General features: G+C 63.6%; 56 protein-coding genes and 1 tRNA gene (1 of these 57 running past the window's edge). 28 read left to right on the top strand and 29 right to left on the bottom strand.

Features of this window, described 5'->3' with window-relative positions; genetic code table 11:
- The 5 genes from ACOJSJ_RS13745 to ACOJSJ_RS13725 all read left to right on the top strand — a co-directional run.
- Positions 1-370, top strand: the final stretch of a protein-coding gene (locus tag ACOJSJ_RS13745) for an acyl-CoA dehydrogenase family protein (RefSeq protein ID WP_420145535.1). The gene continues 824 nt to the left of window position 1, outside the view; 370 of the gene's 1,194 nt are visible here — the last part of the coding sequence; its start codon lies off the left edge, out of view; it ends in the stop codon at positions 368-370.
- Between the two features lie 86 nt (positions 371-456).
- Entirely contained in the window at positions 457-927 is a 471-nt protein-coding gene (locus ACOJSJ_RS13740; protein WP_420145606.1) for a VOC family protein, read from the top strand.
- Positions 928-972: 45 nt separating this feature from the next.
- The gene (gene dut, locus ACOJSJ_RS13735; RefSeq protein ID WP_420145534.1) at positions 973-1,485 is read left to right on the top strand and encodes a dUTP diphosphatase; all 513 of its coding nucleotides are present in this window, start codon (positions 973-975) and stop codon (positions 1,483-1,485) included.
- Positions 1,482-2,249: a HesA/MoeB/ThiF family protein gene (locus tag ACOJSJ_RS13730; RefSeq protein ID WP_420145533.1), complete on the top strand. Its 768-nt coding sequence runs from the start codon at positions 1,482-1,484 to the stop codon at positions 2,247-2,249. The genes dut and ACOJSJ_RS13730 overlap by 4 nt, the downstream gene beginning before the upstream one ends.
- Positions 2,237-2,602 (top strand): DsrE family protein, encoded by a 366-nt coding sequence (locus tag ACOJSJ_RS13725; RefSeq protein ID WP_420145532.1) that lies wholly within the window; start codon positions 2,237-2,239, stop codon positions 2,600-2,602. The genes ACOJSJ_RS13730 and ACOJSJ_RS13725 overlap by 13 nt, the downstream gene beginning before the upstream one ends.
- A gap of 17 nt (positions 2,603-2,619) precedes the next feature.
- On the opposite strand, the gene ACOJSJ_RS13720 is transcribed toward ACOJSJ_RS13725, so the two are convergent.
- Both ACOJSJ_RS13720 and ACOJSJ_RS13715 read right to left on the bottom strand, forming a co-directional pair.
- Positions 2,620-2,796: a hypothetical protein gene (locus tag ACOJSJ_RS13720; RefSeq protein WP_420145531.1), complete on the bottom strand. Its 177-nt coding sequence runs from the start codon at positions 2,794-2,796 to the stop codon at positions 2,620-2,622.
- 93 nt (positions 2,797-2,889) lie between these two features.
- Positions 2,890-3,327, bottom strand: a complete 438-nt coding sequence (locus tag ACOJSJ_RS13715; RefSeq protein WP_420145530.1) for an ExbD/TolR family protein — start codon at positions 3,325-3,327, stop codon at positions 2,890-2,892.
- Positions 3,328-3,582: 255 nt separating this feature from the next.
- On the opposite strand from ACOJSJ_RS13715, the gene thrS reads away from it, so the two are divergent.
- A complete protein-coding gene (gene thrS / locus ACOJSJ_RS13710; RefSeq protein WP_420145605.1) occupies positions 3,583-5,565 on the top strand; it encodes a threonine--tRNA ligase in 1,983 nt (660 codons plus the stop codon).
- A 130-nt stretch (positions 5,566-5,695) separates the two neighbouring features.
- Positions 5,696-6,229: a translation initiation factor IF-3 gene (gene infC / locus ACOJSJ_RS13705; protein ID WP_184267118.1), complete on the top strand. Its 534-nt coding sequence runs from the start codon at positions 5,696-5,698 to the stop codon at positions 6,227-6,229.
- Positions 6,230-6,422: 193 nt separating this feature from the next.
- On the opposite strand, the gene msrA is transcribed toward infC, so the two are convergent.
- The 5 genes from msrA to pabB form a co-directional block, all read right to left on the bottom strand.
- Complete coding sequence (gene msrA / locus ACOJSJ_RS13700) at positions 6,423-7,094, bottom strand: peptide-methionine (S)-S-oxide reductase MsrA (RefSeq protein ID WP_420145529.1); 672 nt, start codon at positions 7,092-7,094, stop codon at positions 6,423-6,425.
- Entirely contained in the window at positions 7,081-7,233 is a 153-nt protein-coding gene (locus tag ACOJSJ_RS13695) for a hypothetical protein (protein ID WP_420145528.1), read from the bottom strand. The genes msrA and ACOJSJ_RS13695 overlap by 14 nt, the downstream gene beginning before the upstream one ends.
- A gap of 400 nt (positions 7,234-7,633) precedes the next feature.
- A complete protein-coding gene (locus tag ACOJSJ_RS13690; RefSeq protein WP_420145527.1) occupies positions 7,634-8,836 on the bottom strand; it encodes a pyridoxal phosphate-dependent aminotransferase in 1,203 nt (400 codons plus the stop codon).
- 155 nt (positions 8,837-8,991) lie between these two features.
- Positions 8,992-9,615 (bottom strand): aminotransferase class IV, encoded by a 624-nt coding sequence (locus ACOJSJ_RS13685; RefSeq protein ID WP_420145526.1) that lies wholly within the window; start codon positions 9,613-9,615, stop codon positions 8,992-8,994.
- Positions 9,616-9,818: 203 nt separating this feature from the next.
- Positions 9,819-11,000 carry an aminodeoxychorismate synthase component I gene (gene pabB / locus ACOJSJ_RS13680; protein ID WP_420145525.1) on the bottom strand — a complete coding sequence of 394 codons (1,182 nt, stop codon included), beginning with the start codon at positions 10,998-11,000 and terminating at the stop codon, positions 9,819-9,821.
- Positions 11,001-11,295: 295 nt separating this feature from the next.
- Between pabB and ACOJSJ_RS13675 the strand changes: the two genes are divergently transcribed.
- On the top strand, positions 11,296-11,673 hold the full coding sequence (locus ACOJSJ_RS13675) for a DUF983 domain-containing protein (protein ID WP_420145524.1): 378 nt from the start codon (positions 11,296-11,298) through the stop codon (positions 11,671-11,673).
- Between the two features lie 137 nt (positions 11,674-11,810).
- Here the strand turns inward: ACOJSJ_RS13675 and ACOJSJ_RS13670 are convergent, their stop codons facing one another.
- A complete protein-coding gene (locus ACOJSJ_RS13670) occupies positions 11,811-12,248 on the bottom strand; it encodes an acyl-CoA thioesterase (protein WP_420145523.1) in 438 nt (145 codons plus the stop codon).
- Between the two features lie 263 nt (positions 12,249-12,511).
- Between ACOJSJ_RS13670 and ACOJSJ_RS13665 the strand changes: the two genes are divergently transcribed.
- Complete coding sequence (locus ACOJSJ_RS13665; protein WP_420145522.1) at positions 12,512-13,747, top strand: YceI family protein; 1,236 nt, start codon at positions 12,512-12,514, stop codon at positions 13,745-13,747.
- A gap of 143 nt (positions 13,748-13,890) precedes the next feature.
- Positions 13,891-15,261: a class II 3-deoxy-7-phosphoheptulonate synthase gene (locus tag ACOJSJ_RS13660; RefSeq protein ID WP_420145521.1), complete on the top strand. Its 1,371-nt coding sequence runs from the start codon at positions 13,891-13,893 to the stop codon at positions 15,259-15,261.
- A gap of 245 nt (positions 15,262-15,506) precedes the next feature.
- Here the strand turns inward: ACOJSJ_RS13660 and ACOJSJ_RS13655 are convergent, their stop codons facing one another.
- Positions 15,507-15,851: a DUF2322 family protein gene (locus ACOJSJ_RS13655; protein ID WP_420145520.1), complete on the bottom strand. Its 345-nt coding sequence runs from the start codon at positions 15,849-15,851 to the stop codon at positions 15,507-15,509.
- Positions 15,852-16,197: 346 nt separating this feature from the next.
- A complete protein-coding gene (locus tag ACOJSJ_RS13650) occupies positions 16,198-16,980 on the bottom strand; it encodes a TerC family protein (RefSeq protein ID WP_420145519.1) in 783 nt (260 codons plus the stop codon).
- A gap of 237 nt (positions 16,981-17,217) precedes the next feature.
- Here ACOJSJ_RS13650 and ACOJSJ_RS13645 point away from each other — a divergent pair, with 237 nt between their 5' ends.
- Both ACOJSJ_RS13645 and ACOJSJ_RS13640 read left to right on the top strand, forming a co-directional pair.
- The gene (locus ACOJSJ_RS13645; protein ID WP_420145518.1) at positions 17,218-18,234 is read left to right on the top strand and encodes a class 1 fructose-bisphosphatase; all 1,017 of its coding nucleotides are present in this window, start codon (positions 17,218-17,220) and stop codon (positions 18,232-18,234) included.
- Between the two features lie 636 nt (positions 18,235-18,870).
- A complete protein-coding gene (locus tag ACOJSJ_RS13640; protein ID WP_420145517.1) occupies positions 18,871-20,757 on the top strand; it encodes an acyltransferase family protein in 1,887 nt (628 codons plus the stop codon).
- Positions 20,758-20,881: 124 nt separating this feature from the next.
- Here the strand turns inward: ACOJSJ_RS13640 and ACOJSJ_RS13635 are convergent, their stop codons facing one another.
- Positions 20,882-21,775, bottom strand: coding sequence for an N-formylglutamate amidohydrolase (locus ACOJSJ_RS13635; protein WP_420145516.1), 894 nt, complete (start codon positions 21,773-21,775; stop codon positions 20,882-20,884).
- A gap of 141 nt (positions 21,776-21,916) precedes the next feature.
- On the opposite strand from ACOJSJ_RS13635, the gene cpdR reads away from it, so the two are divergent.
- On the top strand, positions 21,917-22,303 hold the full coding sequence (gene cpdR / locus ACOJSJ_RS13630; protein WP_420145515.1) for a cell cycle two-component system response regulator CpdR: 387 nt from the start codon (positions 21,917-21,919) through the stop codon (positions 22,301-22,303).
- Between the two features lie 21 nt (positions 22,304-22,324).
- Here cpdR and ACOJSJ_RS13625 read toward each other — a convergent pair whose 3' ends face one another.
- Positions 22,325-23,656: a dicarboxylate/amino acid:cation symporter gene (locus tag ACOJSJ_RS13625; protein ID WP_420145514.1), complete on the bottom strand. Its 1,332-nt coding sequence runs from the start codon at positions 23,654-23,656 to the stop codon at positions 22,325-22,327.
- Positions 23,657-23,785: 129 nt separating this feature from the next.
- Here ACOJSJ_RS13625 and ACOJSJ_RS13620 point away from each other — a divergent pair.
- Positions 23,786-23,860 (top strand) — tRNA-Val (locus ACOJSJ_RS13620).
- A gap of 300 nt (positions 23,861-24,160) precedes the next feature.
- Here ACOJSJ_RS13620 and ACOJSJ_RS13615 read toward each other — a convergent pair.
- Positions 24,161-24,988: a 23S rRNA (adenine(2030)-N(6))-methyltransferase RlmJ gene (locus ACOJSJ_RS13615; protein ID WP_420145513.1), complete on the bottom strand. Its 828-nt coding sequence runs from the start codon at positions 24,986-24,988 to the stop codon at positions 24,161-24,163.
- A 551-nt stretch (positions 24,989-25,539) separates the two neighbouring features.
- Between ACOJSJ_RS13615 and ACOJSJ_RS13610 the strand changes: the two genes are divergently transcribed.
- Positions 25,540-26,175, top strand: coding sequence for a 5'-methylthioadenosine/S-adenosylhomocysteine nucleosidase (locus ACOJSJ_RS13610; protein WP_420145512.1), 636 nt, complete (start codon positions 25,540-25,542; stop codon positions 26,173-26,175).
- Positions 26,176-26,269: 94 nt separating this feature from the next.
- On the opposite strand, the gene ACOJSJ_RS13605 is transcribed toward ACOJSJ_RS13610, so the two are convergent.
- From ACOJSJ_RS13605 to petA, 5 genes are all read right to left on the bottom strand, one after another.
- Positions 26,270-27,337 (bottom strand): endonuclease/exonuclease/phosphatase family protein, encoded by a 1,068-nt coding sequence (locus tag ACOJSJ_RS13605; RefSeq protein WP_420145511.1) that lies wholly within the window; start codon positions 27,335-27,337, stop codon positions 26,270-26,272.
- An 89-nt stretch (positions 27,338-27,426) separates the two neighbouring features.
- Positions 27,427-27,963, bottom strand: coding sequence for an adenine phosphoribosyltransferase (locus tag ACOJSJ_RS13600; protein WP_420145510.1), 537 nt, complete (start codon positions 27,961-27,963; stop codon positions 27,427-27,429).
- Positions 27,964-28,155: 192 nt separating this feature from the next.
- Positions 28,156-29,004: a cytochrome c1 gene (locus ACOJSJ_RS13595; protein ID WP_420145509.1), complete on the bottom strand. Its 849-nt coding sequence runs from the start codon at positions 29,002-29,004 to the stop codon at positions 28,156-28,158.
- A 14-nt stretch (positions 29,005-29,018) separates the two neighbouring features.
- Positions 29,019-30,311, bottom strand: coding sequence for a cytochrome b (locus ACOJSJ_RS13590; protein WP_420145508.1), 1,293 nt, complete (start codon positions 30,309-30,311; stop codon positions 29,019-29,021).
- 11 nt (positions 30,312-30,322) lie between these two features.
- The gene (petA, locus tag ACOJSJ_RS13585; RefSeq protein ID WP_420145507.1) at positions 30,323-30,889 is read right to left on the bottom strand and encodes a ubiquinol-cytochrome c reductase iron-sulfur subunit; all 567 of its coding nucleotides are present in this window, start codon (positions 30,887-30,889) and stop codon (positions 30,323-30,325) included.
- 208 nt (positions 30,890-31,097) lie between these two features.
- Between petA and ACOJSJ_RS13580 the strand changes: the two genes are divergently transcribed.
- The 3 genes from ACOJSJ_RS13580 to ACOJSJ_RS13570 are packed head-to-tail and all read left to right on the top strand — an operon-like array spanning position 31,098 to position 33,030.
- Positions 31,098-31,556 carry a tRNA (cytidine(34)-2'-O)-methyltransferase gene (locus tag ACOJSJ_RS13580; RefSeq protein ID WP_420145506.1) on the top strand — a complete coding sequence of 153 codons (459 nt, stop codon included), beginning with the start codon at positions 31,098-31,100 and terminating at the stop codon, positions 31,554-31,556.
- A complete protein-coding gene (gene hemF / locus ACOJSJ_RS13575; RefSeq protein ID WP_420145505.1) occupies positions 31,553-32,443 on the top strand; it encodes an oxygen-dependent coproporphyrinogen oxidase in 891 nt (296 codons plus the stop codon). Before ACOJSJ_RS13580 ends, hemF begins: the two co-directional genes overlap by 4 nt.
- Positions 32,443-33,030 carry a GNAT family N-acetyltransferase gene (locus ACOJSJ_RS13570; RefSeq protein WP_420145504.1) on the top strand — a complete coding sequence of 196 codons (588 nt, stop codon included), beginning with the start codon at positions 32,443-32,445 and terminating at the stop codon, positions 33,028-33,030. The genes hemF and ACOJSJ_RS13570 overlap by 1 nt, the downstream gene beginning before the upstream one ends.
- Positions 33,031-33,099: 69 nt before the next feature.
- Here ACOJSJ_RS13570 and ACOJSJ_RS13565 read toward each other — a convergent pair whose 3' ends face one another.
- The gene (locus ACOJSJ_RS13565) at positions 33,100-33,915 is read right to left on the bottom strand and encodes a hypothetical protein (RefSeq protein ID WP_420145503.1); all 816 of its coding nucleotides are present in this window, start codon (positions 33,913-33,915) and stop codon (positions 33,100-33,102) included.
- Positions 33,916-33,995: 80 nt separating this feature from the next.
- On the opposite strand from ACOJSJ_RS13565, the gene lipB reads away from it, so the two are divergent.
- From lipB to ACOJSJ_RS13550, 3 genes are all read left to right on the top strand, one after another.
- On the top strand, positions 33,996-34,712 hold the full coding sequence (gene lipB / locus ACOJSJ_RS13560; RefSeq protein ID WP_420145502.1) for a lipoyl(octanoyl) transferase LipB: 717 nt from the start codon (positions 33,996-33,998) through the stop codon (positions 34,710-34,712).
- Positions 34,713-34,777: 65 nt separating this feature from the next.
- Positions 34,778-35,056, top strand: a complete 279-nt coding sequence (locus ACOJSJ_RS13555) for a hypothetical protein (RefSeq protein WP_420145501.1) — start codon at positions 34,778-34,780, stop codon at positions 35,054-35,056.
- Positions 35,057-35,158: 102 nt separating this feature from the next.
- Positions 35,159-35,851, top strand: coding sequence for a hypothetical protein (locus ACOJSJ_RS13550; RefSeq protein WP_420145500.1), 693 nt, complete (start codon positions 35,159-35,161; stop codon positions 35,849-35,851).
- Positions 35,852-36,194: 343 nt separating this feature from the next.
- On the opposite strand, the gene dapE is transcribed toward ACOJSJ_RS13550, so the two are convergent.
- A complete protein-coding gene (gene dapE, locus ACOJSJ_RS13545; RefSeq protein WP_420145499.1) occupies positions 36,195-37,334 on the bottom strand; it encodes a succinyl-diaminopimelate desuccinylase in 1,140 nt (379 codons plus the stop codon).
- Between the two features lie 55 nt (positions 37,335-37,389).
- On the opposite strand from dapE, the gene ACOJSJ_RS13540 reads away from it, so the two are divergent.
- Both ACOJSJ_RS13540 and ACOJSJ_RS13535 read left to right on the top strand, forming a co-directional pair.
- Positions 37,390-37,833, top strand: coding sequence for a cupin domain-containing protein (locus tag ACOJSJ_RS13540; RefSeq protein ID WP_420145498.1), 444 nt, complete (start codon positions 37,390-37,392; stop codon positions 37,831-37,833).
- 2 nt (positions 37,834-37,835) lie between these two features.
- Positions 37,836-38,870 carry a S66 peptidase family protein gene (locus ACOJSJ_RS13535; protein WP_420145604.1) on the top strand — a complete coding sequence of 345 codons (1,035 nt, stop codon included), beginning with the start codon at positions 37,836-37,838 and terminating at the stop codon, positions 38,868-38,870.
- A 104-nt stretch (positions 38,871-38,974) separates the two neighbouring features.
- Here ACOJSJ_RS13535 and ACOJSJ_RS13530 read toward each other — a convergent pair whose 3' ends face one another.
- From ACOJSJ_RS13530 to ACOJSJ_RS13515, 4 genes are all read right to left on the bottom strand, one after another.
- Positions 38,975-39,475, bottom strand: a complete 501-nt coding sequence (locus ACOJSJ_RS13530) for a DUF4262 domain-containing protein (protein WP_420145497.1) — start codon at positions 39,473-39,475, stop codon at positions 38,975-38,977.
- A 99-nt stretch (positions 39,476-39,574) separates the two neighbouring features.
- The gene (locus tag ACOJSJ_RS13525; RefSeq protein WP_420145496.1) at positions 39,575-39,757 is read right to left on the bottom strand and encodes a hypothetical protein; all 183 of its coding nucleotides are present in this window, start codon (positions 39,755-39,757) and stop codon (positions 39,575-39,577) included.
- Between the two features lie 104 nt (positions 39,758-39,861).
- Positions 39,862-40,974: a non-hydrolyzing UDP-N-acetylglucosamine 2-epimerase gene (wecB, locus tag ACOJSJ_RS13520; protein ID WP_420145495.1), complete on the bottom strand. Its 1,113-nt coding sequence runs from the start codon at positions 40,972-40,974 to the stop codon at positions 39,862-39,864.
- A gap of 222 nt (positions 40,975-41,196) precedes the next feature.
- Entirely contained in the window at positions 41,197-42,057 is an 861-nt protein-coding gene (locus tag ACOJSJ_RS13515; RefSeq protein ID WP_420145494.1) for an ABC transporter permease, read from the bottom strand.
- 117 nt (positions 42,058-42,174) lie between these two features.
- Here ACOJSJ_RS13515 and ACOJSJ_RS13510 point away from each other — a divergent pair, with 117 nt between their 5' ends.
- On the top strand, positions 42,175-42,879 hold the full coding sequence (locus ACOJSJ_RS13510) for a GcrA family cell cycle regulator (RefSeq protein WP_420145493.1): 705 nt from the start codon (positions 42,175-42,177) through the stop codon (positions 42,877-42,879).
- Between the two features lie 69 nt (positions 42,880-42,948).
- Here the strand turns inward: ACOJSJ_RS13510 and ACOJSJ_RS13505 are convergent, their stop codons facing one another.
- On the bottom strand, positions 42,949-43,374 hold the full coding sequence (locus ACOJSJ_RS13505) for an organic hydroperoxide resistance protein (protein ID WP_420145492.1): 426 nt from the start codon (positions 43,372-43,374) through the stop codon (positions 42,949-42,951).
- A 133-nt stretch (positions 43,375-43,507) separates the two neighbouring features.
- Here ACOJSJ_RS13505 and ACOJSJ_RS13500 point away from each other — a divergent pair, with 133 nt between their 5' ends.
- On the top strand, positions 43,508-43,939 hold the full coding sequence (locus ACOJSJ_RS13500) for a MarR family winged helix-turn-helix transcriptional regulator (RefSeq protein WP_420145491.1): 432 nt from the start codon (positions 43,508-43,510) through the stop codon (positions 43,937-43,939).
- 173 nt (positions 43,940-44,112) lie between these two features.
- Here ACOJSJ_RS13500 and ACOJSJ_RS13495 read toward each other — a convergent pair whose 3' ends face one another.
- Positions 44,113-44,952 (bottom strand): outer membrane protein, encoded by an 840-nt coding sequence (locus tag ACOJSJ_RS13495; protein ID WP_420145490.1) that lies wholly within the window; start codon positions 44,950-44,952, stop codon positions 44,113-44,115.
- Between the two features lie 159 nt (positions 44,953-45,111).
- Here ACOJSJ_RS13495 and parE point away from each other — a divergent pair, with 159 nt between their 5' ends.
- Together parE and ACOJSJ_RS13485 are read left to right on the top strand one after the other, a co-directional pair.
- On the top strand, positions 45,112-47,088 hold the full coding sequence (gene parE / locus ACOJSJ_RS13490; protein ID WP_420145489.1) for a DNA topoisomerase IV subunit B: 1,977 nt from the start codon (positions 45,112-45,114) through the stop codon (positions 47,086-47,088).
- 8 nt (positions 47,089-47,096) lie between these two features.
- Entirely contained in the window at positions 47,097-48,461 is a 1,365-nt protein-coding gene (locus tag ACOJSJ_RS13485) for a serine hydrolase (RefSeq protein ID WP_420145488.1), read from the top strand.
- Between the two features lie 56 nt (positions 48,462-48,517).
- Here the strand turns inward: ACOJSJ_RS13485 and ACOJSJ_RS13480 are convergent, their stop codons facing one another.
- From ACOJSJ_RS13480 to ACOJSJ_RS13470, 3 genes are all read right to left on the bottom strand, one after another.
- Positions 48,518-51,442 (bottom strand): TonB-dependent receptor domain-containing protein, encoded by a 2,925-nt coding sequence (locus tag ACOJSJ_RS13480; protein ID WP_420145487.1) that lies wholly within the window; start codon positions 51,440-51,442, stop codon positions 48,518-48,520.
- A 213-nt stretch (positions 51,443-51,655) separates the two neighbouring features.
- Positions 51,656-52,471, bottom strand: coding sequence for an HpcH/HpaI aldolase/citrate lyase family protein (locus ACOJSJ_RS13475; RefSeq protein WP_420145486.1), 816 nt, complete (start codon positions 52,469-52,471; stop codon positions 51,656-51,658).
- A gap of 213 nt (positions 52,472-52,684) precedes the next feature.
- Positions 52,685-54,811, bottom strand: coding sequence for a TonB-dependent receptor domain-containing protein (locus ACOJSJ_RS13470; RefSeq protein ID WP_420145603.1), 2,127 nt, complete (start codon positions 54,809-54,811; stop codon positions 52,685-52,687).
- A gap of 388 nt (positions 54,812-55,199) precedes the next feature.
- On the opposite strand from ACOJSJ_RS13470, the gene ACOJSJ_RS13465 reads away from it, so the two are divergent.
- Complete coding sequence (locus ACOJSJ_RS13465) at positions 55,200-55,985, top strand: hypothetical protein (RefSeq protein WP_420145485.1); 786 nt, start codon at positions 55,200-55,202, stop codon at positions 55,983-55,985.
- The last annotated feature ends 84 nt before the right edge of the window (positions 55,986-56,069 follow it).

Raw genomic sequence — 56,069 nt, 5'->3', positions numbered from 1 at the left:
CTATGCCAAGGATCGCGTCCAGTTCGGCCGCCCCATTTCCGATTTTCAGGCGATCCGCTTCAAGATCGCGACCATGGCCACGGAAATAGAGGCGGCACGCCAGCTGATGTACCATACCTGCGGTCAGATCGACGCCGGACAGGCGGGCACGCTCGAAACATCGATGGTCAAATATTTCGCGTCGGAAATGTCGGAACGGGTGACCAGCGAAGCGATGCAGATATTGGGCGGCGCGGGCTATACCACGTTGCATCCGGTCGAACGCTACTGGCGCGACGCCCGCCTGACAAAGATCATAGAGGGGACGTCCGAAATCCAGCAGCGCATCATTTCCGACATTCTCATCGGAAAACCCACGCGCAGGGACTGATCATGGCCTGCGCGGTTGCAATCTCCCGCGCCCCGCATCAATTTCTGTCGCATGGCGGGGGAACGGGAGCGGGAGCGGGCTTGAACGTGGGGAACTGGACGATCGGCCATGTTGGGATCTGCGTCGCGGATCTGGCGCGGTCCCTCTCTTTCTGGTGCGACGGTCTGGGATTCGAACGGCTGCGCGGCTTCGCCTTCAAAAGCCCCAGCTGGCGGCAGGTGATGGAAATTGACGGGCCGCTCGACCTGCATACCCAGATCATCCGGCGCGACGGCATGACGCTGGAACTGCTGCATTTCCTGTCGCCACCCGCCGATGGCGACGGCGCGCGCCATCCCATGACCCGGCTGGGCTTCACCCATCTTGCGCTGTGGGTGGACGATCTCGACGCCATGGCCGCGCGCCTCGTCGCCCATGGCGGGACGATCGTGGATGGCACCGACACACATTTCGACCATCCCCGGCTGCGTGGGCGATGGCTGATGTGCACGGACCCGGACGGCATCCGGCTGGAACTGATCCAGTGCGAAGGCGGCGGCGCGATCGTGGAGCCATAACGGCCCACCTGCGCCCTTTATGGCATCTCCATATCCGTATAGGGCATGGGGCGATTCATCGACGAACGCAAAGGACATGCCTTGAACAACCCGCAATTCGAACTGAAGATTCTCGATCAGAGGATCCACCAATGGGGTGTTCCGACCTATCAGACCGACATGTCCGCCGGCATTGACATGTATGCCTGCCTCGACGAACCGCTGGAACTGGTGCCGCAGGGCGACGCCGTCCTGATCCCGACCGGCGTCGCGATCCTGATGAACGACCCCCATGTCGTGGCCTTCCTGCTCGCCCGGTCGGGCCTGGGTCACAAGAAGGGCGTGATCCTGGGCCAGTCGGTCGGCACGATCGATGCCGATTACGCCAATCAGATTTTCATCAGCACATGGCTGCGCACCCCGCCCGGCAGCGACCCTGTCGTCATCAATCCGGGCGACCGTATCGCGCAGCTCGTCTTCCTGCCGATCCTGCGCCCGACCTTCAATCTGGTGGATGAATTTTCGGCCACGACCGGGCGGGGTCTGGGCGGATTCGGATCGACGGGCGGCGTTTCATGACATTGAACGACGCGCAGCTGGACCGCTATGCCCGCCATATCGTCCTCAAGGAGATTGGCGGCGCAGGGCAGGCCCGGCTGCTGTCGGCCGATGTGGCGGTGGTCGGCGCGGGCGGCATCGGCAGCCCGGCCATCCTTTACCTCGCCGCCGCTGGCGTGGGCACGATCCGCGTGATCGACCATGACGAAGTGGCGCTGTCCAATCTTCAGCGTCAGACGCTGTTTGGCACCGCCGATGTCGGCGCGCCCAAGGCCGAAGCCGCGATGGCCGCCGTCGCCCGCCTCAATCCCGATGTGAAGCTGATCCCGATCAACGGCCGGATCGATGCCGCCAATGCCGCCCTCATGCTGCGCGACGCCGATGTCGTGCTGGACGGATGCGACAATTTCGACACCCGGCTGGCGGTCGCCGACTGCGCCCATGCGCTGCGCATACCGCTGGTATCGGCCGCCGTCGGCCCGTTTGAGGGGCAGATCGCCACCTATCGCGGGTGGGAAGCGGACAAGCCCTGCTATCGCTGCCTCGTCGGCGCGCCGCAGGATGCGCCCGAACGCAACTGCGCGGAAACCGGCGTCATCGGCGCGCTGACTGGCGCGATGGGCAGCCTCGCCGCGTTGGAGGTGATCCGCGCGCTCGTCCCCTTCGGCACGGACATGGCCGGTCGCCTGCTGATCGCGGACCTGCTCTCCATGCGCTTTCGCACGCTCGACGTGCCCAAAGACCCGGCCTGCCCCGGATGCGCGACCGAATTATGCGCGCCCTGAACATCGTCGTCGCCACGCCCGATGCGGAACGGTTCCGCGCCGCGCTGACGCTGGCGGCGGCGCAGGCCGCGCTGGGCGGCGCGGCGTGCCTGTTCCTGCAACTCGACGCCGTGGCGCTGCTGAAAATGCCCGTCACCGCCCCGCGCGACAGCGCCCATGGCGACGCAGGCCTGCCCGATCTGGCGACCCTGCTGGGCGAAGCGCAGGCATTGGGCGTGCGCCTGATCGCCTGTCAAAGCGGCATGGCCTTGCATGGGATGACGGCCGATCATCTGCCAAGCGGTACGGACATCGGCGGCCCGGTCGTCTTTCTTCAGCGCATGGGGCACGACGCCCGCCTGCTGATCGCCTGATCAGGCCAGCGGCAACATCAGCGAAGGACCGGCAACAGCCGCCAGTTGCCATGCGCCTTTTGCTGGGCGGCCGCCGCGACCGGCAGGTCCGGCACGGACGCGCCATTGGCGGCAGGCAGCGCAGCCATATGCGCCACGCCCCACAGCGCGCCAAGGCAGAAGAAGGCGATCAGGCCATAACGAACCGGTTTCATGCTCCCTGCCTCCTTTCGCGCGCTTCTCATACCGGCGAAGCAGGCAGGGAGCAAGCGACGGCCCCATTGGCAACAAACCGTCGCAAGGGATGTTCAGAAATCCCGATAGCGTTCGTTGCCGATGAAGCCCATCTTCGTCACGCCCGCGCGCCGGATGTCGGCCAGCACTTCGTCCACCGCGACATAGCGGGCCGCCGCGTCCGGCTGGAACTGCAATTCCGGCTCCACCGGCAAAGCCAACGATTGCGCCAGATAACGGCGCAGCGTCAGCCGATCCACCGGCATGCCGTTCCAGCGGATGATGCCTGCGGGATCGATCGTCACCCTGTTCTTGACCGGATCGGGCATGGGCATGGCCGGATCGGACTTCGCCTGCGGCAGGTCGATGCCCACGCTGTGCGACTGGATCGGGATGGTGATGATGAACATGATCAGCAGCACCAGCATCACGTCGATCAGCGGCGTGGTGTTCATGTCGGACATGGGCGCATCCCCTGCGCCCGATCGGGGTCTTGCGAAGCTCAAAGCCATAAAGTCCCTCCTGTGGTTGATAATGATATATCAACACACAAAAGATGCGTCCGATCGACCGCCTTGGCAAGGCCCTTCTATCGCATCCGCTTCTATTGCCCGCCCTTCTATTGCCTCCGCTTCTATTGCCCCCTTCTATTGCCCCCTTCTATTGCCCCCTTCTATTGACAGTGCGGACGGCCCATTTAAGGGGAAGGCGCGGCTTTTTCGGGCCGCGCAACCTGAAATTTCACAGAAAGACCTCCCGTGTCCGCCATGCTCAAGATCACCCTGCCCGATGGTTCCGTGCGTGAAGTCGCGCCCGGTACTACTCCGGCGGACATTGCGGCATCGATCGGGCCGGGCCTGGCCAAGGCGGCGATCGCCGCGCGCGTCGATGGCGAACTGCGCGACATCGGTCGCCCGCTGGAACAGGATTCGCAGCTGGCGCTCGTGACGGCGAAGGATGAAGCCGACGCGCTGGAACTGGCGCGCCACGATTTCGCGCATGTTCTGGCCGAAGCGGTGCAGGCGCTGTTCCCCGGTACGCAGATCACCTTCGGCCCGGCGACGGAGGACGGCTTCTATTACGACTTCGCGCCCAAGGATCGCCCCTTCACGGAGGAAGACCTGCCCGCGATCGAGGCGGAGATGCGCAGGATCATCGCCGCCAACAAGCCCCTGCGCCGCGAAGTCATCGCCCGCGACACACTGATCGCGCAATGGGAAGCCGCCGGCGAGACGTTCAAGGCGCAATGGGCCGCCGAACTGCCGCAGGGCGAGGAACTGACCGTCTATCATTCGGGCGACGGCTGGTACGACATGTGCCGCGGCCCGCATCTGGCGTCCACCGGCAAGCTGGACCCGGCCGCGTTCAAGCTGACCCGCGTGTCTGGCGCCTATTGGCGCGGCGATCAGAAAAACGCGATGCTCAGCCGCATCTACGGCACCGGCTGGCTCAACAAGAAGCAACTGGCCGAGCATCTGACGCGGCTGGAGGAAGCGGGCAAGCGCGACCATCGCAAGCTGGGCGCGGAAATGGACCTGTTCCATCTGCAACAGGAAGCGCATGGCAGCGTCTTCTGGCACCCGAAGGGTTATCTGATCTGGCGCGAGTTGGAAGCCTATATGCGCCGCGCCATCGACGATGCGGGCTATCGCGAAGTGAAGACGCCGCAGGTGATGGACGCCCGCCAGTGGGAAGCGTCCGGCCACTGGGGCAAGTATCGCGAAAATATGTTCGTCATCCCCGACGAAGTGCCCAATGTGGAGGATGAAGGCCCGCTGGTGTCGGACGACGCCGAATGGATGGCCTTGAAGCCCATGAACTGCCCGGCGCACGTCCTGATCTTCCGTCAGGGGATCAAGAGCTATCGCGACCTGCCGCTGCGCTTCTACGAAAATGGCTGCTGCCACCGCAACGAGCCGCATGGCGCGCTGCACGGCCTGATGCGTGTGCGCCAGTTCACGCAGGATGACGCGCATATCTTCTGCCGCGAAGACCAGATTGTGGAGGAAGTGCGGGCATTCTGTGCGCTGGCCGACCGCATCTACAAGGATTTCGGCTTCACCTATTCGATCAAACTCGCCCTGCGCCCCGAAAAGCGCTTCGGCAGCGAAGATATGTGGGACAAGGCGGAAAATGAACTGCGCAACGCGGTCGCCGCCGCGGGCCTCAACACCCCCGAATATGGCTGGGAAGAATTGCCGGGCGAAGGCGCTTTCTACGCGCCCAAGCTGGAATGGCACCTGACCGACGCGATCGGCCGCACATGGCAGGTCGGCACCATCCAGTCGGACCGCGTGCTGCCCGAACGACTCGACGCCAGCTATATCGGCGAAGATGGCGAACGCCACCGCCCGGTCATGCTTCACCGCGCCATTTTCGGCAGCTATGAACGCTTCATCGGCATCCTGATCGAACATTATGCGGGCAAATTCCCGCTCTGGCTTGCCCCGGTGCAGGCGGTCGTCGCGACCATCGTGTCGGACGCGGACGATTATGCGAAGGCCGCCGTGGAGAAGCTGCGCGCCGCCGGTATCCGCGCCGAAATCGACGTACGGAACGAGAAGATCAACTATAAGGTGCGCGAACATAGCCTCGCAAAAGTGCCCAATCTGCTGGTCGTGGGCCGTCGCGAAGCGGAAGAAGCCACCGTGGCCCTGCGCGAACTGGGCAAGGAAGGACAGAGCGTCCTGTCGCTGGACGATGTCATTTCGCGCCTTGCAATCGAAGCCCGCGCACCCGATATGCGGTGAGGCAGCAATGCCACAAGGGTGCGTGATTCCGTTACGGCGGGATTACGCACCCCTTTCGGCTTTGCCAAAAAGCCGCTAAGAGCCACTCGTTCCTGCAACGACCATAGGAGATACTGCTATACGTCCCCCGATGATGCGCCGCCCGCTGGCGCCGCCGCCGAAGTCCGGCCCTCGCTATAATGAATTCATCACCGTGCCCAAGGTGCGCGTGATTGATGACGAAGGCGAAAATCTGGGTGTGATGTTTACGCAGGAAGCCATCGAGCAGGCCTATGAAGTCGGCCTCGACCTGGTTGAAGTGTCGCCGAACGCCGACCCGCCGGTCTGCAAGTTTCTGGACATCGGCAAATTCAAGTACGAAGCCCAGAAAAAGGCGAATATCGCCCGCAAGACCCAGAAGACGCAGGAACTCAAAGAGATCAAGATGCGTCCGAACATCGACGATCATGACTATGATACGAAGATGAAGAAGGTCCATGACTTCATCGGCGACGGCGACAAGGTGAAGATCACCCTGCGCTTCCGTGGCCGCGAACTCAGCCACCAGCAGCTGGGCATGGCCCTGCTTCAGCGCGTGGCCGAAAATGTCGCCGAAATCGCGAAGGTGGAAGCCTATCCGCGCATGGAAGGCCGCCAGATGCTGATGGTGCTGGCCCCGAAATAAGGGTCACCTGCCACAACGCACCGCAAAAGGGCGGGGTCTGCATCCAGACCCCGCCCTTTTGCTTTATGCGGGTAACATTAACCCACCCGTTCGCTTCGAGCGCAGTCGAGAAGCGCGTAGCGCAGCACCAGTGTTTCTCGACTTCGCTCGAAACGAACGGAAGGAATAGGTCAGATAGCGCCCTATCCTCTGCTCAGCGCGCGGCCTTCTCGCTATATAGCGCCGGGAACATCGCCTTGAGCGCCGCCAACTTGGGCATGTCCCACCGCTGGATATAGGGGTGACGCGGATTACGCCGCAGAAAGTCCTGGTGAAAGGCGTCGGCGTCCTGAAAACCCGTGAAGCGCTCCACCTTCGTCACGATCGGGTCGCGCCACAGGCCGCTCTTGCCCAGCTGCGTCAGATAGGCGTCGGCCGCCCGCGCCTGCTCCGGATTGAGCGGGAACAGCGCGCTGCGATATTGGGTGCCATGGTCGGGCTGCTGATAATTCAGCGTCGTCGGATCGGTCACCACCGAAAAGAAGATGCGCAGCAGCGTCCCGTAACTCACCTGCGCCGGATCATAGGTCACCCGAACCGCTTCGGCATAGCCGGTGTCGCCATTGCTGACCCGCGCATAATCAACGCGCATCGATCGCGGTCCTCCGGCAAAGCCGGCGACCGCAAGGTGGACACCTTTGACATGGGAGAAAACACCCTCGACGCCCCAATAGCATCCGCCCGCGAAGACGGCGGTTTCCAGCTTGCGCGTGGGCGCTGCATCGATGGTGGCGATAGGGGCCAGTACGGCCCGTTCGGCATGCGCCGGGGCGGCGGCGGACAATGCCGCCGCGCATATCAGGGCAAGGCGATCAGAGCGCCGCATTCTGCGTAGCGGTCGCCGCAATGGCGGTGGACCCGATGACCGTCCCCTCGTCGGGCTGAAGCGCGAACATGGCCACGGCACCCATCGCGAACCCGCCCAGAAAGCGCAGAAACAGATCGGATTTCAAAAACGTAACCATGGCCAAAGCCCTTCCAGAATATATTTCAGGCCGCATCGACCTGCCGACTATCTCCATCTGCCTTGCCCCTGTCTTAACGGCCTGCGCTGCGGGAGCAGCTTTCGACCGACATCGGCTATAAAACGACGAATGGAGTTGGTCCTTTAAATCAGTTTCTCTATGCAACGCGCATATAGGCTATACTGCGGCAATCGCAAGACGCTGCGACGCGAAAAAGACCGTTTCCATTTTGTGACAAAAGGACCACCCGGTCGGGCAATCGGCGGCATGGCATCATCCCAATCATCGAGCGACACCAGACTTTCCAGCCCTTTAAACGGCCCGCCGCGCCCACCGCAAGCAAGAGGGCCGATGCTGATGCACCGGCCCTCATGTCGTTGCAGCCGCGAAGGCGCGCCGATTATTTCAGCGCGGCGCAGGCTTCCTGAATTCGCGTGCAGGCTTTTTTCAACACATCGTCCGACGTCGCATAGCTGATGCGGAAGGCGGGCGACAGGCCGAACGCCGCGCCATGCACGGCCGCGACCTTCGCTTCGTCCAGGAAATAACCGATCAGCGCTTCGTCGCTGTCGATCACCGCGCCCTTGGGCGTCGTCTTGCCCATCACGCCGCTGGCGTCGGGATAAACGTAAAAGGCGCCTTCGGGCGTCGGGCAATCAAGCCCCGGCGCGTCGTTCAGCATGGCGACCACCATATCGCGACGCTTCTTGAACACGGCGTTGCGCTCTTCCAGAAAATCCTGCGGGCCGGTCAGCGCAGCGACGGCGGCCGCCTGACTGATCGAGCAGGGATTGCTGGTCGACTGCGATTGCAGCTTGCCCATCGCCTTGATGATCCATTCGGGGCCGCCCGCAAAACCGATGCGCCATCCGGTCATGGAAAAGGCCTTGGAACAGCCATTGACGGTCAGCGTGCGGTCATACAGTTCCGGGCACACCTGCGCGATGGTGGCGAAGGGCGTGGGCGCGTACCAGACATGTTCATACATGTCGTCCGTCATCACCAGCACATGCGGGTGGCGGAGCAACACGTCGGCCAGCGCCTTCAGCTCGTCCGCCGAATAGGCCGCGCCCGACGGGTTGGACGGCGAATTGAGCATCACCCATTTGGTGCGCGGCGTGATCGCGGCGTCCAGCTGGGCGGGCGTAATCTTATATCCCTGCGACGCCGGGCCTTCGATGAAGACCGGCTTGCCGCCTGCAAAGTTCACGATGTCGGGATAGCTGACCCAATAGGGCGCCGGGATGATGACTTCATCGCCCGCATCGACCGTCGCGATCAGCGCGTTGAACAGCGTATGCTTGCCGCCCGAATTGACGCTGATCTGGCTGCGCTTGTAAATGAGGCCATTGTCACGCTTGAACTTGAAGGCAACCGCTTCCTTGACGTCGACCGTGCCGTCCACATCGGTATAGCGAGTCAGGTTGTTGCGAATCGCCGCGATCCCGGCTTCCTTGACGAAATCGGGGGTGTCGAAATCGGGTTCGCCGGCCGACAGGCCAATGACGTCCACGCCTTCGGCTTTAAGCGCGTTCACGCGGGCGCTCATGGCGAGCGTGGCGGACGGCTGAATACGACCCAAGGCGGCGGAAGTCTGGCTCATGGCAATAAACTCGCTGAAAAATCCCCTAGGCCCGCAATAAAAGCGGACGCCGCGGTCCTTAGTGCGCAACGGACGATCGGGCAACCGGCCAGATGGGCGTTAATGGCTTTACGATGCGATAGCGCGGCTATCGCGCGCCTCTGCTACGCCCCGTGTCAGCGCAGCAATGTCGCGGCCACCATCCCGCGCGACGCATTGCCGATGAAGAAGCCCCGCTCCAGATCGTGCAGGCGCAGGTCGCCTTCCACCGCTTCCCCCATGTCGATCAGGCTGCGGCGCAATATGCCCGGCAACAGCCCGCGCGAAGCGGGTGGCGTCACCAGCTTGTCCCCGCGCTCCACGAAGATGGTGGAAAAACAGCCTTCGGTCACATAGCCCTGCGCGTCGAGCAGCACGACTTCATAGGTGCCCCCGCGTTTGAGCGCATCGCGATACAGGCTGCGGTCGCTGGTCTTGTGGCACAGGCGCTGGTCGTCCGCCGGGCACATGCGCGGCACGGCGGCCACGCGCATGATCGCGTCGGGCCAGCTCAGATGCCCGCGCACCTCGATCGCCAGCGCCCCGCCGCGCGACGCCATCAACCGCACCCGGCTGCGTTCGCGCAGCTGGAATGTCGCGGCCTGCAATTCGTTGCGCACGTCATGGCGATTGAACTGGAACCCCAGCGCGTCGGCGCTCGCCTTGATCCGCTCAAGATGCAGGTCCAGCAACCTGATGCCTTCGAGCGGATCGAAAGCCATGGTTTCCAACAGGTCGAACCGTCCGTCAGCCAATGCCATTGAAACTTTTCAAGCCCCACAGCGCCAAAAGTCAAGCGCCCCTAAAGTCATGTTCCAGTACGCTTCCCAAGGCAGACGGGACCGTCTGCTGATCCGGAAAACGCGGCAACCCCAAGATCCGGCCCAAAATCCGGCCCAACATCCGGCGCAGCAGGACCAACGCAATCGGTCCTGAACCGCATCAAATGCACGCCCCTATTCGTTCAGGTCGACAGGAAACGCCCCTTGGCCAGACATTCCGCCCATTCGGATGCGCAATCCGAATCCGCGACGATGCCCGACCCCAGCCCCAGCCGTCCGATCCCGCTGCCCTCTTCGACGCAAATGGTGCGAATGGCAACATTGAACGCGGCGTCTCCTTCCGGATCGATCCACCCCATGCTGCCGGTATAGACGCCGCGCGCATGGGGTTCGACCGCGTCGATGATCTCCATCGCCCGCACCTTGGGCGCACCGGTGATGGACCCGCAGGGGAACAGCACGCGCAAAACGTCGACCGGCGACAGGCCTGGCAAGATCCGCGCGCGCACGCTCGACACCAGCTGATGGACGGTGGGATAGGTTTCGACCCTGAACAGGTCGGGCACCGTCACGCTGCCCGCCTGCGACACGCGCGACAGGTCGTTGCGCAACAGGTCCACGATCATCAGATTTTCGGCACGCTGCTTCGCGTCGCTTTCCAGCCATGCCGCCTGCGCTTGGTCCGCCGCCGGGTCCGCGCCGCGCGTCGCCGTGCCCTTCATCGGCCGCGCGGTCAGCTGCCCGCGCACCTGCGTAAAGAAAAGTTCGGGCGAAAAGGACAGGATGGAATGGCCGCCGGTACGGATCACCCCGCCATAGCCCGCCGCCGCGCGCGGCCGGATGGCGGCATAAAGCGCCAGAGGATCGCCCGCCACGTCGACATCGCACGGAAAAGTCAGATTGACCTGATAGATGTCGCCCGCCCTGATATAATCCTGCACTCGCTCGAAAGCCGCGCGATAGGCATCCTCGCCCACCAGCGGGCGCAGCGCACCGACGGTCGCGCCCGCCGGATCTGGCAACAGGTGGGGCATGTCCGCCGACGGGATCAGCCGCACCCCTTCGAACAGGCCGAACCACAAAAGCGGCGCGCCGCCCTGAACCTGCCCCTGCCCTTCCCCATGGCGACGGGCGATGGGGTCCAGCCGCCCTTCCAGCGCCAGCCCCGCTTCATAGGCGATATATCCCGCCGCATGCAGCCCCCTGTCCCGCGCCTCCGCCAGCCGGTCCAGCGCGGGTTGCACGGCGGCCATATCGTGTACGGCGATGATGTCCACCGGATCGCGATAGAGCCGCGCCGGGGCAGCGCGGGCGCGCGCATCGTCGAACAGGCAATAGGATTCATGGGAACCGGGCAGACGCATGGCGCGCCTGTTAGACCATATCGGAACCAGATTATATCGCAGAATCGCCTGGCAGGCCCCGCGCCCGCGGATCGCGACCCCGCTATGGCTCCGGCGGTTCAGACAGGCTCCCCATCATGCGGCCCGGCCCGACGATCGCAGGCATGTCACAGGCCAGCAGGCAGCTGAAAATGTGCAAAAGCAAAAGGTCATGAGAGCAAGATCCGGTTCAATCTCATCGGATGATGCTCTGTTTCCCGCATTTCCAAGCCAGCAGATGATGCCATCCGCTGCGAAAATGCTTTAGCAAAGCTCGATGACCGACCCCGCACCGCCATCAGACCGCCCGATCGGCCCCGCCATCGCCCATGGCCTACGCGGGCGGTGCCCGGCCTGCGGCGAAGGGCGCATGTTCGCCCGCTTCCTCAAGGCAACGCCTGCCTGCCCCGCCTGCGGTCTGGCGCTCGACGGGCATCAGGCGGATGATTTCCCCGCCTATATCGTCATCCTGCTGCTGGGCCACACATTGGTGCCGCTGATGATAGAGGTGAACGCGGCGCTCCACGTCCCGCTGCTGTGGCAGGCGCTGATCTGGCCGACGCTGGCGATCATTCTGGCGGTGGCGATGATTCAGCCGGTCAAGGGCGCGGTCATCGCGGTTCAGTGGAGCCGGCGCATGGCCGGTTTTTCCTGATCCGCCCTGTTCCGGCGGGTTCAGAGCGGTTTTTCGATCTGATTGGATCAGATTGCCGCTCTAAGCTCTTTGTTTGCCGCAATTTCTTAACCAGCGATCGATCCCGATCGCTTGGAAATTGCTCTAGGCGCGCCGCTTCATTCCGGACGGCGCAGGAAATTCAGCTCCATCGCCTCGCGCAGCGTTTCGTCGATCTCCCGCCGCCCTTCGGCGCCATGGGTGACGACGGTGGTATCGCAGGTCGCGACGCACACGCCCTTCTGGAAACCCGCCGAACTGATGGTCCAGCTGGTCCGGCCGATATGACCGATCGCGCAATGCACTTCGAACGGATAGGGGAAATGCGATTCCTCGATGAAGTTCAGGTTCACATTGGCGACCAGCCAGCGCACGCCCTGTTCCTGCGGATGACGGCCCAGATGATGGTGGAACCGGATGCGCGCCGTTTCGAAGATACCGGAAATCGCCACATTGTTGATGTGGCCCATGGTGTCGAGATCCTGGAACCGGGTGTCGATGCTGGTCACGAAGCGATAGGCTTCGGGACTGAATCGCCAGGATTCGGGTTTGGCCATGTCCTGTTTTATCCCTGTTTATGATTGGCCCCATGTCTTAGCCGGGATGGCGGTCGATGCAATCGTGCCGATAAAAATGACGTCGGTGCGGCCTTTTGGACACATATGACATTTATGTGGCAACGAAATGTTTCGCGTGGGGCAGATGGACTTGCCCATGCCCACCCCCTAATTTCGCGACCGATATGATAATGGGATCGACGCGCCGCGATCCGCCGCCCCTTTTCCGAACGGGCGGCGCCGTGCCGCGCAGGGGACATGATATGCAGCGTTACAGCCGGACCGCCATTTTCCTGCATTGGGCGATCGCCGCCCTGCTCGCCTTTCAGATCAGCGTCGGCTGGGCGCTGGATGACCTTGGCGCACGCGGATTTTCGCTGTTCCAGCTGCATAAATCTATCGGCATCACGGTCCTGCTGCTGACGCTGCTGCGCGTCGCGGTCCGCTACTGGAAACCGCGCCCGGCAAAGCTGGAGGGCGGATGGCAGGGCGCGCTGGCGTCCGCCGTCCATGTCGGCCTCTATGCCTTCATGCTGGGCGCGCCGCTGACCGGCTGGGCGCTGGTATCGACGGCGAAGGTGAAGGTGCCGACGCTGATCTTCGGCACCATTCCCCTGCCCCACATGCCGCTGCCCGCCGACAGTCACGCTCTGGCGGAAAATGGCCATGCGCTGCTGGCGTGGCTGGGCATCGCTCTCTTCCTGCTGCATGTCGCGGGCGCGCTGCGCCATCATCTGCTGATGCGCGATGGGTTGATATGGCGGATGATGCCCGCCCGCTCGCCGCTGCTGCTGGTGGGTCTGCCCGCGCTCATCCTGATCGGCTTCATCGCCGGTCGCGCCATCCTGCCCGCGCCCAGACCCGCGCCCGCCGCTCAGGCCACCGCCCCCGACAACGCGATCGAACCCGCAAATGCGGCCGAAGCACAGGCGCCGAACGCCGCCTTGCCCGCAGACGATGCCGCCACAAACGCAACGCAGCCTGCCACGGCGGAGGAACCCGCCGGTCCGCCCCCCACATGGACCGTCCAGCCCGGCGGCCGCATCGGCTTTACCGTCGGCAATGATGGCGACATGATCAGCGGCAGCTTTGCGAAATGGACCGCGGCCATCGTCATGGACCCCGACCATCCCGACAGCGCCGACATAAAGGTGACGATCGACATGGCATCGGCCAGCGTGGGCGACGCCTATAAGGACGGGATGCTGCCGGGCGACGAATTTTTCGGCGTCGCCGCCCATCCGACCGCGACCTTCGTGGCAAAGGGCGCCCAGGCGACCGGCCCTGGCAGCTATCGCGCCAGCGGCACGCTGACGCTCAGGGGCGTGTCGAAGCCGCAGACCATCCGCTTCACTTTGTCGGGCAAGGACGCCACGCGAAAGGTGTTGGGCAACGCCACCATCGCCCGCGCCGCCTTTGGCGTTGGCAATGGCGACAGCAGCGGCGGCCTTGCGCCACAGGTGGCGGTGACCTTCGCCTTCACTGCGCGACGGAAGTAAATCGCCGCTGACAGAGCCGCTCGATCAGCCTGATCGGGACAAATCATTGCGCGTTGCCATGGCCCAAATGGTACAATCTTGCCTTGGCGGCCATAAAAGCGTAGGCGCGGCCCCTATTTTATCTTGCGCGAAGGAGAACAGACGTGGCGGCGAAGTGGACGCCGGAAAGCTGGCGGAGCCAAAAGGGCATTCAGATGCCCTTTTATCGTAATCAGGAGGCGCTTGCCTCGGTAGAAGCCCAGCTTGGCCAGTTTCCGCCGCTCGTCTTTGCGGGCGAGGCGCGTAATCTGAAGGCGGATCTGGCAAAGGTCGTGACCGGCGACGCCTTCCTGCTTCAGGGCGGCGATTGCGCGGAAAGCTTCGCGGAATTCCATCCGAACAACATCCGCGACACGTTCCGCGTGCTGCTTCAGATGGCGGTGGTCCTCACCTTCGCGTCGAAGCTGCCGGTGGTGAAGGTCGGCCGCATGGCGGGCCAGTTCGCAAAGCCCCGTTCGGCCGATACCGAAACGATCGGCGGCGTGGAACTGCCCAGCTATCGCGGCGACAATGTGAACGACATCGCCTTCACGCCGGAAGCGCGCGAGCCGGACCCGGAACGGATGATCCGCGCCTATAACCAGTCGGCGGCGACGCTCAATCTGGTGCGCGCCTTCTCGACCGGGGGCTATGCGAGCCTTGATCGCGTTCATGGCTGGATGCTCGATTTCATGGGCCGTTCGCCCTGGGCGGCGAAGTTCGAGGCGATGGCCGATCAGATCGGTCAGGCGCTCGACTTCATGCGCGCCTGCGGCCTTGACGCGGACACCGTGCCCCAGCTTGGCGGGACCAGCTTCTACACCAGCCATGAAGCGCTGCTGCTGCCGTTCGAACAGGCGCTGACCCGTCAGGATTCGCTGACCGGCGACTGGTACGACACGTCGGCGCACATGCTGTGGATCGGCGACCGCACCCGTTTCGAAGGGTCGGCCCATGTCGAATATCTGCGCGGCATCGGCAATCCCATCGGCATGAAGTGCGGCCCGTCGCTTGAGCCGGACGCGCTGCTGCGCCTGCTGGACGTACTGAACCCGGCGCGCGAAGCCGGTCGCATCACGCTCATCACCCGCTATGGCCATGACAAGATCGAAGCGGGCCTGCCCAAGCTGGTCCGCGCGGTCCTGCGCGAAGGGCATCCGGTGGTCTGGTCCTGCGATCCGATGCACGGCAACGTCATCAAGGCGGCCAATGGCTACAAGACCCGCCCCTTCGACCGCATCCTGGCCGAAGTGCGCGGCTTCTTCGCGGTCCACCGCGCCGAAGGCAGCTTTGCTGGCGGCATCCATGCCGAAATGACGGGCCAGAATGTGACGGAATGCACCGGCGGCGCCATCGCCATCACCGATGAAGGCCTGGCCGACCGTTACCACACTCATTGCGATCCGCGCCTCAACGCGGCGCAGAGCCTCGAACTCGCGTTCCTCCTCGCGGAAATGCTGAACGAGGAACTGAAGGAACGCCGCGCCGCAGCCTGAACAGGAAAAGGGGCCGGATCACATGATCCGGCCCCTTTTTTTTGTACGCGTACAAACGCCGTTCGCTTCGCGCTTGGAGCGGTTTTCGATCTGATTGGATCAGATGACCGCTCTAAATTCTTTGTTTACCGCGATGTCTTAACCAGCGATCAATCCCGATCGCTTGGAAATCGCTCTAGTCGACAAGCAGGGTGCGCTGCCCTTGCCGGCATCCCGGCTCCACGATCCTGCGCGCACGAATCGGATCAGCCCGCAGCCCGCACCACCACGATATTCATTGCAGCCCCACCTTGGGCAATCGCGATCAGCCGGTCGACATTGGGGTGCGCACCCGGCCGGGCGCGTGCATCGGACACATGCTCCGCAAACACCGCCAGCCCATGCGTCGCCGCCGCGACATCCAGCGCCCCGAACGCCTGCGCCAGATAATGGTACAGCGCCAGCGATCCCTGCTTGCCCGGCTGGTTCTCGATCGTCGCCACCACCGCGCCGTCCGCATCGGTCAGGTCGATATGCGACAGCCCGTCGATCGGCGGCAACATCGCCAGATTATCCTTGAACGTCGCGCCCGGTTCGATCTGTGCCAGCATATATTGTTCCCGCTTTGTTGGTCGCGGCGGCCTGTCGCATCTTATCGCGCGCGACGCAATCGGCGGCCCGCTTCGCGACGCCGACCATGACGGACAAGGGATGGTTCCCCGCCGTTCCCCTCCCGCGAGCGGGAGGGGCAGCAAGACGTGCGCGCGCAGCGCGCTAGTGGCAGCGGGGTGGGCTTTCGCGCCGTACAGCCCACCCCCTAACCCCCTTCCCGTAACGGGAGGTAGATTATGACTCAACCAACATCCCCGGCCCCGGCCAACTCCCCAAAAAGATCCAACATGCCTCACATGCAGGATTTTCTCTGATCTATCCTTGTCGATGGATCGCCCCGCGCCCTTACGCGCCGCCCCGCGTCTTCGCCCGGCGGGCAAGGATGTTCAGCACCTCAACCAATGTGGAAAAAGCCATGGCGGCATAGATATATCCCTTGGGCACATGCACGCCAAAGCCATCGGCGATCAGCACCGCGCCGATCATCAGCAGGAAACCGAGCGCCAGCATCACCACGGTCGGGTTCTTGGCAATGAAATTGGCCAGCGGGTCGGCCGCGATCAGCATCACGGTCACCGCCACGATGACGGCAATATACATGACCGCAAGGTTATCGGTCATACCCACCGCCGTCAGAATGGAATCGAGCGAAAAGATCATGTCCAGCAGGATGATCTGCGTGATCGCCGCGCCGAACGTAATGGTCGCCACGCCCTTTTTGTCCAGCACGCCGTCGGCCGGGGCGGGATCGACATTATGATGGATTTCCTTCGTCGCCTTCCAGATCAGGAACAGCCCGCCGCCGATCAGGATCATGTCGCGCCACGAAAATTCGGTTTCGAACGTCGGCGCACCATGCGGATCAAGCGGCCCGGAAAAGCCCAGGTCGAACACCGGCTGGGTCAGCCCCACGATCCACGCGATCATCGACAACAGCACCAGCCGCATGATCAGCGCCAGCCCGATGCCGATCTTGCGCGCCTTTGGCCGCTGCGCTTCGGGCAGTTTGTTGGTCAGGATGGAAATGAAGACCAGATTATCGATGCCCAGCACCACTTCCATCACCACCAGCGCGATCAGCGCGGCAAGGGCCGTGGGGTCGGTAAAGGCGGTGATCAGGCTGTCCATATCGCTCCTTCTGGCATGCCGTTCGACACGGCATCGCAACGTTTCGGGCAACGATGCGCGCGCGCGCCGGTTCCGCTAGACATTGTTTGTCACATGACAACGCTAACAAGTCGCACAGGATGCCGTCCGCCGCTGGACTAGGGCCTTTCCCTGCCCTAGCGAGACGGGCATTGTCCTTTTACCTGGGGTTCGACCGTATCGGCCGCGCTCCTTCGCCCACCTTATGAAAGGCGTTTCATGGCCCGCACCACCCTGACCCGTTTCCTGATCGAACAGCAGCGCAACGCCAATGCCCTGCCCGGCGAATTGCGGCTACTGATCGAAACGGTGGCCCGCGCGTGCAAGACGATCAGCCATGCGGTCAGCAAGGGCGCGCTGGGCGAAGTGCTGGGCAGCCTGGACAGCGAAAATGTGCAGGGCGAAGTGCAGAAGAAACTGGACGTCATCGCCAACGAACTGCTGCTCGACGCCAATGAATGGGGCGGTCACCTCGCCGCCATGGCTTCGGAAGAGATGGAGACCATCTATCCCATCCCCAATCGCTATCCCAAAGGCGAATATCTGATGCTGTTCGATCCGATCGACGGGTCCAGCAATATCGACGTCGACCTGTCCGTCGGCACCATCTTCTCGGTGCTCAAGGCGCCCGAAGACTGCGCCGGTCGCGACGTGACGGAGGAAGATTTCCTGCAGGACGGCCGTCAGCAGGTCGCGGCGGGCTACGCCATCTACGGTCCGCAATCGATTCTGGTGCTCAGCGTCGGCACCGGCGTCTATGAATTTACGCTCGACCGCGAAGTCGGCAGCTGGGTGTTGACCGACGCGGACATGAAGATGCCGCAGGGCAAGTGCGAATTTGCCATCAACATGTCCAACCGCCGCCAATGGTCGCCCGCCATCGCCCGTTATGTCGACGAACGCGTGCTGGGCGCGGCCGGGCCGTGCGGCAAGGATTACAATATGCGCTGGACTGCGTCGATGGTGGCGGACGTGCATCGCATCCTCAAGCGCGGCGGCATCTTCATGTATCCCTATGATCACCGCACGCCGGGCAAGGCAAAGCTGCGCCTGATGTATGAAGCCAATCCGATGAGCTATCTGATCGAACAGGCGGGCGGCGCGTCGTCCGACGGCTTCATGCCGATCATGGACGTCCCGGCAAAGGGCCTGCACCAGCGCGTGGGCGTGGTGCTGGGCGACAGCGCCGAAGTCGCGGCCGTGGTCGCCTATGGCAGGGAAATGGTCCCGGCCTGATCCGGAACGGGGGGATGCCTGAAGCATCGTGCGTAAAAGTGGGAACCGGTTTTGCGCACGATGCCACCGCAAAAGCTTGGAGCGCGCGACATGCGCCTCATGTAACGTAGCGCGCTCCAGCCTCCTCCGTTCATTTTGCGCCTGCCTACCTCGGTTCGTTCCGCGCCTGCCCCACGTTCTTTTCGCGCCCGCTTCCCCCGTTCGTTTCGAGCGAAGTCGAGAAACGACTGGCATCGCGCCATGAACAGGGGACCGAAAAAGCAGGCGCCATGAAATGAAAAAAGGTGGGGAAAAGAAAAAGGGGGGAGAGCGACATCGCTCAAATCCCCCCTGCTTCGGCTCGCCGTGCCGGTTTTAACCGGCGGCTCCTCTCCAGAAACTTGTTTTGAGGCGCGCCGAACAGCCAGATCGCCTTAGCGAACCTCGATGACAAAAAAAAGGCCGATCGCAAGACCGGCCTGAAAGTTTTTAGGAGAGGATGCCTGAAAGGCACAGTCCTTCTGTCCTCATCAGCGATCCGGCGCAAATGCGAAGCGCGAAACCATGGTTGCATCAAATGCAATCCATTGCGCAAAGCCGCGTTTCACGACACTTGCGGTAAAGATATTATCAGGGCTTTGCCGCTATCGGATGCGGATGCACGCAACGACCGGACTTCATGCCGCGACGAACAGCCCGATTCGCTATCGCCGCGATATCGACGGGCTCCGGGCGCTCGCCATCCTGCCCGTGCTGCTGTTCCATGCTCATGTCCCCGGCTTTTCCGGCGGCTATGTCGGCGTCGACATCTTCTTCGTCATATCGGGCTATCTGATCACCGGCATCATCGCCCGCGAAATCGATCTGGGCCGCTTTTCCCTGATCCGTTTCTACGAACGGCGTTTCCGCCGCATCATGCCCGCCCTGTCGCTGATGATCCTGGCGGTCCTGTGCGCCGCGGCATGGCTTTACCTGCCCGGCGATCTGGAAAGCGTGCCGAAATCCGCGCTGGCCGCCACGCTGTTCCTGTCGAACCTCTGGTTCTTCACCGACACCGGCTATTTCGCGGGCGGCGCGGACGTAAAGCCCCTGCTTCAGACATGGTCGCTGGCGGTGGAGGAACAATATTATATCGGCTTTCCGATCCTGCTGATGCTGCTCGCCCGCTATGCGCCACGCTGGCGGACGGCGGCGGTGGCAGGCATCGCCATTCTCTCGCTGGTCATCGCCATCGCCATGCAGCGCGACACCAGCGGCTTCACCTTCTATCTGCTGCCCGCCCGCGCATGGGAATTATTCACCGGGGCGCTGCTGGCGCTGGGTGCGGTCCCCGCCATCGGTGCCCGCTGGCTGCGCGAAGCCCTTGCCCTGTGCGGCCTCTGCGCGATCGGCCTTGCCGTCGCCCTCTATGACCGCAACACCATCTTCCCCGGCGTCACCGCGCTCGCCCCGGTGCTGGGCGCCGCCGCGCTGATCCATACCGCGCCCGACACGCGCGTCGGCCTGCTGCTGGGGTGGCGTCCGCTGGTCGCTGTCGGCCTCATCTCCTATTCGCTCTATCTGTGGCACTGGCCGCTGATCGTCTTTACTGAATATACGACCGACCGGCCGCTGGCGGGCGGGACGCAGGCGCTGGTCATCGCCCTGTCCCTACTGGCTGGCGCCCTGTCCTGGCGCTTTGTCGAGCGCCCCTTCCGCGACATCCGGCGCATGCCCGCCCGCACCATCTTCCTCTTCACCGGCGCTGCGATGGCCATGCTCTGCGCGGCATCGCTCGCCCTGATGGCAAAGGGCGGCTGGCCCGCCCGCTTCGCGCCGCCGGTGCTGGCGCAGATGGCCGGGCAGAATGATTTCGCCCCCACGCGCAAGTCATGCCACGACAGCTTCCTGCGCAACGCTGCGCCCTGCACGCTGGGCGCGCCCGTGTCGCCCGACGCAATGCTGTGGGGCGACAGCCATGGGGTGGAACTCGCCTATGCCCTGTCGCTCGACGCCCGGAGCCGGGGCCGCGCCCTGATCGAACGCACCACCTCCAGCTGCCCCCCGGTTCTGGACTATGATGCCAAAGATCCCCGCTGCGCCGCCGCCAACCGCGCCGCTTTCGCCGCAATCCGCGCCGACCCGCGCCTGAAACGCATCTATCTGGCTGCCTTCTGGGCCAATGGCGATTTCGACGATCCTGCCTTCGTGGAAAAGCTGGACCGAACCATCGCCGCCATCCGGGCCATGGGACGCGACGTCGTGCTGATCGGCGCCGTGCCGCCCCAGCCCTTCGACGTGCCGCGCCATCTGGCGCATCTGGCGCGGGCCGGACGGCTGAACGCGGCAACCGGCATCGACCGGCAGAGCGTGGAATCCCGCACCGTACACCTACGCGCGCTGTTCACCCGCTGGCGCGATCGCGGTGTCACGCTGATCGATCCGGTCGCCGCTCTGTGCGCCAGTGGGCAATGCATGATCGAACATGACGGCAGGCCGCTCTATTTCGATTCCCATCATCTCAGCGTCACCGGCGCCCGGCTGGTAATCGCAAAGGATGGCTAGGAGACCGGCCCACTCCCCAATCGGCCACCTATAGAATATTGCCGATGGGTAGTGGCAGCGGGCTGATAGCGCGATGCGCCCAAAGGCGCATTCTCAAACGGTCTCTCCCCCTATTCCGCGGCCCCTATTCCGCCGCCAGCGCATAGCCCGATCGCGGCAGTTCGGCCGCCATCGCTTCTGCAATGCGCGTCACGATCCGCTGCATCCGCGCCAGCCCCGCGCCCGGCCCGTCCATCGCCAGGTCCAGATACAGCCTGCGGTCAATTTCCATCTGCATCGCATGCATGCCCTGTTCCGGGCGGCCATGCCGTTCGATCAGATGATCGCCGGCATAGGGGTGGTTCTGCGTCACGTTCAAGTCGTGCCCCGCCGCCACATCGGCCGCCAGCGTCATCAACCGGCCCGTCGCGCTGCGCCCGAACCGGTCGCCCAGCACCATGTCGGGCGCAGGCTGCCCAGCGGCGGGCGGCGACAGCGGCGGCATGGAATGCAGGTCGATCAATATCGCATGGCCATGCGCCTGATGCGCGGCCGTCAACAGGCGGCTGATCGCCATATGATAGGGGCGATGCACCGTTTCGATCCGCCGATGCGCCTCCGCCCATGGCATGGGGCCGCGCCACAGATCATGCGCGCCCGCCAGCCGGCGCGGGAACAGGCCCAGCCCGCCGCGCAGTTTCGCGCTGCTCTGCAACGTCACATGACGCGGCAGGTCGGCGATCATGCCGGGGTCGATTTCCCGTTCATGCCGGTTGAGGTCGATCATCGCCCGCGGCGCCCGCGCCACCAGAACGGTAAAGCCCCGCGCGATCAGCGGATGCGCCAGCAAGTCGACCCAGCGATCCTCCAGTCGGCGCAATATCGGCAATTGCACCCGCGCGGCGCCGATCAGCGCCGCATCATAATCGCGCCCGGCATGCGGCACGGAAATCACGACCGGACGCGTCGGGATCATCGGACCGTAAAGATCAAAGGCCATGTCGCTGAATGTGGGGATGCGCGGCGCGGGATGATCCAATGCGACTCCTTTCGCCGCCGCGTCGAAAAAACTTGTCCGGCTGGCAAATATTTAAACCTTGTCGCATATAAGAAGGACTTGCGCCACCCGCAGGGATGGACGCCAAGTGCCGGGGGACGGCCGAATGAGAATGTTGGGGCAATGATTCGCATTTTATTGGCAGAAGATGATGAAAGCATGCGCACCTATCTGGCGCGCGCGCTGGAACGGTCGGGTTATGACGTCGTGTCGGTCGACACGGGTCTGGCGGCGATGCCGCATATCGAATCGGATCGGTTCGACCTGCTGCTGACCGACATCGTGATGCCGGAAATGGACGGGATCGAACTGGCGCAGCATGCCGCCGCCGTCGCGCCCGACATGCGGATCATGTTCATCACCGGCTTCGCGGCCGTCACGTTGAAGGCCGGGAAGGCCGTGCCGCAGGCAAAGGTGCTTTCGAAACCCTTCCACCTGCGCGATCTGGTGCTGGAGGTCGAACGCATGTTCGGCAACGAAAGCATCCCCGCATCCACCGACACGCCCTGACCCGCATGCCGCGTGCCGGGTTCAGCCCGGCATCGCTTCGGGCATATCGGGCGCCGGTTCCATCGGATGGCCTGCCATCGCGGCCCTGAACCGTTCGCGGTCCAGCCCCTTTTCCCACACCGACACGACGACGGTGGCGACGGCATTGCCCACGAAGTTGGTCAGGCTGCGGCATTCGCTCATGAACCGGTCGACGCCCAGGATCAGCGTCATGCCCGCCACCGGCACCGACGGCACGATGGACAGCGTCGCGGCCAGCGTGATGAAGCCCGCGCCGGTCACGCCCGCCGCGCCCTTGGACGAAATCATCGCCACCAGCAGCAGCAATATCTGCTGCTCCAGGCTCAGATGCACGTTGCACGCCTGCGCGATGAACAGCGCCGCCAGCGTCATATAGATATTCGTGCCGTCCAGATTGAAACTGTACCCCGTCGGCACGACCAGTCCGACCACCGACTTGCGGCACCCCGCGCGCTCCATCTTCTCGATCAGGCTGGGCAGTGCGGCTTCGGACGAAGACGTCCCCAGCACCAGCAGCAATTCGGCCTTCAGATAGCGGATCAGGTGCAGGATGTTGAACCCCACCGCCCACGCCACCGCGCCCAGCACCACCAGCACGAACAGCAGCGACGTCAGATAAAATGTCGCGACCAGCCCGGCCAGGTTCGCCAGCGTCCCCACGCCATATTCTGCGATGGTGAACGCCATCGCGCCGAACGCGCCGATGGGCGCCGCCTTCATCAGGAACGCGACCATCTTGAACACCGCATGGCTGGCCGATTCCAGCACGGTCATCAACGGCTGCGCCTTGTCCCCGATCAGGGTCAGCGCAATGCCGAACAGGATTGCGACGAACAGCACCTGCAAAATATTGCCGTCCGCCACCGCCGACACCATGGTCGATGGGATGATGCTCATCAAAAACCCGGTCAGCGTGCGCTCATGCGCCTGATGGGCGTAATCGGCGACCTTCCCCGCATCCAGCGTGGCCGGATCGATGTTCAGGCCCGATCCGGGCTGCACCACATTGGCGACGATCAGGCCGACGACCAGCGCCAGCGTCGAAAAGGTCAGGAAATAACCGAAAGCTTTCGCCGCGACCCGGCCGATCGCGCCCAGTTCCTTCATCCCCGCGATGCCGGTGACGATGGTTAGGAAAATCACCGGCGCGATGATCATCTTCACCAGCTTGATGAAGGCCTCGCCCAGCGGCTTCAGCTGCTTGCCCGCATCCGGCCAGAAATGGCCGATCAGGACACCCAGCGCGATGGCGAACAGCACCTGAACATAAAGCTGGCGGTAAAATGGAAGCCGTGGCGCCGCCTCAATCGGCGAAGTTGGCGTTGGCAGCATATGACGTGGCGTCCCCCTGTTTGCCCGGCAGCATATGGGCGTCCCCTGCCCTGTCCAGAAGAATATCGATTTCTATCAAATTCCTGCTTGCGCGATGTGACGACCCTCGTTATTGGCCCCCTCCACGGCGGGCGTGTAGCTCAGTGGTAGAGCACTGTGTTGACATCGCAGGGGTCGCAAGTTCAATCCTTGCCACGCCCACCATTGAAAACCCCGGTAGGTCGAAGACCTGCCGGGGTTTTTGATTTCCGGCCTCCGGTGTTGGTCCGGTGTAATCGAACTTGCGGATCACGCCGGCGGCATCGGCAACACCGGAAACGATTCGGAAAGGACCGATCCCGCCCGATCCATTTCCGCATGAAACCCGCCGGACCATGCGCAATCGTCTGGAGCGCCCCCGCGCGCGCCAGCCCCCTCCGGTGTGAAACCGTCATGCGGGCATCGGCGCGCGCCTATACATTGCCCTTTGAAACGCCACCATGTCCCGATCCGGGTTGATCTCCGTCACCCAAGCCAATCGCACCTGATCTCGCCCCTATGCCCTTCGGGCGCCAGCGCCGTGCGCAAGGCTTCCAGCAATGGCGGCAAAGCTTGCGTGAAGGCATAGGGTGGATTGACGATAAACAGACCCGCGCCGTTATAGATGCCGGGCTGCTCGCTATCGTACAGCCAATGTTCCACCACCAGCAATTTCGGGATGCCCAGCTTGCGCAACTGCGCCTTCCATTGCCGATGCGCGGCGCGCTCTTTGAGCGGATACCAGATCACCGTCACGCCATGCGCCCATTTGCGATGCGCGGCAGCGAGCGTGGCGGTGATGCGCGCGCGTTCGTCCGTCTGTTCATAGGGCGGATCGACCACCACCACGCCGCGCGCGGTGCGGGGCGGCAACAGCGCCAGCCAAAGTTCGTAGGCGTCGCGTTCATGCACCGCCGCGCCGGTGTCCCGCATCGCGCCGCGCAGGGTATAGGCGTCTTCCGGATGCTTTTCGTTGAGGATCAGGACATCCTGCGGGCGCATAAGCTGCGCCAGAAATCGCGGCGATCCGGGGTAAAGCCGCGGTTCGCCCGCCTCATTCACCGCCTGTACGGCGGCGCGATAATCGTCCAGCAGGGGGTTCGTGTCTGCAAAGGCCCGCACCACGCCCTGCGTGGCTTCACCAGTGCGCTGCGCCTGATCGCCGCCCAGATCGTACAGCCCGCAACCGGCATGGGTGTCGATCAGGGTGAGCGCACCCTCCTTGAGCTGCAAGGCCCGCACCAGGGCGATGAGGAGGCTGTGCTTCACGACATCGGCGCTGTTGCCGGCATGGAAGGAATGACGATAATTCACTGCGGTTCGAAATCCTGACGATCGGGCTTTAAAGCATCGTTATCTGCGCAAAAAGTGGGCACCGGTTTGCGCAGATAACGATGCGATAACAGATAAGTAGAGCATTTTCGAAGCAGATGGCATCATCTGCCGACCCGGAAGATGCGGAAAAGAGTAGAAGATAGAGGATGATCCGCTTCAGTATGAACGGATCATCCTCTAAACGAACTGCCGGACCTTCTGCAAAGCGAAGTTATGGCCGCTCCGCTTCCGCAGCATCGATATGCCGCCACCGGAACCTGATCCGATCGGCCTGATCCGAACAGCCTGATCCGAACAGCCTGAACCGATGAGCCTGAGCGCGGCTCCGCCGTGACGGCCGTTCTTTTGCGCATCATGCGGGCCATCGGCTGTCCCGGCCCGCCCCGCCATGGCCTGGAACGTCAACCGACTGGTTCAAACGAAATCATCCTCCGAAAGCCTTTTATTCACCCCATTTTGCAATGCCATCCTCGGTTCCGGATGACGTCGAAATGCTTTAGAGCCTGCCGCGATTCAACGGGGCTTGATGGATGATGGCGGACTGCGAAACGATTTCGGGAAAGCGCGTTTTGTTCGTGATGGCGGTGGAGGCCGAATATGGTCCCCATCTGCGTCGGCGCTTCACGCCCCTTCTGACCGGCGTCGGCCCGGTGGAGGCCGCGCTGGTGACCGGCATCGCGCTTGCCGATATGGCGCGGCGGAGCGCCCTGCCCGACCTTGTCGTCAATCTGGGGTCGGCCGGATCGCGCACCTGCCCCCTTGGCGACATCTTCCAGATCGCCAGCGTGTCATGGCGCGACATGGACGCGTCGCGGCTGGGCTTTACGAAGGGGGTGACCCCGCTCACCGATCATCCAGTCGATCTGCCGCTGGCGACCCCGCTGGCGATCCCCACTGCGCGACTTTCCACCGGCGCCAATGTCGTGGGCGGGGATGAATATGCCGCCATCGACGCGGACATGGTCGATATGGAAACATTCGCCATCGCGCGCGCCTGCGATCGGTTCGGCGTGCCGCTGATGGGCCTGCGCGGCGTGTCGGATGGTCCGGGCGAACTCGACCATATCGATGGCTGGATGGAATTGCTGGGCCTGCTGGACGAACGGCTTGCCAACATGGTCGACCTGCTGCCCGCCGCCCTGCTTCAGGCACCCGCCCTCAATTAGAGCATCTCCGAAGCGGATGGCGTCATCGGCTGGCTCGGAAAATGCGGAAAACAAAGCGAAGATAGAGCATAATTCGGCATGAACGGATCATGCTCTAACAGTTGGATGTCACCGCCGCGCTGCGCGGCCATGACAGCTGGTACGTGACCAGCAGCCCGTCATGATCGGATAGGGCCGGATCGCCCGCCTTACCTGTAAACATCGCCTCCACCCTGACCGGCCGGACGGACACCCTGTCGCCGGGCCAGAAAAATTGCAGATCCTGCGTCTCCATCCATGGCTTGTCGCCGGACCAGTTCAGCCGCACCTCGCAATCCGAACCCACCTCCACACAGGTCCGGTGGACCAGATGGAAGGATTGATAGCGGGAAAAATTGTCCCAGCGCGGTTGCGACCGGCGCATGTTGAAATCGCCGCCGAATATCACCGGATAGGCGTCATCATGCGTGCGGTCGATAAAGGCCGACGCCTCCAGCGACTGTCGGTCATGCGCGGCCAGATTGCGCGAATGGGGCGCGCGTGACGCCCCCCTGCTGTTCATATGCGTGTTGTAGAGGTCGACGGGCGTCGGCACGCCGGGAATGGCGATGCGCGCCAGCATGACACCCTTGTTGGCAAGGCAGTCTATCCCCGCGCAGGACCGACGGCCATAGGCATGCATGGCCCCATCGACGATCGGATAGCGCGACGCGATGGCCAGGCCGCTGCCCGTCAGGTGCAGCCCCAGTTCGCCCCGCCTGAAATGGGACCGCCCCGGCAGCGCCTCCTTCGTCACCCCGCGCGCGCGGGTGGTGCGATTCGGCCCCGTGGCGATGGCGGGATAACCGCTGGCCGCCACCGCTGCTTTTGCCGGGCCACTGAACATTTCCTGAAACAGGACGATGTCGGGCGCGCGCCCGTCCCTGCGCAGCGCCGCCAGATGCCGCCCGATGCGGCGCAGGTCGTCCGCCCGCCCCGCCCGCGCGGGCCATCCCAGCCCTTCGATATTATAGCTTAAGACCGACAGCGTCGTGGTGATCCTGTCCGCGTCGGGCGCGTGCAGAACCGGTATGGGGGCGGTGGCGCAGGCCATGATGTGCCGGGGCGATGGCGTCGCGCATCCCGCCGTCCACAATGCCATGGACATGGCGATCAACCCCATGCGGAAACGCGATCCGGTCATGCCCCTGCCCTGTCCGCGCTGCCCTGTCCGCGTCGCCCTGTCGGAGACGGCCTGTCCGCGCCGCCCCATTTTCCTGCCCGATCGACCGCCTATTCGCCCTCGAACGCGATCAGCGCCTGCGCGACCATCCCGTACGCCTCCAGCGCCGCTTTCCCGCCCAGATCGGGCAGGTCCACCGCGAACAGCGCCATCAGCACGCTCGCCCCCTGTTCGCGCAGCAGCTGCGCGGCGGCCAGCGCGGTGCCGCCGGTCGCGATCAGGTCGTCCACCAATATGACGCGCGCGCCTTGGGGCACCTGCCCTTCATGCATTTCCAGACGGTCGGTGCCATATTCCAGCACATAATCGATGCCCACGACCTTGCCGGGCAGCTTGCCCTTCTTGCGAACCGGCACGAACCCCTTGCCCAGCGCATGGGCCAGCGCCGCGCCCAATATGAAGCCGCGCGCCTCTATCCCGACGATCAGGTCCGCGTCCAGCGGGCGGACGACCGTGACCAGCCTGTCGATCAGCTCGGCGAACCCCGGCCCGTCGGCCAGCAGCGTCGTCACGTCGCGAAACATGATGCCGGGCTTGGGGAAATCGGGGATGGTGCGGATCAGGGCGGTCAGGCTGTCGATGCTCATGGCCACGCTCCATAGAGGCTTTTCCAGACAGATGAAATCATCTGCTGGTCAAGAAAAAGCGTCGGAAAAATAAACGAAGGGCGCGGCTCCATTCAGGAACCGCGCCCCTCCTTTTTCCACCAACCGGTCGAACCGCCATGCCACCGCCCTTATGGGAGCAACGACCCGGCCGTGGTCCGATCAGTCAGCGCATCAGGCCGCCTTCTTCTTGTCCGCCCAGATATTCTGATAGGACATATAGGCCAGACCCGTCGCGATCAGCAGGAAGATGATCGTCGCTAGACCCGCGCGATGGCGGTTTTCCAGCTTGGGTTCCGCGGTCCAGGTCAGGAACGCCGCAACGTCCTGCGCCATCTGGTCTACCGTCGCCTTGGTGCCGTCGCCATAGGTCACCTGACCGTCGGCCGACAGCGGCGGCGCCATGGCCAGGTTCAGGTTGGCGAAATAGGGGTTGTAATGCAGCCCCTCCGGCGTCTTGGCATCCGGGAAATGCTTCAGCAATTCGGCGGGCTGCTCCTGATAGCCGGTGATCAGCGAATAGACATAGGCGCTACCATGGTGGCGGGCCTTGGTCATCAGCGACAGGTCCGGCGGGATCGCATTGTTGTTCGCCGCCGCCGCCGCGACATTGTTCGCGAACGGCTTGGGGAAATGATCGGCGGGCACCGGTTCGCGGGTCGCCGCTTCGCCCGTGGCAGAGTCGACCGACGGGGTCTGGATCGCCCACTGTTTGGCGATCGCCTTCACTTCCGCCTCATTATAGCCCAGCGCCTCCAGATCGCGGAACGCCACGAATTTCAGGCTGTGGCATGCCGAACAGACTTCCTTGAACACCTGAAAGCCGCGCTGGAGCTGCTGCTTGTCATATTTGCCGAAGGGGCCGTCGAACGAGAAGCTGACATGTTTGGGGGGCAGGTGGAACTCATGCTCCACCGTCTTGGCGGGCGGCTCCGTCACATAGGAATAGGCACCCACAAGGAAGGAAATGACCAGCCAGCCCGAGAAAAAGAGGCCGACCAGAAATGCGCCGATGCGAACCATATCGTGTCTACCCCTTATTCAGCCGGGACCGCGACGGTTTCGCCGTCGGTCTTGCCATATTTCGCCAGAACGGCCTCGGTGATCGATCCGGGCAGCGGCAGCGGCTTTTCAAAGCGTGAGATCAGCGGAAGGATGATCAGGAAATGGGCGAAATAATAGGCCGCCGCAATCTGGGAGATCATCACGAAGGGTTCTTCGGCAGGTGCGCCGCCGCAATAGCCCAGCACCGCCACGTCGCCCAGCAGTATCCACCAGAATTTGCGGAACATCGGGCGATAACGGCCCGACCGCACCGGCGATGTGTCCAGCCAGGGAAGGAAGAAGAGCAGCAGGATCGATGCGAACATCGCCAGCACGCCCAGCAGCTTTGCCGGCACGAAGAAGAAGTCGACGGTGAAGGCGCGCAGGATCGCGTAGAAGGGCCAGAAATACCATTCGGGCACGATGTGCGCGGGCGTCGAAAGCGGGTTCGCTTCGATATAATTGTCCGGGTGACCCAGGAAATTGGGCGCGAAGAACAACAGGATGGAGAAGCAGATCAGGAATACGCCCGCCCCGAACCCGTCCTTTGCGGTGTAATAGGGGTGGAACGGCACGGTATCCTGCGGCCCCTTCACTTCCACGCCGGTCGGGTTGGAGGAACCCGGAATATGCAGCGCCCAGATGTGGAGGATGATGACCCCCGCAATCACGAAGGGCAGCAGGAAGTGGAGCGAGAAGAAGCGGTTCAGGGATGCGTTGCCGGGCGCGAATCCGCCCAGCAGCCATGTCTGGATCGGTTCGCCCACGACCGGGATCGCGCCGAACAGGCCGGTAATGACCTTCGCCCCCCAATAGGACATCTGCCCCCATGGCAGCACATATCCCATGAAGGCGGTCGCCATCATCAGAAGGAAGATGACGAGGCCGAGCAGCCACACCATTTCGCGCGGCGCCTTGTAGCTACCGAAATAAAGGCCGCGGAAGATGTGGAGATAGACCACGATGAAGAAGAAGCTGGCGCCGTTGGCATGGGCATAGCGCATCAGCCAGCCTGCGTTGACGTCGCGCATCGTCTGTTCGACGGTGCCGAACGCGACCAGATCGTTCGCGCCATAATGCATCGCCATGATGACGCCGGTGACGATCTGGATCACCAGCGCGAGGCCCGCCAGCACGCCGAAATTCCAGAAATAGTTGAGGTTGCGCGGCACCGGATAGCCAGCGCCGACCGCATTGAAGACGAGGCGCGGCAGCGGCAGCTTTTCGTCGACCCACTGCATCACCGGATGCTTGGGGGTATAGTTTTCAGCCCATGGAAAGCTCATGATGGTCCCCCTTACCCAACAAGAATGGCGGTGTCGGAAGTGAAGGCGAACTTCGGAACTTCCAGATTTTTGGGCGCCGGACCTTTGCGGATGCGGGCGGCGGTGTCGTAAGACGACCCGTGGCAGGGGCAGAAATATCCGCCATATTCGCCTTTATTCTCGCCCTCTCCCGCGCCCAGCGGCACACAGCCCAGATGGGTGCACACGCCCATCGTCACCAGCCACTGTTTTTTGCCGTCGACCGTGCGCTCTTCCAGCGTCTGCGGGTCGCGCAGGGTGGATGCGTCCACCTTGTCCGCTTCGGCGATTTCCTTGGGCGTCAACTGCCGCACGAACAGCGGCTGCGACCGGAATGTGGTCTTGATCGCCTGCCCCGGCTGGATCGCCGACAGATCGACCTCGGTCGATGCGAGCGCCAGCACATCCGCGCTGGGGTTCATCTGGTCGATCAGGGGGAGAACCACGGCGACCCCGCCGACCCCGGCGAAGCTGACCGCTGCGATGTTGATGAAATCCCGGCGGCGTACGCCATCTTCGCCGGATGGACCCGTACCGTCTGTTTGTTCAACGATCGCCATGCACCTCTACCCTTGCAAGACTTCCCTGTCACACCGGAATGCCGTTAACGGCCCTGATTATCAAGGGATTTGGATGTCTGGCCTGGGCCGACACCGTTAACCCCCCGGTGTGGTTCGATGGGCGTGATAACCTTACTGCGTCGGCTTTGCCAGTCGCAATATCACCTCCCCTGTTGCAAATGCTCCTGATGCATTATGGCGCTGCCCCATGCGTATCGCCCTTTATCAACCGGAAATTGCCGGCAATGTCGGCGCAATCCTGCGTCTGGCCGCCTGTTTTGCGGTCCCTGTCGACATCATCATGCCCACCGGATTCGCCTTTTCCGACGCGCGCCTGAAACGCGCGGCGATGGATTATGGGCAATCCGCCGACGTCACCCGCCACGCCAATTTCGCGGCATTCGACGCGGATCGGCGGGCGCAGGGCCGCCGTTTGCTGCTGATGAGCGCCCATGCTTCGCAAAAATTGCCGGATGTGCGGTTTCAGGCGGACGACGTGCTGCTGATGGGGTCCGAAAGCGCTGGCGTCCCCGCCGATGTACGGGATATTGCGGATGTCCGCATCCGCATCCCCATGGCACCGGGGTTCCGGTCCCTCAACATCGCCGTTTCGACCGGCATCGCCGTCGCCGAAGCCCTTCGCCAGACCGGAAAGTTCCCCGAATGACCGCCACCCCCCCTGTCCCCGCCGTGCCTTTCGCCCTCGATGCCCGGCAACAGGCTGCGCGCGACTGGTTCGAATCGCTGCGCAACCGCATCTGCGCCGAATTTGAAGCGATCGAACGCGAAGCGGGCGGCGACGCCCGGTTCGACTTCACGCCATGGGACCGCGAAGCCGAAGGGCAGGAACCCGGTCAGGGCGGCGGCGGCGTGCGCGGCGTCATGAAGGGCAGGATTTTCGAGAAGGTCGGCGTCAACATATCGACCGTGGGCGGTGAATTTGCCCCCGCCTTTGCCCAGACCATCCATGGCGCGGCCGAAAATCCCGCCTTCTTCGCCACCGGGATCAGTTTGGTCGCGCATATGGCCAACCCGCATGTGCCCGCCGTGCACATGAACACCCGCTATCTCGTCACCACCAAAAGCTGGTTCGGCGGCGGCGCGGATCTCAACCCGCCCTTGCCCCGCGACGAAGACACCGCCCATTTCCACGATGTGCTGAAATCCGCCTGCGACGCGCATGATGCGGACTATTATCCCCGCTTCAAAACATGGGCGGACGAATATTTCTTCATCCCCCATCGCAACGTCCATCGCGGCGTGGGCGGCATTTTCTACGATCATCTCGAATGTGCGGACGATGCGGCCTTCGACGCCCATTTCGCCTTCACCCGCTCGGTCGGCGACGCCTTCCTCGCCGCCTTCACCCCCATCGTGCGGCGGCGGATGGACGATGCCTGGACCGATGCCGACTATCGCACCATGCTCGAATGGCGCGGCCGCTACGCCGAATTCAATCTGGTGCATGATCGCGGCACGCTGTTCGGCCTCAAGACCGGCGGCAATATCGACGCCATTCTGATGAGCCTGCCGCCGATGGCGAGTTGGAGCTGATGCCCTTCATCCCCGTGGAACCGGGCATGGTGGCGACGGTGGTCACTCATCTGGAAATGCGCGAACGCCCCAGGCCCGCGCCCATCCCGCCCGCGCCCCTGCGCCTCGTCCCGTGGAAAGCGCCCGACCCGGACGCCTATCGCGCCCTGTTCCGCCGCGTCGGCGCGCCATGGCTGTGGTTTTCGCGCCTCGTGATGCCCGACGCGGAACTGGCCGCCATCCTCCACGACCCGGCGGTGGAGGTCTTTGCCGTCACCGATCCGCGCGGCACCGAAGTCGGCCTGCTGGAACTGGATTTTCGCAAACTGCCCGACTGCGAGCTTGGCTTTTTCGGGCTTGTGCCGGAATTGAATGGCAAGGGGCTGGGCCGCTGGCTGATGGCGCAGGCGAAATCGCTGGCATGGCGCAAGGGGGTGGATCGTTTCTGGGTCCACACCTGCACGCTGGACAGCCCCGCCGCGCTCGGCTTCTACATGAAATCGGGCTTCACGCCCTATGGCCGGGACATCGAAACCTTCGCCGACCCCCGGCTGGCGGGCATCCTGCCCCGCGACGCCGCGCCGCACATACCCCTGCTGGACGTGTAAGAGGCCGTCACGCAATGCGCGCAAGAGCGCATTTCGTGGCGGCCCCCGCCCGCTGGCGCATATCAAAAATCACCGAAACACGTCGGTCACATCCTGCGGCAACGCCTGCCGGTACAGCCGCGCCAGCATCACCAGCATATAGACCTGCACCACAGCGGACACCGCCGCCCCGGCGATGCCCCCTGCCAGCCGCGCGCCGTCCGGCCCGGCGACCAGCCCGCCCAGCGATCCGATGATCGCCTGCGCCGCCGACCCGGCGATGGTGGACAACAGCATGACGACCACCAGAAAACCGAACAGCCGCCCGAAATGCCCCCTGGTCAGCGCCCATGCCCGGCGCAGCGAATCCATCACGCCCAACCTGCCGTCGATGACCACCGGGTTCAGCAGCACCAGCCGGATGCTCGCATAGAAAACCACGCCCGCCGCGCCAAAGCCCAGCAGCATGCTGACCGCCGCCGCCATCTGCTTGGACGCAAGGGCGATCGCTACGCCCACGACAGCCGCGATCACGAACAGCGCCGCAACCGCCCCCACCGCGACCAGCGCCGTGCCGATCAGCACCGGCAGCCGGGCGAAGCTCATGCGCAACGCTTCCCCCACGCTGATGCCGGGGCGCAGCGCCAGCGCGAACAGCGCCAGCGACCCGAACCAGATCAACAGGATCGTGATCACCATGGCCAGCCCGAAACCGGGCGGCATGGCGGGGATCGTGTCGGCCTTTGGCTGTGCGAGCCATGCCTGCAATTGCGGCGGCGTCATTTCCTGAAGGATGAGGCCGGGCAGCGCCACGAACAGCAGCGCCACGGGAAACAGCAGCGCCGCTTCGCGCGCGACAAAGGCCGTCGCCTCTTCCCACGCCTTGCCGATCGACATTGTCGCCATATCTATGCTGCCTGCCCCATGATGCTGATTGTGCGGCGCGAGACTTGATCGCTCGCCCCGCGCAAGTCAAGGAAGCCACCATGCCCGATCCGACACCCGATCTTCCTGCCGCCCTGCCCTTTCCCGCCGCCGTCGAATGGCGGGTGGATCCGGGCCTTGTCGATTATCCCGCCGCGCTCGCGGATATGGAGGCCCGCGCCGCCGCCATCCATGCGGGCGAAGCGGCCGAACGGGTGTGGCTGCTCGAACATGCCCCGCTCTATACCGCGGGCACCAGCGCCGATCCGGCCGAACTGCTCGACCCGCGCTTTCCCGTGCATGATGCCGGGCGCGGCGGGCGCTACACCTATCACGGGCCGGGCCAGCGCATCGGCTATCTCAACATCGATCTTGGCCATCGGGGCAAGGATGTCCGCAACTTCGTCCACCATCTGGAAGGCTGGATGATCGCGGCGCTGGGCGATCTTGGCATAGCGGCCCGCCGTGCCGAAGGACGGATCGGCATCTGGACGGACGATCCCCATGGGCGGGAAGCCAAGATCGGCGCGCTGGGCATCCGTGTGCGCCGCTGGGTGACGCTGCACGGCTTTGCCATCAACGTCGATCCCGACCTGTCCCATTTCGGGGGCATCGTGCCGTGCGGGATCAGCGAATTTCCCGTCACCAGCATCGCCGCATTGCGCGGCAACGCTTCCATGGCCGCGCTCGATGCGGCGTTGAAGGCACATTTTCCCGCCTTTCTCAGCCGCTTGGCCCGCTGCGGCACGGGGCTTGAGCAATGCGATACGGCCAGCTAGGGTCGCGCCTTATTTTCCGGTGGGGGGCCGCCGGGCTGTCGATTGTTTCTTTTAAGGATAACCGGATGCGCCATGTCTTTACCGCCACCCTGATCGCCGCCTGCCTGACGCTGGCGGCCTGCGGCGGCAAGGAAGACGGCGGCAACAAGGTGCAGATGAAGGATATGGAGGTGGTGGACGGCACCGCGACCGACGCCATGACCGATCTGGACGGGGTGCAGAGCGAAGGCACGGCCGTCACCCTGCCCAGCGCCAACGCCGCGAGCAACAGCAGCGCGCCCGCAGCAAAAGCGCCAGCCGAAAAGGCCCCGGCCGAAGAAGCCGAAGTCCTGTCCGATCAATAAGGCTGGCAGGATCGTTCAGCGCTGATACAGTGAAACGATAGAAGAGTGGCATGATAGAATGGTCGCGCCCGATTTTGGCGTGATTCAAGAGGGGCTTGATCGATGAATGTCCGTTTTCCGCTGCGCCGTGCGCTGACCGCGCTCATCCTGGCGGCCGCGCCCATGGTGGCGCAACCCGCCGCCGCGCAATTTTTCTGGTCGCCGCCCGACCTCAGCGCCCCGCCCCTGACCGACGATGCCGCCGCGACCGCCATGGGCCTGCCCGGCGCCACCGCTGCCGAAGTGAAGGCGGGTCTTGCCTGGAACCTGCGCGCCGCGCTGAACGTCGCCGCGCTGCAATGCCAGTTCGAACCCACGCTGCTGGCGATCAGCAATTATAACGCCATGATCGCCCATCATGATGCGGAACTGGACGCGGCGCAGGCCACCCTGCTCGGCTATTTCCAGCGCACCGTGGGCAAGGGGCGCGCGGGCCAGTCCGCTTCGGACATGTATAATACCCGCATCTATTCGGGCTATTCCACCGTTCAGGCGCAAAAGGGTTTTTGCCAGACCACCGCAGAAGTGGGGCGTCAGGCGATCTTCGCGGATCGCGGCGCCCTTAACGAAGTGGCCCGCAACGGCCTTGGCTCGATCAAGAAGTCGCTGGTTCTGGCGGGCGAACAATTTTACGGATCGCCGGGCTACGACTATGCCCTCGCCATGCCCTCCTTGGACCCCAGCTGCTGGAAAAAGGGCGTGCTGCAACCCGTCTGCCATCAGGCGTGGAATGACCGGATCGGCGTAAAGCCCTGACATCGCCGCCTTCGCGCGCTTCGAACGGATAAGCCCCTCCCCTTCAGGGGAGGGGTTGGGGTGGGGCAGGCACCACGCCACCCCACCAGAAATGAAGGCCCATTCCGACCCCGCCGAATCGGAAAGCCGCTCCCAGATTCCGCTCCAGAAAACCCGCCCCCAAAACCCGTCATGCCAGCGCAGGCTGGCATCTCAGACGAAGGCGCGGAACGCGCGTTCGCGGCGCGACATATTCACCGCATCCCGCGCAAAAGTGCGAACCGGTTTTTGCGCGGGATGCGACGACACATAACTGGACCGCACATCCTGCGTCAGAACATGGCCAGATCCGTCAGCCCCAACCCTACCCCAGCGCACGTTCCACGATCAGCGCGTAGATGCGGGTCAGGTCGTGCAGATCCTGCACCGCCACCGCTTCGTCCAGCTTGTGCATGGTGGCGTTGTTCAGGCCGAATTCCACCACCGGGCAGATCCGCGACAGGAACCGCGCGTCGGACGTCCCGCCCGTGGTCGACAACTCCGTTTCAACCCCGGTCACATCGCGGATCGCCCCGCGCACCAGATCGCTGAACGCGCCGGGCGCGGTCAGGAAGGATTCGCCGCTGATCTTGGCGTCCACCGTGCCGCCCCCGGTCGCCGCGATCGCTTTGATCCGTTCGATCAGCGACGCGCCGCTATGCCGGTCGTTGAACCGGATGGAAATGCGCGCGGTGGCCGCGCCCGGAATGACATTATGCGCCGGGTTGCCGACTTCCAGATCGGTAATCTCGATATTGCTGGGCTGGAACCAGTCGGTCCCTTCGTCCAGCACTTCGGCCTCGATCGCCGACAGGATGCGCACCAGTCTGGGGATCGGATTGTCGGCCAGATGGGGATAGGCGACATGGCCCTGACTGCCCGCCACCCTGATCCACATATTGACCGATCCGCGACGGCCGATCTTCACCACGTCGCCCAGCCGCGCCGACGATGTCGGTTCGCCGACCAGGCACAGGTCCGGGCGCAGATCCCGCGCCTTCATCCGGTCCATCAGCGCCAGCGTGCCGTAAACGGCCGGGCCTTCCTCATCCCCGGTGATGATCAGGCTGATCGTGCCGGGCAGGTCGTCGGGCAGCGCATCCAGCGCCGCGACGAAGGCCGCGATCGATCCCTTCATGTCCACCGCGCCCCGCCCATAGAGCAGGTCGCCGCGAATTTCGGGGGCAAAGGGGTCGCTGGTCCATCCCGCGCCGGGCGGCACCACGTCCAGATGCCCGGCAAAGGCGAAATGCGGCCCCGCGCCGGTGGTGCGCCATGCCAGCAGGTTTTCGACCGGCCCGTCGGGCGCCTCTCCCACGATGAAACGGTCGACGGTAAAGCCGCGTGGCGCCAGCATCGCCTCCAGCGCCGCGAACACTTCCCCGGTCGCAGGCGTTACCGATGGGCAGGCCAGCAGTTGCTGGGCCAGGGCGACGACATCATCTTTGCTACTGGTCATGCTCATGCCGCCGCGTTAGCGAAAGCCATGCCGGTTGGCCAGCTTTTGGGAGATTGAAGCCATGCCACGGATCGACCTGACCAGCGTCGAACAGACGAACCGCACCGGATACCCCGCCGAACATGCGGGCGCGGTGGACGGGCGATGGGTCCGACGACTGGGACCGGCGCATGGCATCAGCGATTTCGGCGTCAGCCATGTCGTGCTGAAACCCGGCGCGGCGTCATCGCACCGCCACTGGCATGAGGATGAGGATGAATTTCTGCTGATGCTGGCGGGCGAAGCGGTGCTGGTGGAAAATGGCGGCCGCACCCTGATGGCGGCGGGCGACATGGCCGCCTTTCCCAAGGGCGAACCCGATGCGCATCACCTGATCAACGAAAGCGCGAGCGATTGCGTCTTCGTCGCCTTCGGTCGCCCGCCTGCGGGGGATTGCCATTATGCCGACATCGACCTTTTGTGGTCGGGCGGCGCATATCGCCACAAGGACGGGAGCAGCTATTGACGATGGGGATGGACCGGCGCGGCCTGATGACCGGCATGGGCGCGATGATGGCGGCGGCGGCGATACCGGGCGGCGCGACCGCCGCGCCGCTGATCAAACCACCCCGCCTGCGCGCGGGCGACACGGTGGGGCTGATCGAACCGGCGGGCTTTACCGACGACGCCTTCGACCTCGATCTGGTGCAGGACACCATCCGCGCCATGGGTCTGACGCCCAAAGCCGCGCCGCATCTGGCCGGGCGCTACGGCTATCTGGCGGGCACGGATGCGGATCGCGCGGCGGACGTCAATGCGATGTTCGCCGACCCCGACGTGCGCGGCATCTTCGCGGTGCGCGGCGGATGGGGCTGCGCGCGCATCCTGCCGCTGCTCGATTTCGCGACGATCCGCAAGAATCCGAAGCTGCTGACCGGCTTTTCGGACATCACCGCCCTGCATCTGGCCTTCGCGGCAAAGGCAGGCTTCACCACCATCCATGGTCCCAACGCCGCCAGCAGCTGGGGACAATATAGCTGGGACGCATTTCGCGCCGTGGCGTTCGATGCGGGCACGCCCACTTTCACAAACCCGGTGGGCAGGGAAGACCGGCTGGCCCAGCGCATTGGCCGCGTCCGCACCTTCCGCCCCGGCGTGGCGCGCGGGCGGCTGCTGGGCGGCAACCTCACCGTGCTCGCCGCGCTGATGGGCACGCCATGGCTCCCCGATTTCAGCGGCGCCATCCTGTTCATAGAGGATATTGGCGAAGCCCCCTATCGCATCGACCGCATGTTGACCCAGCTGTCGCTGGCGGGCGTGCTGGGCCGGATAAAGGGCGTGGCGTTCGGCCAGTGCACCGATTGCGGCGCCGCCGGGCCAAGCTATGGCGGCTTCACCCTGTCGGAAGTGCTGCAACAGCATCTGGCCCCGCTCGGCATCCCGGCCTTTCAGGGCGGGCAATTCGGCCATGTCGCCAATCAATACAGCCTGCCGCTGGGCGTGGAAGCGGAAATGGACGCCACCACCGGCACCATCCGCCTGCTGGAAAGCGCGGTGCGTTAGGGCAGGTTTGGGTGGTTAGCGGACTGTCTGCCAATCAACGACAAAAGCTGGAGAGCGGAATGGCGGCTTTCGATATAATGTTGTGACGAAGCAGACATTCTCAATTATCCAAATCCGTGCCATCTGCTGTCAGTAAGATCGGGTTGGCTGTCTTTAAACTTAAGGTCAAAGTGGCTTTCCCAAGGAAATCGTCCTTCGCGGTCTGGCCACACAAGTTGCAAACAGGGGAAGTCGTCTCCGCTGTAAAACCAGCGGCTCCAGCCCATATGTTCATGGTATTGAAATTTTGAGACCGGGAGTAATATAGCTTCTGCATTGCCGAGAAGGTTGGTCGTTCTCACGCCAATTGGGGGCTTTTCACCGGCCTGAACGTCGCGAAAAATATCCCAGAGAATTGAATGGCAAGTCTCCTTCGAAAGCGAGAAGACGATGATTTCAGGAAATCCCAAACTCGAAAAGAAACCTGTCGAATTCGAGAAATCCGGTAACTTATCCTCGTCATCAAACACCCGAGTGTTGAACCAGCCATGCTTGCGAATATCTGCAAGAAATTCACGCTCTTGGTCATCAAGCGCACTGTTGGGACGGTCTAACGCGGTTCGCATTTGGGATAGCTGCCTGAAAAATCGACGCCATTCAACGTCCGCTTTATAAATGCGGAATTCTCGTCGCGAGTGGCAAAAAATGGTCGTTAGCTGATAGGCTCAAAAATCATGGCTGGCTGAGACAGCCATGTAGATCATCCAGCCCAATACCGTGTTCACGCCCATCACGCATATTATGCCGATGGCTGCCTGCCCACGTTTGCCATCCAAAAGATCGTGAAATCCCCGCCAAAATCCAAACGCTATGTTCAGTATCCAAACCAACAACGCTACAATCACCACGGCTGTCACTCCCATGACCCAAAACGAGGTATGGCAGCTTTTAGGGTTTCATCGAAAGAGGCTGAACGGCAATTTCTGGTCGAAACCCGCCGCCTCTTATTCCCTCACCGCCCGGCAATAACCTTGGCGATCCGCGCCGCGGCCTGCCCGTCGCCAAAGGGATTATGCGCCCGCGCCATCGCCTGATAGGCGTCCTCATCGTCCAGCAGCGCCAGCACTTCGCGCACGATCCTGTCGCGATCCGCGCCCACCAGCTTCGCGGTGCCCGCTTCCACCCCTTCGGGCCGCTCGGTCGTCTCGCGCATCACCAGCACCGGCTTGCCCAGCGAGGGCGCTTCTTCCTGCACCCCGCCGCTGTCGGTCAGCACCAGATGGCACATGTCCAGCAGGCGCACGAAATGCGGATAGTCCAGCGGCTCGATCATCGCGACATTGGATAGCCCCCCCAGCACCGCATCCATAACCGGACGGACATTGGGATTGGGATGCACCGGAAAGATGACCGCCACATCGGGCCGCGCCGCGATGTCGGCGATGGATCGCGCGATCGCTTCCATCCCGCCGCCGAAATTTTCCCGCCGGTGGCTGGTCACCGCGACGATCCGCTTGCCCCCGAACCGCGCCGCAAGGTCATCCAGCCCGCGCGCCATGTCCGGCTGCGCCACCACCCGCTCCCGCGTGGCGAGCAGCGCGTCGATCACCGTATTGCCGGTGACATGGATGCTCTTGGCGTCCCGGCTTTCCGCCAGCAGGGCGTCGGCCGCCGCCTGCGTCGGGGCGAAATTCATGTCGGCGATGCACGCCACCACGCGCCGGTTCACTTCCTCCGGCCATGGGTGATGGATGTCCCCGCTGCGCAGGCCGGCCTCCACATGCGCCACCGGTATCTTGCGATAATAGGCGGCCAGACTGGCGACCATGGTGGTCAGCGTGTCGCCATGCACCACGATCCGATCGGGCTTTTCCGCATCGAACGCCTTGCCCAGTTCCACGATCAGCCTGGCGGTCAGCCCGTCCAACGTCTGGTGGGGCACCATCACGTCCAGATCGATGTCGGGCACGATCCCGGCAATCTCCAGCACCTGATCCAGCAGCCCGCGATGCTGCGCGGTCACGATCACGCGCGTGTCGATGCCCGGCTGCCCACGCAGCGCATGGACGACGGGAAACATCTTGATCGCTTCGGGCCGCGTTCCGAATACCAGCGCTACCTTCACATCGCTTCCTTCATTGGGACTGTCATGTCCGCCTGTGGCAGAAATTGGTGACCAGCCTCTAAACGATGTGGCATAGGCTGATGACGGACGAAGGACAGGATATGACGGAACACAGCAGCGATCGATGGCCTCGGCTGCATCACTGGCTGATCGCGGCGGCCACGCTGTTTATGATGGGCCTGATCGTGCCGCTCTTTGCCGCGTTCATCTGACGACGGCGCGTCAGGCCTTGATCTTCCACCCCCGCCGCAGCAGCCCATAGCATAGTCCGCCCAGCCCGATATTGAGCGCCAGCAGGATCGTGCTGCCCAACAGGATGTTCACATCCGCCGCCGCGACGAACCCGTAACGGAAACCGGAAATGATGTAGAAAAAGGGGTTGGCATGGCTGATCCCCTGGAACAGCGGCGGCAGGCGGTCGATCGAATAGAAAGTGCCCGACAGCAAAGCCAGCGGCCCGATCACGAAATTGGTGATCGCCGCGCCATGGTCGAACTTTTCCGCCCAGATGGACGTCAGCACGCCCAGAAACGCGATGAAGCTGGTGCCCAGCAACCCGAACCATATGACCGCCCAGATATGCGCCGGGGTCACATGCACGCCCGGCCACAGCGCCATCGCGCCCCACAGCGCACATCCCACGAACACCGCGCGCGTCACCGACGATGCGACCAGCGCGAACAGCAATTCGCCCACCGCGATCGGCGGCATCAGATAATCGACCAGCGTCCCCTGCACCTTGCCCACCATCAGCGCGAAGCTCGCATTGGCGAAACAGGCGTTGATCATGCCCATGATGATCAGGCCCGGCGCGATGAAGTCGGCAAAGGGCACCGCTTCGCCGCGCAGCATCACCGTGCGCCCGCTGCCGCCCAGCGCGACGATGAAGATGATCAGGAACATCAGCGTCGTGATGGCGGGCGCCCACACGGTCTGAAGCTGCACCTTCATGAAGCGGCGCACTTCCTTCATATACAGCGCCCATGTGCCCGCCCAGTTGATGTTGCGGATCTGCGGGACGCCCGGTTCAGCAAAAGGCGGCTGGACCGTGGTAGCGGCGTCAATTTTGGGCTGGTCGTTCATGGCTGGATCGACTATCGGCTGGTCCGTTGTGCTGCAAGGGGAAAGGTCCAGGGATTTGAACCTGCGCCCCCCGCTTCCCATATAGGAAGCCTGCAAAGATTTGTGAGGAGTTTTTCATTGTCCTGGACCGACGAGCGTATCGACCAGCTCAAGGGCATGTGGGAGCGCGGCCTGACCGCCAGCCAGATCGCCGATGAATTGGGCGGCGTCAGCCGCATTGCGGTGATCGGCAAGGCGCATCGCCTGGGCCTGCAATCGCGCCCGTCCCCGGTGAAGGCGAACGACGCGCCGAAAAAGGCCGCCGCGCCTGCCGCGCGCAAGCCCGCGCCTGCGCCCGAACCCGAAACACCCCGCGCCGCCGCGCCCGCCGCGCCTGCGCCCGCCCCGGTGCGCGCGCCGATCGCGCCGACGCCCACCCCCGTTGCGCCACCCGCCGCGCCTGCAACCGTGGCGTCCAGCGCCGACGCGCCGCCCGCAGCGCCCCAGCCGCGCATCATTTCGGTCGGTCCCGGCGGCTTCCTGCGTCAGGGTCCGGGCGATCAGCAGGCGCCGATCCCGCCCGCGCCGCCACGCCGCCTGGTGCCCGCAAAGCCCAGCGCCGAAATCGCGGACAAGACCAGCCTGCTCGACCTGACCGAACGGATCTGCAAATGGCCGATGGGCCATCCGGGCGAGCCGGACTTCCATTTCTGCGGCGAAGCGGTGAACCCCGGCTTCCCCTATTGCGTCGAACATTGCGGCCGCGCCTATCAGGCGCAGCTGCCGCGCGGTACGCGTCGCCCGCCCCCGCCGCTGCCCTTCGGCGGCCCGCGCGTCCGCTGATCGCAAACCAGATATGAAAAGGGCCGCCCCTTGCCGGAGCGGCCCTTTTTCTTTGCGCGTCAAAGATGATCAGGCAATTGTGATGCCGACATCGACATTGTTGCGCGTGGCATTGCTGTACGGGCAAATCTGGTGCGCCGCTTCGACCAGCTTTTCGGCGTCCGCGCCTTCTACGCCGGGCAGGCTCACTTCCAGATCGGCGGTAATGCCGAAACCGCCTGCCGCGCGCGGGCCGATGCCGACCGTCGCGGTGACGCTGACGTCAGCGGGCACCTTGATCTTCAACTGGCCACCGGCGACCTTCAGCGCGCCGATGAAGCAGGCGGAATAGCCCGCGGCGAACAGCTGTTCGGGGTTCGTGCCTTCGCCGCCGGCGCCGCCCAGTTCCTTGGGGGTGGAAAGCTTGACGTCCAGAACGCCGTCTTCGGTGCGGGCTGCGCCATCACGGCCGCCGGTTGCCGTGGCGCGGGTGCGATATTTGACATCAACGGACATGGGATGCTCCTGAATATTCCGCGATAATCATTATCGCGATAAATATATGTGTAGGCGCACTCTGCTCCCTTGTCCAGATAATATTTATCGCGATATACATTTTATGCTATGCGGGTCGTCAAGGAGACTGAACGTGGCCGCTGCCCTACCGCTTGATCAACAACTCTGCTTTTCGCTCTATGCCGCCAGCATGGCGATCAGCCGCACTTACAAACCGATGCTCGACGATATGGGCATCACCTATCCGCAATATCTGGTCCTGCATGCGCTGTGGGAGGAAGACGGCCGCACCGTCGGCCAGATCGCCGATCGGCTGGCGCTCGAATCGAGCACCATCACCCCGCTCGTCAAACGGCTGGAGGCGGCCGGACACCTCACCCGCACGCGCAGCGCGCAGGATGAACGGCGGGTGGAGGTGCGCCTGACGGACAGCGGCCGCGCCCTGCGCGAACAATGCGGCTGCCTTGCCGAAACGCTGATGGACCGCCTGTCGATGCAGCCCGCCGATCTCGCCGCCCTCAACGGACAGGTCCAGCATCTCTGGCAGGCGCTGCGCACCGGATAGGGCATTGTGCGGAAGGGGGTGGCAACAAAAGAAAGATAGAGCATCATCCGCTTCAGCATGAACGGATCATGCTCCAACGCCGTGCGCACCCGCATTGCCGACCGCACCATCGGAAAAGCCCCAGCCTGCAAGGGAACAGGCCGGGGCTTTCCATGTCGGGACTTCAGATCGGATCAGAAACGATAGCTGGTGGTGACCATCACGCTCTGGGTTTCGAACTTGTCGCCGCGATTGATGCTGGCGCCGCCCGACGGGGTGATGCGGAACGGATTGGTCGCAGGCGCGCTGCCCGCACCCACATCGACGCGATAGTCGCCGGTGTTATAACGGGTCCACAGATAGCGCGCGCCGATCGAAAAATGATCGGACACCTTGGCTTCGATGCCGCCGCCCATATTGTAACCCCATGCCTTTTCTTCGGCATTGACCGGGGTGAAGCTGTTGGCCGTATTGCTGGTGCGGAAATAATTCTGCACCTGGGCATAGGATACGCCGCCGGTGATATAGGGCATGATGCCGCCCGGCGTGGTGTAGCCAAGGCGCAGACGCCCATTGGCGTTCCAGTCGATCTTGCGACGCATGGTATAAAATGCCGGGGTGGTCGAATATTCGGTCACCTTGTCGTCGATGAACGCCTTGCCGCCTTCCAGCACCGCGCCCACGACCAAGCTGCCGAACTGCTTGTCATAACCGACATGGCCCATCCATCCGATGGCGTTCTTGTCGCCGTCGCATCCGCTGGCGGGCGTCGGGCCGCGCGCTGCGCCGCCGCAGGTGCCGGGCGAAAAGGCGTTGGCGCCCGTCGTCGTGCGCACGACATCGTCATAGCTGCCGTCGGCATCGGTATCGAAACGCAGATGTTCGCCGCCATCCTTCTTCTGCCATGTCTTGCCGAACGACACGCCGACATAGGGACCGGTCCAGTCGACCGCGCCACTGTCCTGCGCGACGGCGGGCATCGCCAGGACTAGCGAAAAGGTGGCGCCAATCGGTGCGATAAGGCTCAATTTCACGATTATACTCCTCGCCTGCTGCGGAGCGACTATCTCCACATTCCCGGCGCTAACGACCCGGATCGCGATTTTGTTGCACCGCACTTTGTAACAATTGATTGCCGATGTTGCTTTTATGCAACGCTTGCACCCTTTGCACGCCCGCTTATAGCTTGTGCCATGTCCGAAGATCTGTTCGCCGCCAACACACCCGTAACCGCCCAATATGACGCCTCGACCATCGAGGTGCTGGAGGGTCTGGAACCGGTGCGCCGTCGGCCCGGCATGTATATCGGCGGCACGGACGAACGCGCGCTCCATCACCTTGCCAGTGAAGTGCTGGACAACAGCATGGACGAAGCGGTCGCGGGCCACGCCACCCGGATCGAAGTGACGCTGGACGCGGGCAACCGTCTGACCATCACCGACAATGGTCGCGGCATCCCGGTCGATCCGCACCCCAAATTCCCCGGCAAGTCCGCGCTGGAAGTGATCCTGACCACGCTCCATTCGGGCGGCAAGTTCGAAGGAAAGGCCTATGCCACCTCCGGCGGCCTGCATGGCGTGGGCATCAGCGTCGTCAACGCCCTGTCCACCAGCACCATTGTCGAAGTCGCCCGTAACAAGGAACTGTTTCGCCAGACCTTCTCGCAGGGCCTGCCCCAGACGGCTCTCGAAAAGGTCGGCGCCGCCCCCAACCGGCGCGGCACGGCGGTCAGCTTCGTCCCCGACACCGAAATCTTCGGCGAACAGAAATTCAAGCCCGCCCGACTCTATCGTCTCGCCCGGTCAAAGGCCTATCTGTTCGCGGGTGTCGAAATCCGCTGGAAATGCGCGCCGGACCTCATCAGCGACGACACACCTGCCGAAGCGGTGTTCCAGTTTCCCGGCGGCCTTGCCGATCACTTGAAGGAACAGGTCGGCACGCGCGAATGCGCCACCACCCAATTCTTCTCCGGCAATCAGGATTTCCCTGGCGAAGCGGGCCGGGTCGAATGGGCCGTCGCATGGCCGCTCTGGTCGGACGGCAGCTACAGCTGGTATTGCAACACCATCCCCACCCCCGATGGCGGCACCCATGAAGCGGGCCTGCGCGCCGCGCTGGTGAAGGGCATTCGCGCCTTCGCCGACCTTGTGGGTCAGAAAAAAGGGAAGGACATCACCGCCGACGACATCATGACCTCGTCGGAAATCATGCTATCCGTCTTCATCCGCGATCCCCAGTTTCAGAGCCAGACCAAGGACCGCCTGACCAGCCCGGACGCCGCGCGCCTCGTCGAAAATGCCGTGCGCGACCATTTCGACCATTTCCTGACCGACCATATGGACCGGGGCAAGGCGCTGCTTGCCTATGTGCTCGACCGCATGGACGAACGCCTGCGCCGCAAGCAGGAAAAGGAGGTCAAGCGCAAGACCGCGACCAACAGCCGCAAGCTGCGCCTGCCCGGCAAGCTGACCGACTGTTCCAACGACGATCCCGAAGGCGCTGAAATCTTTCTGGTCGAAGGGGACTCTGCGGGCGGTTCCGCCAAACAGGCGCGTGACCGGAAAACGCAGGCGATCCTGCCCCTGCGCGGCAAGATCCTGAACGTCGCGTCCGCCAACACGGCCAAAATCCTCGCCAATCAGGAAATCGCCGACATGATTCTGGCGCTGGGCTGCGGCACGCGCAAGGACTGCAATCCCGACCTGCTGCGCTACGAACGCGTCGTCATCATGACCGACGCCGACGTCGACGGCGCGCATATCGCCACGCTGCTCATGACCTTCTTCTTTCAGGAAATGCCCGAACTGGTGCGGCGCGGCCATCTCTACCTCGCTCAGCCGCCGCTCTACCGCCTCGTCGCGGGCGGCAAGAGCCTCTATGCCAAGGATGACGCCCATCGGGAGGAAATTCTGGCCAAGGAATTCAAGGGCAAGAAGGTCGACGTCAGCCGCTTCAAGGGGCTGGGCGAAATGAACCCGATGCAGCTGCGCGAAACCACCATGGACCCCAAAACGCGCATGCTGATCCGCATCACCCTGCCCGACGATATAGAGGATCGTCAGCAGGTGCGCGATCTGGTGGATCGGCTGATGGGCACCAACCCCGCCCACCGCTTCGCCTTCATTCAGGAAAATGCAGCGGCGGTGGACGAAGAAGCCATCGACGCATGAAGATGGCCATGTTCCACCCGAACCGCGCTCCTGCGAAGGCGGGAGCCCAGATCGGACGGTGGAACTGGGCTCCTGCCTTCGCAGGAGCACGCCATGCGCTGCTGGCCCTGATCATATCAATGCTCATCCCCACCCCATCCCGCGCCGCACCCGATCCTGCTCCCATTTACCAGTCCCGCGCACAGCAGCTGCTCGGCATCCTGACCACGCCCGGCGGCGAAGGCGATTTCTTCTCCACCCTGTTCCTCGACGCCGTGCCGGTGGATCGCTGGCGCGCCATTGCCGCCGACTTGCGCCGACAGCATGGCGCGCCGCTGGCCCTTGGCGCCGTCCGCACCGAAAGCGTCACCGCGGGGCAGGTCGAAATCCGTTACGAACGGGCCACGGTCGGCTTCACCATGGTCGTCGCGCCACAGGCGCCCAATCTGGTCGTTGGCCTGCATATCGTGGGCGCGCGCACCGCCAATGACAGTCTGGACCGGGTGATGGCGGACATCGCCGCCCTGCCCGGCGCCGCTGCCTTTGCCATCGCCCGCCTTGACGACGGCGCGCCGCAGATGATCCGCACTCACCGCGCCGAAACGCAAATGGCCATCGGCTCCAGCTTCAAACTCTATATCCTCGCCGAACTGGCCCGTGCCGTGCGCGCCCATGATCGCCGCTGGGGCGATGTCGTGCCGCTCGGCCCGAAGAGCTTCTCCGGCCGGCTGAAGGACTGGCCCGATGGCGCGCCCATGACGCTCCAAAGCCTGGCCACCGCCATGATCGCCGAAAGCGACAACAGCGCCAGCGACACGCTGATGCGGGCGGTCGGCCGCGACCGGGTGGACGCCATGCTCACCGCCACCGGCCATGCCGATCCGGACCGCGCGCTGCCCCTCCTCTCCACGGCCGAAGCCTTCGCGCTCAAGATGCCCGCCAATGCCGACCTGCGCCAACGCTATGTCGCAGCAGGGCCTGCCGCCCGCCGCGACCTGCTGCGCGCCGCCGCCACGCGCCTGACCGGCGACCGGGTCGATGTCGGCAGCGTCGCCGAAGTGCCGACCGCGAGCGACCGCATCGAATGGTTCGCCGCGCCGCGCGACGTGATCGCCCTGCTCGACCGGCTGCGGCGGCAGGGCGGCGACGCGCTGCCCATCCTGGCCGTCAATCCCGGCATCGCCCCCGCCGATGCGCGCCGCTGGCGCTATCTGGGGTATAAGGGCGGCAGCGAACCGGGCGTCATGGCGATGAATTTTCTGGGCCGGGCGCAGGACGGCCACTGGTATGCGATCTGCGCCAGCTGGAACAATCCCGCCGCCCGTCTGGACGAAGGCCGGTTCGTCGCTCTCATGACCCGCGCGCTCAACCTGATCGCCGCGCCCCAGCCATAAGGAAAAAGGGGCGGAAAACCCGCCCCTCCCTCTTCATCCTTCATGCCATTGCCCGATCACATGCTGATCTTGGCGCCCGCATACATGTACCGGCCCACGAAGCTGACCGGATAGTTGGACGATGCGATCGACGGCTGCTGGTCAAAGACATTGTTCGCGCCGACATAGATGCGGAAACGCTCGTCCACATCATAGGCGACATAAATGTCCTGTTGCCATTTTTCCTTGTACCACTGATATTTCGGTTCCGAAATGTCCGGGTTGGCGGCCAGTTCCTCCACCGTATAGCGGCGGGTCTTGCTGAACCAGCTGACGCCATAATTGACGGTCAGCCTGTCCAGCGTCCAGGTGATGTCGCCCGTCGCATTCCATTTGGGATAATAGGCTTCCAGACGATCGACATCGACGGTCGCGCCGGGGGTCGGGATGAACTCCAGCTTGTTCAGGTATCCGCCCACCAGGCTGATCGCGAAATTGCCGGCCTTGCTGGTCTTGAAGCCGTAGTTCAGCTTGAAATCGGCGCCCGACGTGCGGAAATTGGCGACATTCTGCGGCTGGATGAACCAGCTGGAGATATATCCGCTGCCTTGCGCGCGGGTGATGTTCTGGCAGAAGACATTGTCCAGCGTCGGCTGGTCCACGCACAGTTCGGCCACTTCCTCCGCCGTGGCGGTGTTGACGGCGTTCTGCAGCTTGATGTCATACCAGTCGAACGACGCCATCAGCCCCGGAATGAAGCCGGGGCGCAGCACGACGCCCGCCGTCCATGTCCGCGCGGTTTCTTCCTTCAGATTGCGGTTGCCGCCCGAAAAACCGGGCAGGCTGACGGTCGCGGTCGGGTCGTTCTCCGGATTGAACGCCGCGATCTGGCCGGGCGTCAGCCCTGCGGCGGCCAGCTGCGCCTGACAGTTGGCGACGCGATATTGCGTGCCTTCGCCGATATAGACGGGGTCGCACGGATCGCCGATGAAATCGAACCCCCCGTTACGCGGCGCGAACAGTTCGGTGATGTTGGGCGCGCGCACCGCTTCGGACCATGTGCCGCGGAACATGATGTCGGGGATCGGCGCATAGGTGCCGTCCACCTTCCACGTCGTGGTCCTGCCGATGGTCGAATAATCCGACAGGCGGATCGCCGCGCCGAATTCCAGCCGATGGGCAAAGGGCAGATCCTTGAGCACCGGCACCGACAGTTCGCCGAATATTTCCTTCACGTCGAAACTGCCCCGTTCGGGCAATTGCAGCGAGAAATCCTGCAACGCGCCCTGCTGCAACAGGTCGTCGGGCGTGAAGCTGCTCTTTTCCTTGCGATATTCGCCGCCCAGCGCAAAGCCGACCGGGCCGCCGGGCAGTTCGAAAAACTGGCCGAAATCGCCGGAGATGGAGCCGGACACGACATGCTGCTGCACCTTGGCGCGGTTCATGATGTCGGCATTGACCCAATCGAGCGCCGCCTGACTGCGCACGCCATTGCCGATCAGGTTCAGCGGCACGCAACCGCTGTCGGCGCCCGGCGTGAAGGTGCTGGCCGGTGCGTCATAATTGTCGGGATTGATATTGCCCGGCGTCACGTTCGACCGGCACACGATGTTCCCCGCCGGATCGCGCACCGCATCGATCGCCGCCCAGTAACGGTCGCCGATGCGATAATTGGTCAGCAACACCTTCGATCTGGTCTGGCCGAAGGTGTAGGACAGTTCGTAGCGCGCATGGTCGGAAATCGCGCCTTCGAAACCGCCCACGAAACGCATCGTCTCACGGTCGTTCCGCTCGCCTCGCACGCCCAGATCGTAATTGTCGCGTGAAATCAGCGCGCCGTCGGCCGTGGATGCGATGCCCGCGAAACGATCCTGCAGATAGGGATTGTCGGGCGACAGATAGGTGAAGAAATCGAACGATGGCTGGTTCTGCGTAAACGTCCGGTTCTTCACATATTTCGCTTCGAAGAAGAAGGACAGCGCATCGCTGAAATCATAATGCGACAGCAGGTTGATGTTGTGGACGCGGCTATAGGCCTGAAGATCGCCCTGATACCCCGCCAGCGGCGTGCTGTCCCCGCCCTGCGTCAGGCCGCCCGAAGACGGCAGCAACAGACCGCGATCATAGACCTTGCCCGAACCGGTATAATCAGGGATGCCGTCCAGATCCAGGTCGATCGCCCCGTCTACCGAACTGTCGGCATAGCGCAGGTCGTTGAACGGCAGGCGGTCGGGCACATTGGGATCGTCGGGGAAATCGGCCGGGTTGCGCACGATGCCATAGGTGTAGCGGGGGTCGCCCGTGCGCCGGCGGTCGCTGCTGCTCACCCGGTCCGTTTCGCGAAATTCGTAGGACAGCGCGATGTTACCGCGCCCGTCGCTGAAATTCTTGCCGTACGTCACCGATCCATAGCGCTGGCCCGCATCGCCCCGGCTGGCAATGCCCATCTGGCCGCTGGCCTTGAAACCGTCGAAATCGCGCTTCAGGCGGAAATTGACCACGCCCGACACGCCGTCCGCGCCATAAATGGCCGATGCGCCGCCGGTCAGCACGTCCACGCCCTCGATCAGGTCGGTGGGGATGGTGTTGATGTCCACCGCGGCCGAACCCGACAGGCTCGACACATGGCGGCGGCCGTTGACCAGCACCAGCGTGCGGTTTTCCCCCAGCCCGCGCAGGTCCAGCAACTGCACGCCCACCGCCCCGAAATCGGCGTTCGATCCGGACGTCCGCGCGCCGTTCAGCGAATTGATCAGCGCGGGATTCTGCGCCAGCGTATCGACGATCTGGACGTTGCCCGCCTGTTCCAGCGTCTGCGCCGTGACCATCACCAGCGGGTTCGCCAGACTGTAATCGCTGCGCTGGATGCGGCTGCCGGTCACGACGATGGTGTCGCCCGCATCGTCCGCGGCGGCGTCCTGCGCCATGGCCGGAAAGACAAGCATGGTGGAAAGCGCGCTGGCCGCAAGCAGCCCGCGCGCCGCAATAGCGGTACGACCCATAAATTTCCCTCTGTTCCCGTGCGTTCGCTGGACGAACGCGAACAGGTCAAACGCCGAAACCGGCCCATGGGATCAATGAATGTGCGACGAACTGAGTGGATTTATAGTATTTTATTTCACGGCGTTGCATCCCTGCAACGCCAATCGATCGACAAATGCGCTGCGCACGCGCCTTTCATATCCCGCTTACCATCACCCGTATGGTCCTGACGGTCATTGCCCCACCGCGTCCGCCCGCGCGATCAGGGCCTGCGCTTCTTCGACATGCATGGTTTCGATCATGCGCCCTTCGAACCGTTCGGCCCCGCCCGTCGCCGCCGCGATCAGCCGCCGGGCATCCGCCAGCGCCTGCGTATCCGGGCCGAATATCTGGTTGGCGACGGTCACCTGCCCCGGATGGATCAGCGTCTTGCCGTCAAAGCCCAGGGCATGGCCCTCCGCACATTCCCGCTCCAGCCCGGCTTCATCGTCCAGCCGGTTGAACACTCCGTCGAACACCGCGATGCCCGCCGCCCGCGCCGCCAGCACCACCGCCTGCATCGCGTGGGACAGGCCCTCCCGCCCGGCCGACGGCGGAATGCCGAGGTCCCTGCGCAGGTCATTCAGCCCCATGAACAGCCCGGCGCATCCCTCCGCCGCTGCAATCTCCGCCGCCGCCAGCACGCCACGCGCGCTTTCGATCATCGCGATCACCGGTTTCTGGGTGACGCTGGCGACATCCTTCACCTGCTTGGGATATTCCACCTTGGGCAGCACGACATAGTCCGCCGCCGATCCCTTGACCGCGATCATCTCGACCCCGTGCCACGGCATGCCCTCGACATTGATCCGCACCGACGTGATCCGCCCGCCAAACCCTTCCGCCAGCGCCGCGACCGCGCCGTCGCGCGCGTCATCCTTGGCATCGTCCGCCACCGAATCCTCCAGGTCCAGCACCAGCATGTCGCACGGCAGCGTGCGCGCCTTGGCGATGGCGCGGGCATTGGATGCGGGCAGGAACAGGATGGATCGGGCATGGCGCAACTGCATGGGGCATTCTCTCCTTCCAGAGCATCCTGACATCATCCGCGACGGATGACGGCTCGCACAATGCGGATCATGCTCCGGCCCTCATCCGTTACCCAATCGGCGCCCAGGCCCCAAGCCCCAATCCGCCAGCCTTACACGTCCGCAACGACGAAGCGCCGCCCTCCCACGCAGGAAGGACGGCGCTCCGCCACGACGGAAGTGAAATTCAGCCCGTCAAAAGTCTACGGTCGCCGACAGCCATAGCCGCCGCCCTTCCTGATTGATCGCATAGGCGGGCGTGAATGCCGTCACCGTCGGGCTGGTCTGATAGGGGACATAGACCGCATAGTCGGTGTCCAGCACGTTATAGATGGTCGCGGCCAGGCGGAATGTCGGCGTCAGCTGGTACGATCCGCCCAGATGGAACAGTTCGTAACTGCGGAAATCGCCCACGGCGGTCTGCTGCGCATTGGCCCCGCGATAACGGCTCGACCGCACTTCCGCCCGCGCCCACACGCTGGCCTTCTCGCCCAGCTTCCAGCGCAGATTGCCGTTCAGCATATGCTTGGGCATGCCGATCAGCGGCAGTCCCTCTTCCGCGCCGCTCAACTGCTCGGTCTCGGTATAGGTATAGTTGGCGGTCAGCGACAGCGTGTCGGTAAAGGCGAATTTCGTCGCCACTTCCATGCCGCGCGTGCGCGCCTTGTCGATGTTGATCGACTGGCTGAACAGGTCGACGGCGGGGAAATTGCCGACGTCGATGCAGTTCGGCCGGCTCGGCACAGCGGTGAAACGGCAATTGGGGATGCCGGGGCCGCTGGCGATCTTGTCGGTAAAATCATTGTTGAACAACGTCACATTGCCGCTGAAGAAGCCCGGCCCGTCATAATAGAGGCCCGCTTCATAGCTGGTGCTGGTTTCCGGCGTCAGTCCCGGCGATCCCAGCAACGGCACGCGGCCCTGACTGCCGAACCCGATGATCCCTTCGGCGATCTGTTCGACGCGCGGCGTCTTGAACCCGCGGCTGACCCCGCCCTTCAGCGTCAGCACCTCATTGATGTTCCACACCGCATAGGCGCGGGGCGACCATTTGTCGCCAAAGGTGCTGTGATTGTCATAGCGCGCGCCGCCGGTGATGTTGAACCCGTCGACGATGGTCCAGGTCGCTTCGGCAAAGCCCGCCCACTGGGTGAACCTGAACGGCTCAGGCGCCACGCCCTCGACCATCCGCGCCTTCCAATATTGCCCGCCCACGGTAAAGGCCAGCGCGCCGACTTTCCCCGCGAAACGCGAATCCAATATGTCGTTGCGCGCCTCCAGCGTGCGCGGCGCGCCCGGCGTCGCGCCCGGCGTGCCGTTGGGGATCAGGCGGCCGATCGTCTCCGTCTCGTTACGGGTCAGCGTCGTGTCCAGCTGGCCAAAGCCCATGCGCCAGCTATGCGCGACCACATAGTTGGACCGGTTGAACCGCTGCCGCGGCGCATAGCCGCCCGAACCCAAAGTCCCCAGTTGCCCCTCGCTATTGTCATAACTCTGCTCGTTGCGATCGAACTCGACCCACAGGTCATGGTCCTGATGCGGCGTGAAGCTCAGCCGCCCGCCATAATTATAGACGTCCGACCGCACCGGATTGCGCCCCAGCGTCAGCGCCGGATCGCCCGGAATGTCGATGCTGGACGCCTCGCGATGGAATATGCTGCCGCGCAGCGTCAGGCCGACCAGATCCTTGACGATCGGTCCCTGCGCAAATCCGTTGATCGACTGGATATTGCCGAAACGGTCATCGCCCTGAATGGTGCTTTCCGCGCTCGCGGTGCCGACCCAGCGATTGCCGACCTTGCGGGTGATGATGTTGACGACGCCGCCCATCGCGTCCGACCCGTACAGCGTGGACATCGGCCCCCGCACCACTTCGATCCGGTCGATCGCGGCAAAGGGCGGCAGGAAGCTGGTCGATGTTTCGCCAAAGCCGTTGGGTGTCACGCCGCCCGGCGCATTCTGGCGGCGGCCATCGATCAGGACCAGCGTATAGTCGCTGGGCATGCCGCGAATGGAGATGTTGAGGCCACCGGTCTTGCCCGCTTCGCCGCCCACGTCCACGCCCTGCACGTCCTGCAACGCTTCGGCCAGGCTCCCGAACCGCTTTTCCTGCAACTCCTCGCGGCCCAGCACGGTGATGCTGGCGGGTGCCTCTACGATATCCTGTTCATATCCCGCCGCGGTCACGACGATCGCGGACGACTGTTCGCCATCAGCGGAAGCGGGCGCAGGCGCAGCGGCCGCCCCGGCTGCTGCCGCCCCAGCTTCTGCCGCCCCAGCGTCTGCCGCCCCAGCTTCTGCCGCCAAGGCACCCTGCCCCATCACCGCCATCGCGACGATGGCCGTCCCCATATAGGCGCGCGCCATGGCACGCAGACGCTTCGACATCTGGACCTCCCTCTGCTAATGCAAATGCGTATTAATAATATGCGCTTCGCAAATAGCGTCGGGCGATGCCTGTCAATTGGAGGAACAGGCGGCGGCAGGCGCGCAATTCTTTCTTACAAAGGGGACAGGGATTGGCGGCATATGCCATGCCCATGGCATTGATTGGCGTTGGTCCAGCCACATTGCGCAATCGCCCGCGATTATATCGCCAACCGGATATGGGATGCACCGGTCCATCCGGAAACGGAGCGATATTAAGCCTTTATAGCGAAATCGCAGATTAAGAACGCCTCCGCAACGAACCTGTTTGGGGAGCAATTTCATGACCGACAGACGCACCAACGCCGCGAAATGGGCGCTGCACGCACATTATTCCCGCATGCTGGGCAAGGACGGGCAACTGATGGCGCAGCGGCAGCAGGCAGGAACCATGACCGCCGATCTGGTCGGGGAAATCGCGAAAGAATATGACGTCACCCGAAGCATCCCCGTTGTGTGTCCGCAATGGGGACCGCAAAGCAACGAGGCGGAATGGGTCGATCGCCATCGCGCACTGATCGCAGCCGCGATCAATGACACGGCATGGGACAGCGACATCGCAACACGCGCCGGACAATGCCGGACGCTGGTCCAATCGCTTGCCGACGCCATGGCGCCATCGCTCAAGAAAGATCGGAAAACGACTGTATCCTTCGCGTCAGGCCTCACCAAACTCAGCTGGTTCGATGCCCCCGACGGCCGCTGGACCCTGTTCGACAAATATGCCCGGCGCGCGGTCATCGGCAGCGGCACGGGCGACGCCCTCGACAAGATGAAGCAATTCTATAAAGCACTGGAAGAACGCGGCTTCAACGACGTATTTGACGCCATCTCGCAGGCCATAGCACCGCTCAACGTCCCGCTACATCCCGGCAAGATCATCGATCACTATCTGATGGCCTGCTGCCCGGATAAAGGCGAAACCTCCAATGACTTCAACCTCGGCAATCAGGCTACAGGCGAACTTCTCGACCGCTACCTGATCCCCGAAGCAGCCGCCTTACTCAACACATGCGCGCGAAAAGTGGAGCAGGCGCTGATCGACACGCCGCTCGCCAAAGCCGCATAAACGGTCGTGGGGGTGCGGGGGCGGCGCCCCCGCCCCGCGCCCCGAGCCGGGAGAGGTACCCACCCCCCCCCCCGCCCCCCCCCC

The organism is Sphingobium sp., assembly GCF_048594625.1.
Classification (GTDB): domain Bacteria; phylum Pseudomonadota; class Alphaproteobacteria; order Sphingomonadales; family Sphingomonadaceae; genus Sphingobium.
This window is presented reverse-complemented; position numbering and strand designations above follow the sequence as displayed.

Coding starts and splice junctions, on each gene's coding strand:
- ACOJSJ_RS13685 (WP_420145526.1), bottom strand. CDS start 9,615: ATGGCATTGGCTGACGGACGGTTCGACCTGTTGGAAACCATGGCTTTC.
- ACOJSJ_RS13650 (WP_420145519.1), bottom strand. CDS start 16,980: ATGGACAGCCTGATCACCGCCTTTACCGACCCCACGGCCCTTGCCGCG.
- ACOJSJ_RS13470 (WP_420145603.1), bottom strand. CDS start 54,811: ATGGGGCAGGGTGCCTTGGCGGCAGAAGCTGGGGCGGCAGACGCTGGG.
- infC (WP_184267118.1), top strand. CDS start 5,696: ATGATGCGCCGCCCGCTGGCGCCGCCGCCGAAGTCCGGCCCTCGCTAT.
- ACOJSJ_RS13595 (WP_420145509.1), bottom strand. CDS start 29,004: ATGGTTCGCATCGGCGCATTTCTGGTCGGCCTCTTTTTCTCGGGCTGG.
- ACOJSJ_RS13645 (WP_420145518.1), top strand. CDS start 17,218: ATGGCCCGCACCACCCTGACCCGTTTCCTGATCGAACAGCAGCGCAAC.
- ACOJSJ_RS13580 (WP_420145506.1), top strand. CDS start 31,098: ATGCGTATCGCCCTTTATCAACCGGAAATTGCCGGCAATGTCGGCGCA.
- pabB (WP_420145525.1), bottom strand. CDS start 11,000: ATGCGTCTGCCCGGTTCCCATGAATCCTATTGCCTGTTCGACGATGCG.
- ACOJSJ_RS13600 (WP_420145510.1), bottom strand. CDS start 27,963: ATGAGCATCGACAGCCTGACCGCCCTGATCCGCACCATCCCCGATTTC.
- ACOJSJ_RS13565 (WP_420145503.1), bottom strand. CDS start 33,915: ATGGCGACAATGTCGATCGGCAAGGCGTGGGAAGAGGCGACGGCCTTT.
- ACOJSJ_RS13605 (WP_420145511.1), bottom strand. CDS start 27,337: ATGACCGGATCGCGTTTCCGCATGGGGTTGATCGCCATGTCCATGGCA.
- parE (WP_420145489.1), top strand. CDS start 45,112: ATGTCCGAAGATCTGTTCGCCGCCAACACACCCGTAACCGCCCAATAT.
- cpdR (WP_420145515.1), top strand. CDS start 21,917: ATGATTCGCATTTTATTGGCAGAAGATGATGAAAGCATGCGCACCTAT.
- ACOJSJ_RS13550 (WP_420145500.1), top strand. CDS start 35,159: ATGAATGTCCGTTTTCCGCTGCGCCGTGCGCTGACCGCGCTCATCCTG.
- ACOJSJ_RS13625 (WP_420145514.1), bottom strand. CDS start 23,656: ATGCTGCCAACGCCAACTTCGCCGATTGAGGCGGCGCCACGGCTTCCA.
- petA (WP_420145507.1), bottom strand. CDS start 30,889: ATGGCGATCGTTGAACAAACAGACGGTACGGGTCCATCCGGCGAAGAT.
- ACOJSJ_RS13555 (WP_420145501.1), top strand. CDS start 34,778: ATGCGCCATGTCTTTACCGCCACCCTGATCGCCGCCTGCCTGACGCTG.
- ACOJSJ_RS13610 (WP_420145512.1), top strand. CDS start 25,540: ATGATGGCGGACTGCGAAACGATTTCGGGAAAGCGCGTTTTGTTCGTG.
- ACOJSJ_RS13475 (WP_420145486.1), bottom strand. CDS start 52,471: ATGCAGTTGCGCCATGCCCGATCCATCCTGTTCCTGCCCGCATCCAAT.
- ACOJSJ_RS13540 (WP_420145498.1), top strand. CDS start 37,390: ATGCCACGGATCGACCTGACCAGCGTCGAACAGACGAACCGCACCGGA.
- ACOJSJ_RS13730 (WP_420145533.1), top strand. CDS start 1,482: ATGACATTGAACGACGCGCAGCTGGACCGCTATGCCCGCCATATCGTC.
- ACOJSJ_RS13485 (WP_420145488.1), top strand. CDS start 47,097: ATGTTCCACCCGAACCGCGCTCCTGCGAAGGCGGGAGCCCAGATCGGA.
- ACOJSJ_RS13505 (WP_420145492.1), bottom strand. CDS start 43,374: ATGTCCGTTGATGTCAAATATCGCACCCGCGCCACGGCAACCGGCGGC.
- dapE (WP_420145499.1), bottom strand. CDS start 37,334: ATGAGCATGACCAGTAGCAAAGATGATGTCGTCGCCCTGGCCCAGCAA.
- ACOJSJ_RS13655 (WP_420145520.1), bottom strand. CDS start 15,851: ATGCTGGCACAGATCGAACCGGGCGCGACGTTCAAGGATAATCTGGCG.
- ACOJSJ_RS13590 (WP_420145508.1), bottom strand. CDS start 30,311: ATGAGCTTTCCATGGGCTGAAAACTATACCCCCAAGCATCCGGTGATG.
- ACOJSJ_RS13675 (WP_420145524.1), top strand. CDS start 11,296: ATGACCGACCCCGCACCGCCATCAGACCGCCCGATCGGCCCCGCCATC.
- ACOJSJ_RS13535 (WP_420145604.1), top strand. CDS start 37,836: ATGGGGATGGACCGGCGCGGCCTGATGACCGGCATGGGCGCGATGATG.
- msrA (WP_420145529.1), bottom strand. CDS start 7,094: ATGCGGCGCTCTGATCGCCTTGCCCTGATATGCGCGGCGGCATTGTCC.
- ACOJSJ_RS13665 (WP_420145522.1), top strand. CDS start 12,512: ATGCAGCGTTACAGCCGGACCGCCATTTTCCTGCATTGGGCGATCGCC.
- lipB (WP_420145502.1), top strand. CDS start 33,996: ATGCCCGATCCGACACCCGATCTTCCTGCCGCCCTGCCCTTTCCCGCC.
- ACOJSJ_RS13695 (WP_420145528.1), bottom strand. CDS start 7,233: ATGGTTACGTTTTTGAAATCCGATCTGTTTCTGCGCTTTCTGGGCGGG.
- ACOJSJ_RS13515 (WP_420145494.1), bottom strand. CDS start 42,057: ATGAACGACCAGCCCAAAATTGACGCCGCTACCACGGTCCAGCCGCCT.
- thrS (WP_420145605.1), top strand. CDS start 3,583: ATGCTCAAGATCACCCTGCCCGATGGTTCCGTGCGTGAAGTCGCGCCC.
- ACOJSJ_RS13725 (WP_420145532.1), top strand. CDS start 2,237: ATGCGCGCCCTGAACATCGTCGTCGCCACGCCCGATGCGGAACGGTTC.
- ACOJSJ_RS13670 (WP_420145523.1), bottom strand. CDS start 12,248: ATGGCCAAACCCGAATCCTGGCGATTCAGTCCCGAAGCCTATCGCTTC.
- ACOJSJ_RS13480 (WP_420145487.1), bottom strand. CDS start 51,442: ATGGGTCGTACCGCTATTGCGGCGCGCGGGCTGCTTGCGGCCAGCGCG.
- hemF (WP_420145505.1), top strand. CDS start 31,553: ATGACCGCCACCCCCCCTGTCCCCGCCGTGCCTTTCGCCCTCGATGCC.
- ACOJSJ_RS13690 (WP_420145527.1), bottom strand. CDS start 8,836: ATGAGCCAGACTTCCGCCGCCTTGGGTCGTATTCAGCCGTCCGCCACG.
- dut (WP_420145534.1), top strand. CDS start 973: ATGGGGCGATTCATCGACGAACGCAAAGGACATGCCTTGAACAACCCG.
- ACOJSJ_RS13570 (WP_420145504.1), top strand. CDS start 32,443: ATGCCCTTCATCCCCGTGGAACCGGGCATGGTGGCGACGGTGGTCACT.
- ACOJSJ_RS13715 (WP_420145530.1), bottom strand. CDS start 3,327: ATGGCTTTGAGCTTCGCAAGACCCCGATCGGGCGCAGGGGATGCGCCC.
- ACOJSJ_RS13640 (WP_420145517.1), top strand. CDS start 18,871: ATGCACGCAACGACCGGACTTCATGCCGCGACGAACAGCCCGATTCGC.
- ACOJSJ_RS13465 (WP_420145485.1), top strand. CDS start 55,200: ATGACCGACAGACGCACCAACGCCGCGAAATGGGCGCTGCACGCACAT.
- ACOJSJ_RS13530 (WP_420145497.1), bottom strand. CDS start 39,475: ATGCGAACCGCGTTAGACCGTCCCAACAGTGCGCTTGATGACCAAGAG.
- ACOJSJ_RS13720 (WP_420145531.1), bottom strand. CDS start 2,796: ATGAAACCGGTTCGTTATGGCCTGATCGCCTTCTTCTGCCTTGGCGCG.